This window comes from Heyndrickxia sp. MSNUG (assembly GCF_049532715.1).
In the GTDB taxonomy this organism is placed as follows: Bacteria; Bacillota; Bacilli; order Bacillales; family Cytobacillaceae; genus Mesobacillus.
Map to the genome: position 1 here is coordinate 4,335,457 of NZ_CP150978.1, position 57,671 is coordinate 4,393,127.

Consider the following 57,671-nt stretch of genomic DNA (forward strand, 5'->3'; position numbering starts at 1 on the left):
TCCAGATCGGAGTCATCTGTTAAGTAGCCTGTCATTTTATTGACTTGAAGCGTATATTTGGAAATCTTTTTTGCAGAGTCGTCATAGTTGGCATTTACGTCTTTAACGCCAATTGCCAGCACACCATCTGCAGGTGCTGTGAATAGCTTTCCTTCTGCCTTGCCTTCACGTACTTTATTGATTTCGTGAATTCGTTTTGTGTTTGCAGAAGTGAAACGCATCATCATTTTGTAATCGTATTTAGAGGATCCAGATAAAACGGCCTGGATATTGTCTCCCTTTTTAACGTTGAACTTAATCCATTTTTCCTCTGATGGCTTGGTAATGGCATCTGTGAATAATGCCTGCTTATCCACTTTTACAGATTTGGCGCTCGCGAAAATCTCTTTTTCCGTCAGCTTCTTTTTGACCAATGCCGGCAATTTCTTTAGGTCAAATTGAAGCGCTTTGACAGGGTTCACTAAACCATTGCCAAATTTAACATCAAAGCCTTTTTCGCCAAGGTCGTCCGCACTGTGCTCGAGTATGTACTCAACTTGCGCAGGTGTAAGACTTGGATATTTCGACAGCAGCAATGCAGCTGCTCCGGCAACGACTGGAGATGCCATGGACGTGCCGCTCATTTTCCGGAAGCTTGATAGCTTCTCTGGTTCGTAGATAGTACTGTATACTTCTTCTCCAGGCGCCACGATATCAACCGATGGCCCAAAAGAAGAATAACTTGATAGTTTTTTATATTTATTGGTAGATCCAACGCTGATGACGCCCTCATAGCCTGCCGGATAGTTTGTCCAGTCGCTGGCATCGTTTCCTGCTGCCGCTACGATCACGACATTCTTGGCTACTGCCTGCTTGACTGCTTCTTCAATGACCGGTGATGGCATCGGTCCGCCAAGGCTCATATTGATGACCTTCGCGCCGCTTCTCACAGCTTCAAGGATTCCTTCGGCAATGGCATAATCGCTCGCACCCCAGCCGCGGTCAAATACATCGATAGAAAGGATGTCGGCATCCGTTGCAACGCCATAGCCGCCGATTCCATTATCTTTTTTAGCCGCGATGATCCCAGCTACGTGTGTGCCATGTGAATCGGCTATTCCTGGGCTGATCGGATTGACTGTATTTTTGCTGGATAGGATTTTCCCTTTTAAATCAGGATGATTACGGTCGATGCCTGTGTCAACGACAGCAACCTTGACTTTATTTTTACCAGCCAGCTTTTGAGCCTTGGCGATTTGCAGCTGTGTCAGATGATACTGCTCTCCCGCCTTCGGATCGCTGAAGCCTAGCTGCTGATATAAGACAGATGGAGTGACGGAAACAACTTTATCAAGCTGCTGGTATTTTGAAATGACGGTATGCAGATGCTGCTTGTCCTTCACTTTAACAACAGCGTAATTCAATCCAGAGACCTGACGTACCAGAGTTCCTCCCAATCTCTTATGCTCTGAAGCTGTCAGAGGCTTCTGGTACTTGATGACCAAAGTATCTTCACTAAGCGGTGACTTTTTCTGATCCATCTTTTGCTGAAGCAACGGTGAATTGACCGAAACTGCGGATATCCCCACATGCTTTCCAGCAGTCGTTTTTGCAAATACTGCCCCTCCTGGCACGAACGCCGTGCCTGCAACCAGGCTAGCACTTACACCAATCGAAACGAGGTTCTTCTTCCATTTCCCCACGTTCTCTCCCCCTGTCTTTCTCTCATTGGAATACATATCCAATTTCCATACTACTTTTTTTAGAAGATTTTTACAACTAATAACGTGACCGTAATTCTAGCATCAGACGACAAAGAAGTTGTTGAAATTTAGGGGATTTTAGGTTGAGGGATTGCTAGTATTACCTAGGATAGAACGCAAAAAAAATGGCCGCCTCAATCTGGCAGCCATTTTACTAGTTATTGCTATTGCTCGCGGTCAGCGGTTGTTCTTTTAACTGGTCGTAGGAGAAATTCTTAAGCTGAGCAGAGAATCTCGCTACTTTTTCCTTATATTCTTTTTCCGACTGGATTGGCTTGGTTGTCGCCATTTCTTCTAACAGCTGGTCGTTAATATAAGGGAAGTAATGGGAACGGTCCATGTAATTACCGACGTTAAAGGTAATCTCTGCATTGTCCTGGAAATCATAGACTTCCGTGTTCTTGTGGTTCCTCAATTCTTTAAAAACCTCAAGTTTGGTCTGCAGACGGTCCTCGTTGATTTCAGGTTTTTTAAACTGGATGCTCATATGCCTTGCAATCGGATATGGTGCATAGAAGAAGGTAAACTTTGTATCCGGATTGTCCTCTACCATTTTAAGCATATTGGCCTTGAAGCTATTCATATAAACTTCCAGCTTGTGTGCTTCAGGAGGAGGAGGCTCTACTCCCTCTAACTCTTTTTTCAATTTCTCTACCGTTAAAGGCGATCGCTTTTCTCCAAACTTATAAAAAGTATAGGGATCCGCATTGGGATTTACCAGGTCCTGATTTTTCATTTGGTAATCAATCTTTTTAATGGCGTCATAGCTAAGCAAATATGGAAGATCGTTGGCGATGTTGCGGTCGTAGAGAAATTCCGGAAAAGTTGCATCGATACGATCCGGTTCTCCAGCAAGAGAATCATAATTGATTTCCCAGAATACATGCTTTATTTTATGTGACTTCATCGCAAGTTCAACGGCCTTTCTTTGCTCCCTTGCAGAGGAACCAGAAATGGTCGCATTATAAGATTTGGTATTGTAGCTTTCATCTATTTTTTCTTCTTTAAAATTATGGCCCATGGATGTGCCGACAAAAATCGTTTCGAATTCCAGATTCCTGATCATTCCTGGAATTTGGTAGCGCATATTAAAGTTTTTCGTGAACGTCCGCTTGTAGATTCCTCCCTTATGATAGTAAACATAAGGGTCGCTCATATACACGAACCCAGCAATGAGGACAAGCGCTGCTGCGAAGACGATGAAAAACTTAAGAACAAACTTCTTATAGATAGGCTCCACTTGCAGAACTCCTTTGGAAATTAAAAGTTGAAATACAGGAACTCGGAAACTTTACCGAGCTGTAAGATGGATACGATGGAAATTAACACGATAAATAACATATTTAAATTATTTGGTTTGAAGCGGTCCAGCATTTCGAATGAATTTTTCCTGAATGTAACGACGATCAAGCCTAATACAATCAATAGGACGCTTGTTGATGTAAAGAGCATCGGGCCATCTGGAAGCAGGCTGACATTGAATATTGGCTCGAGAACTCTTGCGACGCGCGTTGGCAGCTCGATTTTCCCCATGCCGAACATTGCTTTCAGGATGGCAATGGCTTGAGCGAATGTTTCAGCTCTGAACAAGACCCATGCTGCGTTCACGAACTGGAATGTGATGAACCACGCCAGCCATTTCGGCATTTTATAGCCGCGCTGGCTCCACCAGCGATAAATAACGGATGCAAGGCCATGCAGGAAGCCCCAGAGAACGAACGTCCAGCCGGCGCCGTGCCAGAAGCCGCTGACCATGAAAATGATCATGATGTTGATGTATGTCCTTGATGGACTGATTCTGCTTCCGCCAAGTGGAATGTAAATATATTGAGTTAAAAAGCGGCTGAGCGTAATATGCCAGCGGCGCCAGAAATCCTGGATATTGAGCGCTTTGTATGGCGAATTAAAGTTGATTGGCAGCCTGATGTTGAACAATAATGCCGCACCAACAGCCATGTCGCAATATCCGCTGAAGTCGAAGTACAGCTGGAATGTGTAAGATAAGGAAGCAATCCAGGCTTCGACGACGTTCAGATCGAATGCGTTTTTAAAGCCGTCATTCGCCCAAACAGAGAACGTATCGGCAATCATGACCTTTTTGAAGAGGCCGATTCCGAAAATATATAGGCCGAGTGAGATATTTTTTGCATTCATTCGTGAGTTTTCATTATGGAATTGTGACATTACTTCTTTGTGATGAACAATCGGACCGGCAATCAACTGCGGGAAAAAGATAACGAACAGCATATATTCGTCAAAACGATACCCTTTCGTTTCATATCGGAAGCTGTCCACCAGGTACGCAATCTGCTGGAATGTAAAAAAGCTGATCGCCAGCGGAAGAGCCAGGTGTAGAAGCGGGAAATCCGCTTTTGCCACAGCATTCACTGTGGAAAGGAAGAAATCGGTGTATTTATAATAGCCAAGTAAAATGACATTGAAAACGATGCCGATTGTCAGGACGATTCGCCGTTTTTTTAAATGGTCGCTATTCCCCAAGAAGGTACCAACGCCGTAGTTAACTACAACCGACGTGAGAATGAGCGGAAGATAGCTGATATTCCACCAGCTGTAGAAGATCAAAGATCCTAACACCAGGGAAATCTTAGCCAGCCGCGATTGGCCCGCATACTGAAGCGCAAAATATATAATGAAAGAAGCCGGAAGGAAAAAGAAAATAAATTCATAGGAATTAAATAACACAGTACACGCACCCTCATTAAAATTATTTACTGCACAATTATACATAATTTAGCGAACAATGTCATTACAGGCCGGAATATGTAGAATCTGCCAATCCCCGCTTTAATGCGTCGAAGCATTGGGGGTCAGACCCCCAGCGCTGTGACGCGGTGAACTGCCGGGGGTCTGGTCTGACCCCCGGCACGTTAATGCGTTAAAGAGGGGCCAGCACTTTGGTGCTGGCCCCTTTCTTTTATTTCAATCTTCACTCTCTAGTTTACTGCTGGTTTTGCAGTGCTCTGTACAGGAATAGTGCGTATTGGATACGGGTTACGGTGTCTGCTGGCTTGTATAGTGTGCCGTATCCTTCTGTGATTTTGTTTGCGTACAGGCTTGAGATTGCATTGTACGCGAAGCTTTGTTCAGGTACGTCAGTGAATGGCGTTTCTGCTGAGCCTTGCAGTTTGAAACCTTTTTGCAGGATGACGGCCATTTCTGCCCTTGTCAGTGGTGCGTTCGGATCGAATAATGTTCCGTTTTGTTTACCAGAGATAATGCCTGCATTTGTGATTGCCGCGACTTCATTATAGAAACGGTATGTCTTCGGAATATCAGTAAAGTTTACATCCTGGATGTTGGCAGTATCCAATTTTAACGAACGGACCAGCAAAAGAGCTGCATCGATACGCTTCAATGTGTTCGCCGGTCTGTATGTTCCATCTGCGTAGCCTGCAATTACTTCACGTTCATATAAATATTTGATGATTGAAAAATACTTATTCGTACTTGGAATATCAGTAAACGGTGAATCTTCATTTTTCACAGTGATTGGAATCTGTTTTGTCAGGCTGCCATATGTCGCCGTAATGACGCCATCGCCAACTTTATTTGTTTTTAAAGTAGTGCCTTCAAAGGATCCCATCGTGCTGGAAAGCTTCAATTTTGCCGGATCTTTCGCCAGCGGATTGTAAAACTGGTCCAGCACATATTTTAACGAAACCGAAATAGTAGAACCTACTGTGACAGATGAGCTTGATAAACCGACGCCAAAGCTCGATTCCTGGCCTAGAGGCGCAGTGCTGATTGCCTGGAGGGTAGTCGTGACACCCCTTTCCCAGCCGTCTGAAGGCTTGTTGATCAAGGATGCCATATCATCACCTTGTTTGCGCGCAAGCATGGTCGTGGAGCCTCCCCCATCGAGGTTAAGAGCTTTATAAGCTCCAAGCTTCACAAGATACTGAGCGAACTCAGTCAGGTTCATGCCCTTGCTGTAGCCTGCTGCCCTGCCATCCACCGTGACCATAAAAACCTTTGTCATTGTACGATCAACGGCAATCGCGGTACGCGGTGCACGTTCCAGCGCTCTTGAACTCTTAGGATCGATGCTTAACGAAACAGACCCATTGTCGACTAGACGCGGTCCGCTCGCCAGGATGTATTTTGAACCCTTCCACTTATCATCAATATTAATAGAGATTTGAACCTGTTCTCCAAGTTTCATATTTTTTAAGAATTCCATTGGAGTGCCGTGGGCAGACAAGACGAAACCATCGGCGGGAATTTGCGAATTCGTTATCGTTCCATATGGCCGAATCGCACTAACCGTACCAGTGATCACATCACCGAACGCCAACTCCTTATTTTTCGAAGCCCCTGTAAAAATAACCTCATAACCATATTGGTTCGTATTTGTATACCCATCCATATAGTCAGGAGTATATAAAATGAGATTATCATTGTTCCTGATTTTGTTCATGCTTGTAATATCCGTTACGGAGCCATTATGTTCAGCTGAGAGGTCAAGATTGAAATATTCAATCTGGGCCTTGCCGCTTGCATTGATTCCAAAAGCAATCGGTTCGTTCACATACTGGTCACGCCCGGAAGCGATGATTCCCGAGTTTACTAAAATATCATTTTTAGCAATTAAATACATCGGAAGCTTTGTGTTTGTGTCGAAAAAAGACCCATTAACTGCCCCTACTACTCTATTGCCCTCACGATGGACAGCTTTGGCCTGGGCAGTGGTCCCTGAAATCTTCCCTATTTCTGGCATTGAAAGATCCAATCTCGTATATGGGTCCTGAAGATTGACCTCTAGTACTTTGATGGACTGGTCATAAGTGTTAATGACTTCCCGGTTTTCTTTGTATTTAACACCGGACGACACTGGAAACTGTTCATAAGTGCTGGCAAATCCTGCCTGAACCGCAACTGACTGAATGACCAGAAGACTTATGGCTAATGTAACAACTACCTTCTTTGCAAATTTCAACTCTTTTCCCCCTATATGTATACTGCCATTATCTGTATCTACCAAAATATTTTTACCACATTAAACAAATTTTGTCGAATGACGAAAACAGGATATAAGTAGGGTTTTTAACATAATAACCCTTATTTTTACCAGTTTATTAGGTTAGATAAAAACCTTAAATTACCAATATATTTATCTCTAAATAATCTGTAAAATTTAGCTGATTACTAGAATGAGGGGGAAAATTGAATGAAGAAAACGTTCGCATTCTTGTTAACTTTTACCGTGTTGTTCAGTTCGCTAGGTTCTTTCGCTTCAGCTTCTGTGACGTTTAAGGATATCAATTCGTCGCCAATGAAGTTTTACATAGAAGAGCTCGCGAAAAACAATGTGATTACGGGATATGCCGATGGAACTTTCCGTCCTAAGGAAAAATTGACCCGTGCGCAATTCGCCAAAATGCTGGCCCTGGCGATGGAGCTTCCATTGGATGCCAAAGCAGCGGCACAATTTACGGATTTGGCTGACTGGTCAAGGCCCTATGTGGGGGCGCTTGTAAAAGCGGACATTACTTACGGGAAATCGAATACTTTGTTCGGCTCGAACGCGTTGATTACCCGCCAGGAAATGGCGGTCATGTTCGTGAGGGCAATGGGACTTGAGGAATTCGTGGGATTGCTTGAATATGATCCAAGTTTTACGGATTTCAATAAAGTTTCAAGCTGGGCACAGCCGCATGTAGCCTTTTTGTATGATATTGGATTTATTGAAGGAAACGGGGAGTACTATTTCCCGCAGGATGCCACAACTCGTGAGGCGTTCGCCAAATTGACTTACCGCTTCAAGATGCAAGAGGATTTATATTTTGAACGTGCGCTGAACCGGATCATCCTTGAAATGGTGGAAGAAGCGGTTGACGTTACTTTGATCAACCCTGAAACAATCGAAGTGACCTATGATGATGGCGAAGTTGTTGAGTATGACATTGCTTACTATCTTGAAGGTGTATATATGAGTTTCCATTATGACTCATTAGCTTACCTCGATGGCTTCATGTGGCAGAAGATGACTTCCGCCGAAAAGAAAGAAATCATCATGTTCGCGATCCAGTATTGGGACAGCGAATACAGCGACTACATCCTGAAAAAATCACCAGAACAAGCCTACTCCATCCTGCTCAGCAGACTGAACAACTACTACGTCAACAGCACCAACAATAAAGACGACGTACTCAAGATGCTTTTGATGACAGCCAACGACACATACACAATCGAATACGTTGGTGGAGAATAACCATTTTCGCTTTAGCACACTACCGCATTGGGGGTCAGACCCCCAGCGGAGTGATGCGTTAAAGCACCGGGGGTCTGACCCCCGGTGCGGTGAAAGCGGGAACGCATTAAACCCCTGGGGGACTGACCCCCAGGGGTTTAATGCGTTAATGCGGAAGTGGAACCCCCCGCCTATTATTTTACTGTTACGTTTAGTGTTAGGGTTGTTGTGTTTTTTGCTGCGTCTGTGAATGGTGCTTTTAGGACGTAGCTGCCTGCTGGGATGTTGTCATAGACTGCGTCATTTACTAGTTCCCAGCTCCCTTTATTGTATTGCAATGTTCCCCATGTTTTGCCTTCGCCAGCTTTGGCAGCTTCAACTGTTGTTGAGTCCAAAGTAACGATTACGTTAGCTGGAGCAGTGCTGTATTTATCGACAACTGACATTTTCATGCCGTCAAGGTTGGCAACACCGTTTGTTCCAGTCAGTTCAACGTTTGCAGTTGTTTTTCCTGCGAAGTCGAATGCTACTGGAGTTGTTGTACCTGCAAGAGTGATAGAGCCTTTGCCAGCAACTGGTGCAGCAAAATCAACCGCCAATTCTAAATCATCGATCCATAAAGTTCCTTCTTTACCTTCAAGGCTTGGAGAGATATCAAATGTAACTGTCTTGCGGTCTGCAGAAAGTTCTGCGTTCAACAAGCCAGGAATGGTCATAGAGCCGTCCTTCGCTTCAAAGCCGATCATTAAGCCTTCCGCGATATCCTGTGCTGTATATTCCTCCGGAGCTGCTTCTTCAATTGTCACTTTAAGAGTGTTAGCGTCTACGATTTCAGCAGATTCTGCATAAGGCATATACATGTTCTCATCCATGAAGGTGAATGTTCTATAAAGGAGGTTGGCGAAATCACCGCGAGTAATGTTCAGGTTTGTTCCGAAAGAATCCTTTGTCTTGCCATAAGTAATCTCAGTGCCGTAAAGTGCTTCAATATATGGTCCAAATGCTCCCACTGCATCCTTGAATGTAGTTTCTGTAGCATAATCCTCAAGCTCGAAGCCCAAAACAAGGATTTTTGCCATAGCACCGCGAGTCAATGGTAGGTTTGGAGCAAACTTATCCTTGCTCACACCTGAGATGATTCCTGCTTCAGCCAAAGCATTTACAGAACCTTCGATACGCGGGATTAAATCTGTGAAACCTGCATCAGGAGCCTCTTCAGTATCAAGGCCAAGAGCGTTCGCCATGATGACAGCTGCATCTCCGCGAGTTAGATTCATGTTCGTTCCAAAAGTTGTATCAGACTTCCCGTTTACGATTCCCCAATCGTGAAGTGTGTAGACAGCCTCTTCATAATTTCCGCTTACATCTGAAAACACATGATTTTCATGTGCCATCGCTGCTGGAGCAACAGCAGAAACTACGATTGCAGCAGAAGTTCCAGCTGCAAGAAATTTTTTAAAAGAGTGATTTGCCAAGTTAATTCCTCCTGGAATAAGATTAATATATTAGTAAATTTACAAGAAATATCCTTTCTCGCTAAAAAGATTTTATCAAATTTAATGTTTTTGTAACACATGTAAATATTCCCTAATATATAGGGAATAAAATGGAATAAACAATGGGAATTTGACCTTCTCCTCCCTCTCGAAATTCCACATATTAGTCGAATTCACACGAGAGATTTGCCTATCAAATGGATATCATGATTGATATGCTCATTTCAACAGGTTTTAATAAGCAAGTTCAAGTTAAGGATAGTATAGGTGAAATTCATTTTGGCAGGCAGTACAGGTAGAGGGAAATCATCAGACTTGTAATTCAAGAGGGAGCAAGCTTATCTTCACTGGGCAACTATGAAGAGATTCTGGCCGCTCTCGGAGGCAATATCAAAACAAACTTAACGTTTGGTGAAATGTATAATATCCAGTCTAAATATAAGGAAGCTGGCAAAAAGATAGACCAGATCGAGTTAAAGGGGACGGGCAGCAAGATAGATGGAATTTATTATTATCAGGCAATGAGGCTGAAAACCAACGAGTACCAAAAGAGTTGTAGGCACATTTGGAGATTCTTGATTAAAAAATTTGAGGTTTTTTCAAAAAAGTTTTTTTAGGAAAAAATCCTTAATTTTTTTCCTCACTTTACCGATTTAACGTCCAAAATTATCCTAATGACAGTATTTTATCACTAATAAAATGGTGACAATAGCGAGAACTGTGATTTTTTAGCAGTTAATGTTTTATTTTACCATAATGAAATACCCTTATAAAAGCAAGTTAGCCAGCGTAAGCTATAGTAGATTTTGGTTATATAGCCACTTTGGGCTTCCCCCCTTCTTCTGGTAAAAGACGGGGGTTTTTTTATGTCTTTTTCCAAGGTCGCTGAACAAGCATCATGCTTACTTGACCATCTTTCCATAATATTAAAAAAGGACAAGCACAGTGCTTGCCCCTTCCTCAATACCTATTCTTCAACTTCTTTTTTTCGAAATACCCCAGTAACAAGCTGTGCAGCCAGGAAAGCCGCGAATGGCAGGTACACCGGAATGATTGGTGTGCGGTAACGCTGCCCGCCAACCAGCAGACCTGCTGAAGTCAAAGCCGCGAATCCGAGAATGTACAGCAAAATGAAAAGCAGCAGAATTCGATTTTCCTTCATTTTCAAAAAAGCCAGCAGTAATCCAGCGATACTCAAAATGATGGTGATCCAGTCAATCAGGAAAATCCCTTTGAAAAATAAGAAAAACTTGATGATGACCCTTTTGGCGGTTTCAATCGGTGAACCAAAAATATATCCAAAAGCTTCTTCCTTTAAAATCGCGCTTTTTTCAGAAAGCGGCACATCTTTTAACTCGTAAAAGATAGGCTCGACGTAATCCGGCAGCATATTCGAGTTATAAAAGCCGATATCGGATTCAGGGTTATTGGCAATATAGAGATTCATGCCGCTATAGTTTTCGAGAGTGACAAACTCACCGTGCAGCAGCTGGTTGTGCCAGCCGTTTATCATCAGGAGAACGACCGGAATAAGAAAAGCTGCCAGCGAGCTAAGTTTCTGCACTTTTTTTACAATAAAAAAGAGTGCAAACAGCAGGACAACCGGGAACATGAACAATAGATGCGGCCTGAATAACAGGCTTAAGGTCATAACGAATAACAGCAGGTAAAATGGTTTTTGCTTATTTTCCGACGTGATCCAGTTGATACTGATGTGCAATACCGCGAGTAAAAACGTGATAAAGATTGTTTCGGTCAGTAAATATTGCGGTCCGTTCAAAAGGAGGACCGGCTGAATTCCATATAAAATTCCAGTCAGGATGGCTGCAAGCTGTGACCTGAACACCTTGCCGGCCAAATAGCTGATGTACACACCGTTCAAGGCGAACAAAATATATTGAACGACGATAAACGGAGTCGGGCTTTTAAACAGCAGGACAAATGGCGCCAGGACCAGGGAAAATAGCGGCGGCACAATGATGTCCTCTTCCCTCACCGTGTTGATCAGGCCTTTGCCATTGACCAGATTTTCGGCAAGGTTGTAATAGAGTTTGCCGTCCGGAGTGACAACCATCGCAGGCTGCGGACCAGCTTTTATATAAAAGAGGAGACAGGCTTCGATGAATAGAAACAGCAGCAAGTAGTGGCCGGGCCCTACTTTTTCAAAAATACGCTTCAATGGATGTACCTTCCTTTATCTGTCTTATTTCAAAATAAGGATACACTAAAAAGGGAAACTGCAAAAGTCCCATTCCATCAGAATCCCTTCGCTTATCCTGTGTGCATTTGTTATACTTTGTATCGTAGTACAAACAAAGGAGCCTTGCAATGCATAATAAAGTGCTGATCATCATTCCTGCTTATAATGAAGAAGAAGCCATTTACCATACAGTAACAAACCTGATTGACTCCTGTGACTATGATTACCTCGTGGTGAACGATGGGTCAAAGGATCTGACGGCCCTGATCTTGAAGGAGAACCAGTTTAACCATGTCACCCTGCCGGTCAATCTCGGCATTGGCGGCGCGATGCAAACCGGTTACAAATATGCGCAGCGCCATGGATATGACTATGCAATCCAGCTTGACGCAGACGGCCAGCATAACCCTCGTGATTTACGCAATCTTGTAGAGGAAATCGTGCGTTCCGGTTACGATATGGTGATTGGGTCACGATTTGTGGAGAAGACTGCATATAAAGGAAGCCTGATGCGGAGGCTTGGAATTTTTTATTTTTACTATATGATTCGCTTTTTGGCGGGGATAAAAGTGATGGACCCGACATCAGGCTACCGCGTGGTGAACCGCCGAATCATTGAAGAATTCGCCCTTTATTATCCGATTGATTATCCTGAGGTAGAAGTTTTAGTGAAGCTTGCCCATAAAGGCTATAAAGTGAAGGAAATGAAGGTCGAGATGAACGCCCGACAAGGTGGACAATCCTCGATCACACCAATAAAATCGCTTTACTATATGATGAAGGTTACGTTCTTTTCTATTATACGTTCGGTTTTTTAAGACCCGTTTTCAACCTTTAATGCTTCTGTTTGAATATACGATCCGTTTTCTAGGAGGATTTCATGAACACTGTTCAACTTATCGCCATCATCGTTGCCGTATTTTTCCTGCTGCAGGTGATCTGGCTTACATCACAACATAAGCTGCATGACCAGCAAGCCTTCATGTGGATGCTGTTCGCGATTGGAGCTTTGTTCGTCGCCTTCGGCCTGCCTTATTTGAATCGTTTGGCCGTCGCGATTGGCGTGAGTTATATGCCATCGTTAATCTTTTTGATTGGTTTTTTCGTCGTCCTGTCGCTTTTGATGTACCATACAATGGTTTTTTCCCGTCAGCAGAGTAAATTGATTAACCTTGTTCAGGAGGTTGCCTATCTTTCCAAGGAGCTGGAGGATTTGAAGAATTCTCAGGCGGGGGTTGAATTTGGTAATGTTCCTGGTGGTGAGGATTCGAGAGATCGCAAGGCATCCGAGGGCGAGGCAATAAAACCCGGGCTTGCTGCAACAAATAATAAAGATATGAGCGGAGAACGACAAAATGAGCATTCTTAACTTTTTTCTGATCTTTTTAAATACACTGATCCTGGTCGGCGGGCAATTTTTGTGGAAGTTCGGACTGATGGGGCGCACAGATAGCTATCAGTCTGTTGGCGGAGTCGTCAAGCTGTTCCTCTCCCCTTACATCATGAGCGGTCTGTTCATGTACGGGCTGGCAACCGTGCTGTGGCTGTTTATCCTGACACGCGTGCCGCTCAGCGTCGCCTATCCAATCCAGTCCCTAGCCTATATCTTCGCCGTCTTCGGCGCCTACTTCGTCTTCAACGAACCCCTCACCATGCCAAAAATCATCGGCGTCCTGCTGATCATGGCAGGCGTATCATTAATTGGAATACAAGGGAGCTAAATTAGCTTTATCACTTTAAAGCCTTGGGGGTCAGACCCCCGGCGCTTTAACGCATTAACGCCCTGGGGGTCTGACCCCCAGGGCGTTAGTGTGTTAATGTCTTCTTGTTTATTGGATTGGGTTGGTTGCTGCTTTAATTTCTATTTCCAGTGCTGCTTCTTGTTTTTGCTTTTCTTCGTCTGTCCAGTTGAATCGGCCGGCCAGGTAGCTGCTGACTGCTTCTCTTGTCTGGAGTACTGTGTTGATGTTAAAGAGCAGGTCTCCTGTTCTTCTGAAATAGAAATCTACTAGTGTGGCGATCATTTCGTGTTCAATTCCATATACCAGCTTTGCAAAGGTTACGGCAGGCAGCCTGTATTGTTCTGCACTGGCTTTCTGTCTGTTAACGAGCTCAAACACAACAGGTGCATTGGATCCATAGAACCTTGCCAAGTGTGTCGCATCCTCTTTTGCAAGGCCAGCATTAACCCCCTGCTCTGCTGCTGCCGCAACAAACTGCGAAAACTTCTCTGAACCGCCAAAATCTCCTCCGGAAATCGGCAGGTGCTTTGTCTTTGATACCCCGTAATCTTTATTTTCCTCTGACCTGAACTTCTCCGCCACAACGTCTACAATCGTTTCGGCCATTTTCCGGTAACCTGTCAGTTTTCCTCCTGCGATGGTAATCAAGCCTGAGTCAGATTCCCAAATTTCATCCTTCCTTGATATCTCAGATGGGTTCTTCCCTTCTTCATGAATCAATGGCCTAATCCCCGCCCAGCTGGACTCGACATCCTTTTGAGCTGCTTTTACCTCAGGGAACATATAGTTGATTGCGTTGATCAAGTAATCCATATCCGCCTGGGTCATCCTCGGTGTTGCTTTTTCTTCATTGTAAAAAGTGTCCGTTGTGCCAACATACGTTTTCCCATTACGCGGGATGGCAAAGATCATCCTTTTATCGGGTGTGTCGAAGTAAACAGCCTGCTTTAACGGGAATCGCGACTGATCGATGACGATATGCACACCCTTTGATAAAATCAGCATTTTCCCTTTTTTGGAGCCATCTTTTTCCCGTAAAATATCCACCCATGGACCTGTGGCGTTAATGATTTTTTTCGCAAGGATTTTATATTGTTCACCAGTCAGCTGGTCTTTTACCAGCACGCCAACCACTCGGCCGTTTTCATAAATCAGGTCTTCAACCTTTGAATAGTTTAACGCTGTTGCTCCCTTTTCCACCGCCGCTTTCATGACTTCGATGGTCAGACGGGCATCGTCTGTGCGGTATTCTACGTAGTAGCCTCCGCCTTTAAGGCCTTCTTTTTTAATAAGAGGCTCACGTTGCAGCGTTTCTTCCTTCGAAAGCATGCTGCGGCGCTCGCTCTTTTTTACACCTGCCAAAAAGTCATAGACCTTCAGCCCGATTGAGGTGGAGAAGCTGCCGAATGTTCCGCCCTGATGCAGAGGGAGCAGCATCCATTCAGGTGTCGTCACATGTGGTCCGTTTTCATAGACGATCGCTCTTTCCTTGCCTACCTCGGCGACAACCTTTACATCCAGCTGCTTCAGATAGCGCAAGCCGCCATGAACTAGCTTTGTTGATCTGCTCGAAGTTCCTGCTGCAAAATCCTGCATTTCCACAAGGGCAGTGCTGATTCCCCTGGTCGTTGCGTCAAGCGCAATCCCTGCTCCGGTAATCCCGCCGCCGATCACCAGCAAATCAAATTCCTTTTCCTTTAAATTGGAGACTATATCTGTACGTTTTACATTCGTAAACATTGTTATTTCCTCCTTTAGACAGAAAAAGAGACCGCGAAAAACATCACCCATTTCATGGTAATGCTTCGCGGTCTCTCCAGTTCTCCTGCCGATTTATTAACTTGTTATTAGTATATCAAATTTTTAGTAAAAAAGATATTGTCATGCTGTGAAATTTATTTGAATGCCATTGCCGCTTTAACCGCTTTTTTCCAGCCGCCGTAAAGCTGATCACGGTCTTCATCAGACATTTTTGGTTCAAATGATTGATCGATCGCCCATTGTTTAGCGATTTCTTCCTGGCTCTCCCAATATCCAACCGCCAGGCCTGCAAGGTATGCCGCGCCCAATGCAGTCGTTTCGTTGACAACCGGACGTTCTACCGGAACGTTCAAGATATCACTCTGGAAGTTCATCAAGAAGTTATTTTTAACCGCACCGCCATCCACTCGAAGCGTCTTAAGCTCAATGCCGGAGTCAGCTTCCATCGCGGACAATACGTCCTTTGTCTGATAGGCAAGTGACTCAAGCGTGGCGCGGACGAAATGTTCCTTACTTGTGCCGCGGGTAAGTCCGAATACCGCCCCTCTTACATCGCTGTCCCAATACGGAGTTCCGAGGCCTACGAAAGCAGGTACTACATACACACCATCAGTGGACTCGACCTTTGAGGCATAATCCTCGCTGTCCTTCGCATTTTTCAGCATCCTCAAACCGTCACGCAGCCATTGGATGGCCGACCCTGCCACGAATATGCTGCCTTCAAGCGCATACTCCACTTTCCCATTCAGGCCCCATGCAAGGGTCGTTAACAGGCCGTGCTCAGAACGAACTGCTTTTTCACCTGTATTCATCAGCATGAAGCAGCCTGTTCCGTAAGTATTTTTCGCCATGCCCTTCTCAAAGCATGCTTGGCCGAACAATGCCGCCTGCTGGTCACCCGCGGCTCCGGCAATCGGAACCTCCTGGCCGTAAAAATGGTAAGCGACTGTCTCAGCGTAGACTTCTGAAGAAGGTTTTACCTCCGGAAGCATGGATGCAGGAACTCCAAGGATTTCTAACAGCTCCTCATCCCACTTAAGGTCGTAAATATTGAACATGAGCGTACGCGAAGCATTGCTATAGTCCGTAACGTGGGCACGGCCGCCGGAAAGCTTCCAGATGAGCCAAGTATCGATCGTGCCGAACAGCAGCTTGCCATCCTCGGCTTTCTGTCTCGCGCCCTCTACATTGTCAAGGATCCATTTTACCTTTGTGCCAGAGAAATAGGCGTCAATCAGCAAGCCCGTTTTCTCTCTGAAAAGGTCGTTGTAGCCTTTTTCTTTCAGTTCATCACAAATTCCGCTTGTCTGCCTCGATTGCCAAACAATTGCGTTATATACAGGGACTCCCGTTTCCTTATCCCATACGACCGTCGTTTCACGCTGGTTTGTTATCCCTATTCCCGCTATTTGCTCAGGTTTAACATTAGACTCGGATAAAACACTCGCAATGACAGCAAGGATGGAGCCCCAGATTTCATTTGCATTATGTTCCACCCAGCCCGGTTTCGGAAAATGCTGCGTAAATTCCTTCTGCGCCACATGGACAATTTCCCCAGCCTTATTAAAAAGAATCGCCCTCGAACTAGTCGTTCCCTGATCCAGAGACAAAATATACTTTTCCATTTAGTAATTCCTCCCCTTTATAAATAAATTCAATTAGCCACCATCACACTAAAGCGTTACCGCGCTGGGGGTCAGACCCCCGGTGCTTTAACGCGTTAATACCCTGGGGGTCAGACCCCCGGTGCGGTGGTGCGTCACACTGCTGAAGTGCGGGCTGTTTTCTGATGCTTTATCTGTTATATGGTTTTAATTTGCCTATTTTAGAAGAATCCATTTCGCCTTCTTGCTTTTTTCCTACTGTATAAGCTAATGCTAGACTTAATGCAACTATACCAGTTACGACCCAAAAAGTCGTAGTAAGTTCACCTGCGAAAAATGCCTGATAGAACACGGCTCCCATTGCGCCTCCTAAAAGCGGGCCGACAACCGGAATCCATGCGTAGCCCCAGTTGGAGCCTCCCTTGCCTGGGATTGGCAGAATAAAGTGGGCAATTCTTGGCCCAAGGTCACGCGCCGGGTTGATGGCATACCCCGTTGTCCCTCCAAGCGACATACCGATGGCAACGATTAATAGGCCAACTGCAATTGGATTCAACCCTTCTGTAAATTTGTTCGCTCCAATGAATAATAATCCTAATACTAGAATAAAAGTTCCGAAAACTTCACTAAATAAATTTGAAAATGTATGCAGAATTGCGGGTCCCGTTGCAAAAACCCCTAATTTTGCTCCCGGGTCTAATGTTTCCTTCCAGTGCGGCAAATAATGAAAGAATACGAGTGACGCACCGATGATGGCTCCAATCAACTGGGCTAGCATATAGCCTGGTACATCTGCCCATGGAAACGATCCATTGATTGCAAGTGCAAGTGTAACAGCCGGGTTCAAATGCGCTCCGCTGATAGAACCTACGGCAAAAACGCCCATAGTGACCGCGAGTCCCCATGCAATGGTAATGACAATCCATCCTGCATTGTTCGAGTAAGATTTTTTGAGCGTTGATCCCGCTCCAATTCCGGCACCAAAGACAATTAATATCATCGTACCAATGACTTCTCCCATGAAAGCTGACATAGATCATTCCCCTTTCCTGCTGCTTAATTTTGTTCGATAGATGGCAGGCGTGACAGATAAAACAAAAAAGGGAGACCCACAACAGTACACACCAAATAAATTGGCGTATCTGTGTGAATCTCCCATTCTCCGTCACGTCTATTAACTTGTAGTTGAGTATACTAGACGATGAAAACGCTGTCAACATGCTTACTTTTAATATTTTATTTTTGACGTAGAATGGTTAAAAAGTCAGGCAAAGTGATGCCATATTTCTTTTTGCGACGTGGTCACTGCGACCGCACCGGCTTCTAACGCATTTTCCACATCTTGAATCGTCCTTATTAGACCACCAGCAAACAAAGGGATATTCACTCGTTCGTTGACCTCTGAAATTAGTTCGGGTATCAATCCTGGGAGTACTTCAATATAGTCAGGCTGCGTCTTTCCAAGCAGCTTATAGCTTTTTTCAAGAGCATGCGAATCTAGCAAGAACACCCTTTGTACAGCGATGACCCCTTTTTGTTTCGCCTTTAAAATCACATTGGATTTTGTTGATATCAAACCATATGGCTTGTACTCCTGACAAATAAATTCTGTAGAGTAATCATCGGCTTTTATGCCATGAATCATATCCATGTGATACAGCATCTTCTTCCCATGAGCCTCCGCCATGGCATTCACATTTTTTAGCTGCGCTATATGCATTTCAAGAAATACCCCTATTTCGAAAGGGGTTTTCAAAAATCGCTCAAAGTCCTTCATGTTAGAAGAAGCCGGCAGAATCCTTTGATCCATCATTCTCATCCTTTTTGTTTAATAATGTTTCAATGATAGGGTCAAACGGATTAGAAAAGCAAGAGGGTGTAGAAATAGAAAAAAAAGGGGATGGTTTCCTTCTAGAGACCATTCCCTTTACCACTTTAAAGCGCCGGGGGTCTGACCCCCGGCGCTTCACCGCATCAATGCACTTCTTTAGTTCCCTTTTATTTCGAGCAGCTTGACTCTTAATTCATTTTCCATTACTGCAAGGTCTTGCTCGGCCATGCGGCGTTTTGTACGGCCTTCTTCCTGGATTCTCAGTGTTTCTTCTAGTGTGGAGATCAGGTTTTCCTGGGTCTTTTTCAATGTTTCGATATCGACCAGGCCACGCTCGTTTTCTTTGGCTGTTTCAATTGTGTTGGTTTTTAGCATTTCTGCGTTTTTCAGCAGCAGGTCATTGGTTGTCTTTGAAACCTGCTTTTGTGCTTCAACGGCATGGCGCTGCCTGATCAATGTCAAAGCAATCGCAACCTGGTTTTTCCAAAGTGGAATTGCCGTTACGATTGATGATTGAATCTTTTCGACGAGCGCTTGGTTCGTGTTCTGGATCAGCCTGATTTGCGGCGCGCTTTGAATGGTAATTTCACGGCTTAATTTCAAATCGTGCAGCCTTTTATCGAGTCTGTCGGCAAACTGGATCATGTCATTGACTTCCTGGAACTTCATCTGGTCATTCGTTTCCGCTGCAGCCTTTTTCAGCGCAGGAATCGTTTTTTCATGAAGCTCTTTCAGCTTGATTTCCCCTGCTGCGATATAGATATTCAACGCATGGAAATATTCTTTGTTCGTTTCATACAATTTTTCCAGCATGCCAATGTCTGAAAGCAACACATTCTTGCTGCGGTCAAGCTTTACACTGATTCGGTCAATCTGCGCACCGGTCTTCTGATACTTGGACAGGACTTCCTGGATGGTACCGCTCATTTTCCCGAACATTCGTGACAGTAAGTTTGGCTTTTCAGCACGCAATTCATCAGGGCTCACCTGGTTCAGGTGCTTCATCAGGTCGCTGATAATATCGCCAATCTCGCCTACATCCTTTTTCTGGACATGTTCAAGCATTGCGTGCGAAAACGTCAGCAATTTCCCCTGTGCCTGTGTTCCGTACATAATCATCGCCTGGTGGTTCTTCGGGTCAATCTGCTCCGCCAGCTGATAAGCCTTCGCCCGATTTTCCTCAGGAATCACATCGACAAGTTTTACCGGCTTGCTTTCCTGCTCAGGGCTTACTGCTTTCATAGCAAGATCTCCCTGCTCGCCAAACGGGTTCGCAAGAATATCGTCCATAATATTTCCGCTGTTTTTTAACAAATCGAGGTCTTTCTCATTCATTTCTTCGTCCTCCATTTTCCTTCAAGGTATTTCGTTTCTTTTACCGTATTCAGCCTATGCTTGGCGACATCTATTTCAAAATTCAAATGGTCATAATCATCCGACAGGACATGGTAGAGGTCTTTTTCGACAACGCCTGCCATATCAATCAAAGTGCGCTGAGTGTCTTCGAGTGTATACTGCATTTCACGATTCACCTTGGATTGTGAGGTTAGAAAAGCATACTTCTCGGTAAGTTCAAGGACAGAATCCAGATGTGAAAAATAAAACGTCTCCGCCTGGTAAAATCGCTTCGGTTCCCTTTTGGTCAGGTTATAAATATTCCGGACCATCCGGATCAGTTCCATTCGCTGCTTCAGCGACCGGATATGGCGAATCGAAAACTGGACCTTTTGCAGGCGTTTGATCTTCGTTTTTGCCTCATCAAGATTTTTCTTTATATATTTATATTCCCTTCTCGTCAGGCCATGTTTTTTCAAAAATTTGGTCTTCATATAGCTGCCGAGACCAAAATATACTAGCCCTCCGGCTGCGATTGCAATCAGGGAAGCCACCCCGAATGTCTGATCAAATCCAGTATAGGTGAGAAGCCAAACGAACATCGTCGCCGGTATGGCGGCCAAGGTGCGGACAAAAAATGAAAGAATCGGGTTCATCATCAAAACACTCCTTCATGGAATCCTTCCTATGTATACGATTGACACACGGTCAACGTTTCACTTTATTCCATACTTCCATATTACCCATAAAAACTCCTGCTTTTAACGGACTGGGAATGTAAAGGTTTCTAAGACCTGAGACTGATTTTTATATAAAAAACCACCCCATTGCCAAAAATTGAATGGGGTGGTTAGTGAAAGAATGATGGTGACGGACGTTAATGTAAACAACTCACTTTATAAGAGCTATTTCGTTTTCTATTATTCTCTTGTAATGATCTTTTTTAGGTTCAGGGAAATAGGAAAGGATTCTTTCGGTTGAGATATGGGGATTATGGGAATCAGACGCATACGCGGAATAACTGCTCCATTTGTAACGAGCCGGATCCTGAACGATATCGCCTTCTACCGGATTCAAGTGGATATATCTGCTGGCGTTAAGAAAATATTCTGGCGAGTCGACCATTGCGGATTTATAGCGCCCCTGGAAGACATGTCCGACCAAGTCGTGACGGTAATTAAAATAGATTCCATAACGGGAGTTCAGCATTTTCATAATTTCCTGCGGGTGGTGGTTGATGGTTTCTAACAGAAGATGAAGGTGGTTTGTCATCAGACAATAGGCGTGGAGAGTGAATGGGAAGTATGTACGGGTTTCCTCAAGCAGATCCATGTACTTGAGTCGGTCTTTGTCATCCATGAATATAGACATTTGCCGATTGCCCCGGTCAGTGATGTGATAGACCGCGCCAGGATACCAATTACGTGGTTTACGAGACATTGATTACAGCTCCTTTGTATTAGATTCAGCCTTACTAGAGGATGGCTACACCCAGCCTCCTTTCTTTATATGTCAGATTCATTATATCATCAAAAAGGATAAGACCAATAGCTGCCATTCCCTCTGTCTGCAAAATCCCACCCACCCTAAATCTGTTCACCCAAACAAAGCTTTAAATCACAAACAAATAGCAAGATTAATAGATTCCTCCACTTAAAGAAGCTGCAACAATACCGTTTTAAAGCGATGGGGGTCTGACCCCCACCCCATTAACGCATCACCGTACCGGGGGTCTGATCCCCAACGGATTAACGCTTTAGTGTGGAGGGGTTTTGTTCTTTGGCAATAATGTTTTGGATTAATGCTCCTACGGCAATGCCTAAGCCTCCACCTATTAGATCGAATCCTACGTCGAATAGTCTTCCTCCTCTTGATAAGTACAGCTGCAGGAATTCTGTAAGGATCGCAAAGGATATGATAAATAGAATGGTTTTAATGTTATTTGTCTGGATTTTTAATAGGAAGCCTAGAATGACGAACGCGATTAGATGTCCGACTTTTTGTAATATAAAGGGTTCTGTAAGTTCTGCTGGGAGTGCGAGGAACAAATCTCCAAATTCAGGATTTGAATTCCAGGAAAAATATACTTGAAGCAACTTGTTCTCTAACTCGAATCTCGTCGTACAAGTCATCAGGAGTATTACCATTGTCCAAAAGACTAATAGAAGGTTTTGAAGCAAATTACCCCCTCCCTTTTACCTGCCATTATAAACAAGAACAAGGCACTTCATACTATCTTATTCCCGAACCTTGTCGTTTCTTATCGAGAACATTTTGTTTAATTTTGTTCTTTATTTAGTTAAAATTGAATTAACAATTTTCGGGAGGTTCTTTAAAAATGCCTTTGCTTCACATGAAGGAAGTCTATACTCCGCTCAAACATATCGGGATTAAAGTATTTAAGTGCAAAGAGGGCCATACTTATATTAAATTTTGGAACAAGCCCCGGAAAAGAATGTCACTTTAAGTACGACAAATAATAAAACGAGCAGACAAAAGTCTGCTCGTTATATTTTTGATACTAGAAAAATGGCTTGCCTGCCGTGATAGGCTGCCCTTTGTCGTAATTGATTTCTTAGTTTTTTACAAAGTGCATCTTGCATCAACGCCTCGTTATGCTTCTGTAAATATAAATGAAATTTGTACCTAAACTTTAACATTGTTTTTAACACATCGGCTTCCTCCTTTTAGCCACATAAAATCGCAGGAGAGTCGTGTTCGGAAACTGGCTGACGTAGTTGAGTTGCAACTTTAGTCCCTGTAGCTTTGCGTCACCATTTTTCAATGATTTTGCCCTTATCGTACGTTTTATGTGTTTTATAATTTGAAATTACCAAATTTAAACACATTTGTTAAGGGACTTAAGAACTATGAAAATGAAATTGTTAATTACTTTTTACTACCCTTCTCTGTCCTATTCCAAACGCTTTTCTATAGAATAAAACCCCAAAATTGGACATATGATTTGAAGAACTTCTTAATCAAGGGGTTGTTCATATAATGAAAAGGCAACACCAGTTGCGGATTCTTCCTATATTTATTGGTATTTCCATTCTCGTTTTTATCTTTATTGTTTTACGTATATTCATGTTCGGACTCTCTAATCAAGCTACTCAAACAGTTGAAAAATTTTATGCATATGAGCAGGAAGGCAATTTTTCAGATTCCTGGAGTCTTTTTCACCCTTACATGAAACAAAGATTCACTAAGTCAGAATTTATCCAGGATCGAGCTCATGTTTTCATTGGTCATTTTGGCGCAGAAACCTTTACATACGAAATAAGTAAAGCCGAAAAGTTTGATAAGTGGACACCTGAGAATGGACAAAACGTTGTTAAAAATGGCTATAAAATGGTCGTTACGCAAAATTATAATGGCAAGTATGGCAATTTCAATTTTCAACAGGTCGTTTATGTTGTAAAGCATAAAGGAGAATGGGTCATATTATGGGACTATAATTAATTCCAATTTTTTTTGCAAATTTGCTATTAAAATATATACTAGACTAGCCGATATAACCAAAGGCAAAATCACTGAAAAGTGGTGACGCAAAGCTATAGGGGCCTCCGTCCAGAACAAGGCCAGCCAGCTGCCATCAATTACAAAGGAGAAATGTTGATGTCTACTTATACTTGGCTTACACCAGAGGAGAAGCAAAGAAAGAAAAAAAGAAATAAGACCATTATGTATGCTTCCCTGCTGCTGCTATCCGTTGTTTTAAGCGCATTCGTGACAATACTAGCAAATCAAATATAAGCCTCTAAAAAAGATCTCAGCGTCCGCTGGGATTTTTTTATACCCCTTATCGCCTCCCTGCATTAACGCATCACTGCACTGGGGGTCTGACCCCCAGGTTATTACCGCTTTAAAGCGCCGGGGGTCTGACCCCCACCACTTCACCGCATAGAAGTTTTTCTTCTTTTGTATGAATATTTTTCGTTGTAGGGGTTTTTTTTTCGGGGGTTTGGGTTTGTTTTTTTAAATTTAACGTTTTTTCCTCTGGTTGAAATTTCTATAAATCCCTAAAAATTCTTCATTTTTCGCTCGAATCCTCTGTTTTTCTATACACCGAATACTTATGAGAATATTTAAACAATTAAACTTTCCCTCCTGCTATACTCCTCTTATAGGTTGGCCAACCTTTACAACTGTTGTTACAAGCACAGCTGAAATTTTTTGAATTCATAATGATTAAAGGTGGGATAAGAAATGAAGAAATTCATTAAAAAAAGTATTATTGTTGGAGCTTTAGGTCTAATGCTTCTGCCTTCAGCTGCTTCTGCTCATTTTCTAGGCTACGATTCCGTTGATGGCAAGGAAATTCGCTGGGGTACTTACCACGGTTCTACAAAATGGACAACCGCCCGAGGCGCAGCTATTACAACCTGGAACGGCCTGAATCCAATCAATATACTAGGAGATACTTCAACGACAATAGAAGACCTTTCTTTTGTTGACGCGAATCGCTCTGATGTCACTTGGGCTGGTTTATACAGCAATTTATCAGGAGCAGACAGAATCCAGCTGAACAACTATTACCTGAATGGCTATACAGCTGCTAAAAGGCAGAACGTCTTCACTCACGAGCTGGGACATGCTCTTGGTTTGGCACACAGCACCTCCGATCAAATTATGTATGCCTATGTAACTTCCAAAACAAGCTTAGGCTCGCACGACAAATCTGACTACCATTCCCTTTGGGGCTATTAATTTAAAGGAGGAAAAGCCAATATGAAAAAGATTACATTCACTTTAACTCTAGCAGCCGTTATTACAGGTGGCTTTTTGGGAGCTAATTATATTAACAACGAACATGCAAGCGCCGATAATGTGATTAGGCTGGAAGCACACGCTAATTTCATTGACGATTTTTCAGATAAAAAGAAGCTCGTTGGCGCAACGAATAATGTTTTCGTTGGAAAAGTCATCGAACAAGCTGGTACAAAATCGCTTGATGGCGGTCCTGAAACTCAATTTACTGTTGAAGTCATTACAAATGTAAAAGGAAAGCTATCTGGCCAAGTCCTTGTGAACCAGCAAGGCGGCTACCAGGAAAACTCAGAAGGACAAACTGAACTTCTGCTTATTGAAGACGATCAGCTTCTCGTGCCAGGAGAAACATATTTATTTGCCACAAGATACTTAGAATCTGAAAATTGGCATACTGTAGTGCCGGCTTTTGGCGATATCAAAATCGATAGCGACGCTAAAAGGTCTGATTTAATGAAGGCATTTAAAGAGGCTTATAAGAATGAAGTCGTTCCTGGGGATTTAAAAGATAAGAAATAAGTGATGCGGCTAAGGTGTAGAATCATTTCTACACCTTTTTACTGTCTGGCTTGCTGCAGCTTGTCCAGGATCAAAATTTACAGTGCACAGCTCGCCCCAAGATCACTGCCTGAACAGCGCCAGCTTATCCTGCACCATTTGGATGTAGCTTTCTTTTTCATAAAGAGCAAAGATCGTTCCGGCTTTTTGGAGATACACGATTCCCTGTGATACATCGCCCCGCTCTGCATAAATGAATCCCTTTTGGTATAAAAGCTCGCCCATTAAATAGCTGGACTCCTTCTCAAGCGCCAGATTTATTCCTTTATTCGCGACGTTCAATGCTTCATGGTTATTATTCAGCTTGTAATAAATCTTGCTCAAATTATAATAAATCCGGATCAATATCGTAAAATCCATTGAATAAAGCGCCCTGCTATAAATCTCCTGGGCTCTCAAGAAGGAGTTCTTCGCTTCCTCCCATTCCTCCTTTTCCCCATGAATGATGCCGATGCTATTGATGATTTGAATATCCTGCTCGGTCGCCTGGATGGAGTCCTTCATATCAAGCGCTTCCTTCAGCACATCGATTGCTCTCGATGAATCATGTTCCAAGTAATAAATACACACCCCTCTATGCCAATGGATAAATTGAAGCTCCTCTATATTTTGAAAGCTCGGATGCTTCTCCAGCTTATTGATCAGCCGCCTCACTTCCTTATAATCTTTCTTTTTTATATGCTCTCTCACGTGATTTTTTGATTGAGAGACGAACTCGTAATGCTCTTTAGAGATTTGGTTGATGAAATGGCTCGTGTTGATGCCTAGCCTTTCCGATATTTTTACTAGCGTGTGAATATACGGACTGATTTCCCCTGTTTCGATTTTACTGATTTGCGATTGGCTGCAAATACCGCTGGCTAAGTCTTTTTGGCTGATCCCAAGCTTCACTCTGATTGAATGAATCGATTCTCCTAGATTTTTAAAATTAAATTCCTTCATATGTAAATCTCCTAACCTATTCAAAATATTCCTATAAGAATATTAGCGATTAATAAAAAGTGATTTTATTAGAAAATTCGCATAAAACCCCTCAATATGACAATACACCCTAAATACCTATAAATTTCGAACGTGGTATATTTTACTCAGGAGGGATTAAGATGAAAAAAATATCAAAAGTATTATTTGGAATCGCACTTCTAGGTATAATGTCATTATGTGTTCCTGTAGCACAATCGGCTGTTCATGCTGCCGGCCCTATTGAAAATGTCGATTTACCTTTTGAGCATTAGGAAATTAAACGATTAAGTTAATAATAACCTTTTTAAGAAATTTATGTAAAAATTTAATTAGAAGAACTAAAGACACGTTGTAAATAATACATCGTGTTTTTTTCTTTTTCTCCTTAACGCATCACCGCACCGGGGGTCTGACCCCCAATGGATTAACGCTGTACTTAGTTAAAATTTCACTTTATACCCTCTGGTGTTTAGGTACTTTTTACTATACAATGGAAAATGTGTGTATTTTTCACAGTATTTGTTATTAATAGTTTAGGAGATGGGTGAATGGGAAGTGTTAGTTTGAATGGCTCCACTTTTATGAAGAGGATTACCTTGACGGCCATTAGTTTTATGGTATTGCTATCTTTATTTTCTAACACTGTAAATGCGAGTAATACGACTTTCAAGGATGTACCAAGGGATCATTGGGCACATGATGAAATCCGTTTCCTTTCCAGCAAAGGCGTTATTAAAGGGTTTGCGTCTGGTGAATTTAAACCGCTAGTAATTCTGACTAGGAAAGATGCAGCAATTATGCTGGTTCGCGCCATGCGTTTAAAGGCTCCATCAAATCCTAAAATCGTTCCTTCTGATATGAAACCGACAATGGGCGGATATAAGGAAGTTTTAACCGTTATGGAGAAAGGCATGTTCACTTTAAACGGAAAGAGCTTTATGCCTGATAAGCCATTAACCCGCAAAGAAATGGCTAAGGCAATTGCCGTAGCTTACAATTACAAGGGTGCTGGTAAATCGTCGTTTAAGGATCTGCCAAAATCAAATCCATATTACACCTTCATTGATGCTATTGCGGAGAATGATGTGACATCTGGATACAAGGACGGCACCTTCAAGCCAGAAGTTCCAGTAAGCCGCGCGCAATTTTCCGTATTCCTGGCACGAATCTACAGTGAACCTTTAGAGTATGCAGTAAAAGAAAACGGGAAAGTTTTACATAAAGTAAGGAAGGCTGACCAGGCAATCGACCTGGCTTTAAAATATCCTAAAGCAACGGTTCATCCGGTCAGCAACTCACTTATGAACTACGATAATCAAACCGGTATGATGACAGATTCCGGAATTGGCAATGGAGTTCTCATTTATAATGGAAATGAAAACCCTATGAAATTTACACCAGAGTTCTTTGAACCTTATATCAGCATCAAACCTAACGATGGATCAAGACGCCCATTATTCGATACCTTCATTATATTAGGACGAAGCTATCCAAATGGAGAGTTTGGCCAGATATCAAGCAACCACGCCAATTTTTCAGAGTGGAGATGGTACGCCGAGAGAACGTTTGCTGCGGACGGCACACTTGAAAACCTTAACTCGGCGGCAAAACAACAAGGCAAGAAGGCCAATGTCTACATTGCCATTCCATACCCTAAACAAAAAGAAGCCATTATTGACTTAGATGGAAAGAAACGGGCAAATAACCTGAACGAAAGATCCAATCTCATTACATGGTATATGAACGATGTCCAATCTAAATGGCAAAAGGCAGGTTATTCTAATCTAACTTTTAAAGGGTACTATTGGCTGAATGAAACCGTTGGCTCATTGGAAGATGAACTTCTTGTAGAAAAGACGGCTAAATCCATCCACTCTCAGAATAAGAAATTTATTTACTCGCCTCACGCTCTCTCGAATAACTTCGAGAATTGGAAGATATACGGATTTGATGGTGTGTACCTTCAGCCAAATACATTCCGCCTAAAATTAACCGATACACAGAAGCGTTTGCATCTAGCTTTTTTACGAGCACAAGTAAACGGAATCGGTATTAATATCGAGATCGACACCTACTCGCCTCATCAAATGGCTAGCGGAGTCCAAAACTTTGCTCAATATGTCGAAATGGCTGAACGTTATGGCCTTCCAGGCAGAAGTTTGATTTTTTATCAGGGAAATGAAATGGTGTACAGGATGGGAACATATAACCTTTCTCCTTATCAAGAGGGGTATCAATTAATGGATAGAGTATTTAAGTAAGTTTTAAATAAAGGCATCTACCAAAAGCGGGGGATGCCTTTATTTAAGAAACATTTTTTTAGATTAATTCATCATTTTGTCATATGCTAAAAAACAGATTAATTTTCAGCGAAGTCTAGTAATACCAATACTTTCGTCACTATTCGATTTGTTTTTTTCTTCCTTTAGCGGTATATGTCGGTATTTGTTACATAATTGTAATTTATCTGTTATTTGTTTGTAACCCCTTTCGCTATATACTAGGTTTAACATCTAGCAATCGGGGGTAAACAACTTTGTTTAAGAGAATTATAGCTTCAACTATGCTTTTCTCACTACTTGCTACTGCCACTCCGTCAATGGATCAAGCTTCTGCTGCTGGAACAGCTTACCACGTAAACGTAAGTTCCGGCACATTAAATGTTCGTAATCAACCATCAACCGCTGGGAAAGTGATCGCAACACTTGCAAAGGGTTACAATGTGACTGTAAGCAGCCAGGGAAATGGTTGGGCAAGAATTTCTTTCAATGGAAAAGTCGGATACGTTAGTTCAAAATATATTGCTTCTGGAAGCACTGTAACAAAAGCTTCTACTGTCAGCAGCAACTATAAGTCAAAAGCCATCTCAATCGCTAAAAGCCATATGGGTGTTAAATATGTATGGGGAGGAACTACTCCAAGCGGGTTTGATTGCTCAGGTTTAGTTACATATTCATTCAACAAAGCAGGCTACACTAAGCTTCCTCGTACAGCTGGTGAAATGTTCTCTGCAGGTACAAAGGTGACAGCCTATCAGCCGGGAGATCTACTATTCTACGCAACAAGTGGTGGAAAGAAAGTTACTCACGTTGCCATTTACATCGGGAATGGCCAAATGATCCACGCTGCTACATCAAAAGGCGTCTCAATCGCTAGCATTAACAACTCTTATTGGAAACCAAAATTTATGGGTGCTAAAAGATTGTAAGTTAAAAAGGTGGCATATTCGCCACCTTTTTTATTTTGGTTCTGGGAACCGAGCATAAAAATTTCCCATGTAAAAATTAGTTTAATCCACTTTTTTATGATAACTCCTAGTTTTTTTTCTGCCTTTCCTGCCAATAATTACTCATATTGACCACTATTAAGTTGTTTTTCCTAATATTACATATTTGAAACGGTTTTGTAATATAAATAGTTTCCCAATGTAACATGACTGTTATATTAAACTGTTAATCTATTCCTAGCAAAGAAGATAAAGGAGATTAGAACTTGAAAAAAACTACTATTAGTTTCATCACTGCACTTGTTCTACTATTCGGTGCTTCAAATGCCACTTTAGCCGCTGGAAATACATATCAAGTAAAAAAAGGCGACACTCTTTGGGCGATCGCTAAAAAGAATAACCTAACTGTTTCTCAATTAAAGTCATACAATAAACTTACTTCAGATAAAATCAAACCTAACCAAGTATTAAAAGTGTCCGCAGCTGCAAAGACAGCTGCGAAAAAGACGACTGCTAAAACTAAAGCACCTGCCTATAAAGAAATCACAGTTCGTGCAACTGCCTACACTGCAAGCTGCAAAGGCTGCAGCGGAATCACTTACACAGGCATCAACTTGAAAAAGAACCCTAACGCAAAGGTCATTTCAGTAGATCCTAAAGTCATCCCCCTAGGCTCAAAAGTATACGTACCAGGTTACGGCGAAGCAATCGCAGCCGATAAAGGATCTTCCGTAAAAGGAAACAAGATCGACGTCTTCATCCCGAACAAACAAAGAGCACTTCAATGGGGAAGCAAAACAATCAAAGTAAAAGTCTACATCAAAAATTAATAAAAAGCAGATTCAAGAGAGCCGTGCAGTATGCCACAGCTCTCTTTTTTACATTTTACCGCTTTAGCGCATTACCTCGCCGGGGGTCAGACCCCCAGCGCTTTAAAGGACTAAAAAATGCCCTCCTGTTTTAGGAGGGCATTCTGTTTGTTTGTTTACTTGTTTAATAGTAATGAAACAACTTTTGCTGCTTGTGCTCTTGTTGCTTTGCTCTTTGGCTGGAATTCGCCGCCGATTCCTACCATGAAGCCTAGTTCGTTTACTTCGTTTACTGCTTCTTTGGCGAAGTTTGATACTTTGCCAGCATCAGTAAATTTAGCTGGGGATTTAGCGTCATATTTTTTGCCAGTCTTATATTCGTATGCACGGACAAGCATTGCTGCCATTTGCTCACGATTGATGGATGCATTTGGATCAAACTTGTCTTTACTCATACCAGCTGCGATGCCTGCTTTATAAGCTGCTGCAATGTCAGCTTCTAGAGCCCCTGCAACGTCCTTGAACGGATGTGATTGTGCTGCTTCTAGCTTCAATGTTCTTGCAAGAAGTGAAACAAATTGACCTCTTGTTACGTTTCCGCTTGGGTCGAACATATCAGTAGACTTACCTTTAATGATTCCCATTTCAGTCAATTCAGCGATGAAATCGAAAGCCCAGTGGTCTTTGTTCACATCTTTGAATTTTTGTGGAGTTTCAGCAGGCTTTGTTGCCTTAACTTTCATATCAAGAGCATATTTTGCAAAGCCAGTATCCTCTGTAGAAACATACTTGTAATTGTCTGTAGACTTAACAAACTTTTGGCCTTCTGGAGAAGACAAGAAGAAAACGTTAAGGTCAGCGTCAATTGTTTTAAATGACCAGTTCATGTCAGGTGTTGGATCGATAACTTTCTTTTCTACAACATAGGCCGAAACAACTTCCCTGCTTGATTCTGGAGCTTTTACGATAATCTCAGAACCTTTAACGCCTGGGAAAGTACCAGAAGCGCGATAGTCATTTGTTGCTACAACAAATTTCTGTTCTGGATCAACTGCTTTACCTTCGAACTGAAGGTTAACGATACGGCTTGAGTCTGCATTTAACACTTTTCCGCTCACATCATACTTTGCAGGCTTTGTTACATCGACTTCATAAGTAACGCCATCAATAACATCGAAATTGTATGAACGGTAATCACCGTTTACAATGTTTTGCTCTTCTTTTGTATCTGTTTTGATTTGGTTAAATTGTCCAGATGACATTTCCAACCATTCTTTCAGCTGTGCACCAGTGACTACGATAGCCTGTAATGTATTGTTATCGTATAAGTATAAGTCTGCTGCATTTTTAATTTGCAATGAACCCTTAGCTACATTTGTATAGTAGTTTGGATTGTCGCGTGTACCTGCTTTAAATGGCGCAGCGGCAGAAAGAACTGGTAACTTCTCATACGGAGTTCCCTGGATCGCCTTTTCTGTGTACCATTTTTGTGCAGCGTTCAACACTTGGATTGCTTCATTGTCTTTGATTTGAGAGAAGTAGCTGTTGATCGGAGCAGTTGTTTTACCAAGCTCGCCCTTCATATATTCAATAGTAGCTTCATGCTCATGTTTAACTGCATCTACAACGTTCTGGTCAGCATCAGCATTTGACGTAGTACCAGTAGCATCTTTTGTGAAAATTTGACGAGTAGAACTCTTAGTATCTTTGATTGACCATTTTCCTTGAGCATCCTTCTCGATCGTCATATCGATAAGGCCAAGGTTGTCTCCCCACATACCTGCTTGTACAGTTGCAACGCCGTTTAAAGTACCTTTTTCAAGATCAGCACCTGCTAATCCCTCATACTTCTTGCTTGGGAACGTAGCGTGTGAGTGGCCGAAAAGAATAGCATCGATTCCTTCAACCTTGCTTAGGTTGTAAACCGCATTTTCTTCGTTCTTTCCATTTGCAGTCGCGTCAATTCCGGAGTGAGGAATGGCTACAATCAGATCTGCACCCTTTGCCTTCATTTCTGGAACAAATTTATTAGCAGTGTCGATAATGTCCTTCGCAATGACTTTACCGCTAATACGAGCAGCATCCCACTGAGTGATTTGCGGAGGAACGAAACCAATTACCCCTACTTTAAGAGTGTGCTTTTCGCCGTCTGCATCTGTCACTTCTTTATCTAAAATTACATAAGGAGTGAATGCATTTTTGTCATCAGTTGCGTCATCGATATAAACGTTTGCATTAACGTAAGGGAATTTCGCACCCTTCAATGAGCGATTAAGGAAATCAAGACCATAGTTGAATTCGTGGTTTCCCAGGTTACCTGCATCATACCCCATAAGATTCATAGCCTTATAAACTGGGTGAGTCTCGCCATTCTCCAATTTATTTACCTTTGCTACATAGTCTCCCATTGGGCTGCCCTGAATCAGGTCACCATTGTCAAACAACAGGCTGTTAGGTGCTTCTTCTTTTGCTTTTTTAATCAATGTAGCTGTTTTAGCAAAACCAAAGTTCAATACTGATTTATCTTGGTAGTAGTCATAGTTCATTATGTTGGAGTGTAAGTCTGTAGTTTCAAGAATGCGGAGTTTTACTACATCTTCGTCCATCACTTCTGCATAAGAGATTGACGGTGCAGCCTGTGGCACGATTATACCTAGCGCTAATGCTGTAGCAGCTATCTTTTTAATCTTCTTCAAGGTTTTTCCCCCTATTAAATGTAATCGGTTGCAATGATTATTTTAGCCTATTAAAATACAAAAGTTAACACATTTTTTCAAAATTAATATTTATTTTACAATTAGTGTCATAGAACTAGGAAAAATCGGTTAATTAACGCGTTAAATCGTTGGGGGTCAGACCCCCAATGGTGTAACGCTTTAAAGGATAGAGTAGATGAATAGGGCAAGGAGTAGATTTCCAATAAATACTATAAATGTAGATTGCAGATTTAATTTTCTCATCTTCTTTGCGGTTATATAGGTTAAAAACAATGTAAGCAAGGGGATTAGTGTTAACCCTATAAACATGGTTATTTGCACTGTAGGGTCAATGCCATTCTTTCTAATAAAATCCTCGTAATCCATGGTTGACCTGAAAATGAGTTCGACGATTGAATAGGAGCTCATAGATGTTACAAAATAGTAGTTAAACAAGCTTAATAGAATGTTCCCAAGCCACAAACCACGCGCTAAAACTTTCACAGGATTCCTTCCTTTTTTTTATTTATAAATTTCATTTTGAATGAGACTTGATGAATCTACTTTTTAATTTCTTGCTTTAACAACTATTAATAACAAAATGAAAGACAAAACAATCAGCACGAGCGCTTCAGTATTTTCCTTTAAAAGTGAGGAGGATTTTCTTTCGATTGAATGCAAGAATGGTTCAGGGATTGGGTCCTCACGATTTTCGGCATATTTTATATGGTTAACCGTGTTTCCGCCTAATGCCGGTTCCCATCCGTATTTTCCCTCATTCAGCCAAATTTCTATGGCATCGCCTACTGCAATATCCATCCTCTCTCCTCCAACGTACTCATTTGCCTGCCAGGAAGGAATATACCAATAGTACACCTCGATGCTTTTTTTCTCTTTTTCTGTATCGGGTATCTTGATCAGTTGGTCTACCTGAAGGGTCATATATCTTACTTGCTGAGGATATTGCTCACTCTTCGATGTGTCCTTAAAGAACTCGTCAGCGATGACGGTTCCGATTAAATGCAATGGGGCTTCATTTTTTCTTTCCTTTACTTCGTTTGGCGGTGGTGCTGCCATTGTAGTCGTTGCTGCAAAAAACAAACCAATAATGAAGAAACATCTTAGAATGCCTTTCATAATCGAACCCCTCACCTCCATAATGAGCCTAATGCCTAAATGAACAATTACCATTTTGTACAAATAGACGTATTGATGTATAAATACGTTTCAATCCAGAGGAGAATCTTCGAACGCCTTTAGCTAATTAACGCGCTGGGGGTCTGACCCCCAGTGCGGTGATGCGTTAGTGGGATGAAAGTTATTATTAATAAACGATGAAACTCTTCTCCTGCTTATACGTCAAATGTTCAAAGGAGTGTTGCTTGAATGAAAAGGGAGTTTTCTTTGTCTTTCGCTCTGTTCTTATCTCTAGTTTTGGTTGATGTGAGAGCGGTGAGAGAAACGAACGCAACCAAATAAAAATTGTAGAGTCTGAAAAGGTGTGGCCTGTTAATTTTAATGAGATTGCATTTAAGCGTGAGCAGTCACCACACTATTCTTATGCAGCAAGAATGACGAACAATGAAAGTGACTTTGAAAAAACATGGGAATCCTATCAGCTAACGAGTAAAAGACCTCCTATTGATTTCAACACTAAGGAGATTCTTTTCCTGAGTGTAGAGGAATCAGGAAGCTGTCCATTAGTCCTAAACTCTCAAGATGTGAAACTGACAGAGCAAAAGATTATGATCAATCTTAGAGCGCCCAATGGAAATTGCACAGCTGATGCCACCCCTCGAACCTTTGTAATAGAATTACCAAAAGAAAAATCCAAGGAATATTCAGAAGTTATTGTAATCGAATGTGGTACAGAAACAACAATTACATTTAATGAGCATTAAGTATGAATCAGTCGCCCCGCGCTTCAACATTTTACTTTACTGGGGGGTCTGACCCCAAATACTTTTAAGCAATAAATAGCAACAGGCACCATCCAAACTGGATGGTGCCTGCCACTTTCAATGGAATCACACTCAGGCACTTTACTCCTTTAAACCACCGGGGGTCTGACCCCCAATGAGGGAAAGCCCCAATAAGGGAAAGTCCTAACGCTTTAGTGTGTTAAATTGCGCTTACTTCAGTTCACCTAGTGCGTCTAATAGACGGTATAGGATGACCGCTGATTGAGCGCGTGTTGTGTCGGCTTTTGGTGCGAATGTTTGGTCTGCGTAGCCATTTAAGAGCTTAAGTGCTGCTGCTTTGCCTACGTAGTCTTTCGCGAAATTGCTGACTTTATTGCTGTCTTTGAATGAAGCTGGTGCTTTTACTCCGTCAAGAACGCTAGCGTCTTTGTATTGAATCGCTCTGATTACCATTGCCGCCATTTGTTCGCGGGTAATCTTTTCGTTTGGAGCAAATTTGCCATTGCCCATACCGGAAATGAGCCCAGCTTGGTTTGCTGCTTCGATTTCAAGTGCTGCCCATGTATAGCTTGCAGGTACATCTTTGAATGTTCCTTTGTACTCGGAAGTAGGAAGGTTCAATGCACGTGCTACAAGCACTGCGAATTGTGCACGAGTGACACTTTCGCCGTGAGCGAACAACTCATCTGTTTTACCTTTGATGATCTCGCGGGAAGCTAAAACTTCAATTTCATCTTTAGCCCAGTGAGTCTTGATATCTTTGAAAGTCTTGCTGTTTTCATAGATTGCAAACTTGCCAGTCTGGTGAGTCTTGAACGTGAATGTTTCACCAGTTACTTTACCGCCTTCGTAATCCAGCTTACCGCCAGTTACAGCGTATGCAGCAACCTTGCGCTTATCTGTGAATGTCTTACCGCTTACAGATACAAAAACAGCTACTGGCTTATCGAACTTCGTATAAGCAGTTTGCTTTCCATCCTTCTCAACAACTACGGACAGGTTCACTTCAGCAAGTGCTTGTGCAGCTGATGCTTTCACTGCTGCTTTACCGATTGTGAAGATAACATTACCTTTTTCTTTCGCTAGGTCAGCTAAAACAGTGGCTGGAACGTCAACTGATTCACTGCCAGTCTTAAGGGTCAGGCTCTTCTTGCTTTCTGCAGCTTTAGCTACTGAGTCAGCAGGAAGTTTTGCTTTCACTGTAGACACTTTATCTGAAACAGAAGACAGGTCTAGAGTCACATTTTTGCTTGAAGAATCGTTAAGAGCTGCTGCGAACTTCTGCTCATCAACAGATACTGTTGCTTCGCCCTTAGAAGTATCAACATCAACTTGACCCAGATCAGTGTTTGGCACTGGAGCTGGAGCTGGTCCAGGGACAGTTCCGCCGCCAGGATTTCCGCTTTCAACCAGTTTCTTGATTGTTACTTTTTCAGTAGTTTTGTGGCCAGCAAGGTCAGTCACTTCGAATACGAAGTCGTTGTCGCCATCTTTCAGATCTAAATCAACGTCGATTGTCTTCTTGAAATTGCGCATTGCGTACGGCTCAAGGAATTCGTTAAAGAATACTTCGTTTCCGTTTACATATACACGGATTTCATCGAAGTTGTCAGCTACTTCAAGTGATACAGGAACCTTATTAACTGTTGGTGCAACCGCTCCCGGTGCTCCTTTTACTTTTAAAGTAGGAGCCGTTGAATCCACGAATACTGTACGCTTGAAGGAAATTTTGTTGTTCTTTCCATCGACTGCACTTATGTCATAGTACTTTACTCCATCAGTATCGAAAGTCAATTTAGTTGAGAAGTCATAACGCTTTTCTTGAACGTTATAAACCAGCTCTGTATCTTGTCCAGCTACTTTCAAGTCATGGATGCCAGAAGTGTCAGCAACCCATCCAGAAACAACTGTTTCTTTCGAATTGATTGTTCCAAATGCTTCTGGAGTCAATACGTGTACATCTGGAATTTCAACATCAACAGCATCCTGAGCGTTAACTACTGTAATGTTACCAGCATAGTCAACAGCTACAACATCTACATAATTAGTTTCAGAAACTTTGCTAAGTGTATATGTGCCGTCTCCAGTTAATGGAGCATCTAATACAGACTCGCCATCAACAAGGACATCCACATACGCCAGGCCGCTTCCGTTTTCATTGTCAGCCGCATTTGTAAGCGTCAATTCCTTCGTCTCAGCATTGAACGCTGCTTCAACTGTTGGAGCTGTTACGTCTACTTTTACAGGGAATTTGAATGACTGCCATTCAGCGCCTGGGTAGTCTACGACCGCACGAACTTCGATCTGGTAGTCTCCTTCAGGAACTTTCTTAAGATCAGCCACGCCATCCCATGCTCTTGCAGGGTTCAAAGAATACTCTGGACTTCTTCCGCCATCATAGTAGTTCTTTCTAACGTTGTTTTCTGTACGTAAAGTACGGATTTTCTTGCCATCCTTATCAAGGACATTGTATTCTACTTGCTTTGCATTTCTTAGGAATGAAACAAGCGGGATTACTTTATCCTGTGAGCCGTCTCCATTTGGAGAGAATGCCATATACTCAGGCTTCACTTCACCATTTTTGCCGCTAAAATAATCAAAACCAAGGAAGTTGTAGTTCTCATCCAATAAACCAGTCATTCCGTAGAATGAATCTTCCTCCCACATTGGTGCATCGACTATAGGAGCTTGTCCCCATTTCCCTTTGAAGCCAACGTAAGGAACTGTCAGTTCTGGATTTGTGTCGGTTTGGTCAGTCAGAGAGACAAACCCTTCAACGAAATAGCCATTTTTGAAAATAGATGTTGCAGGAACATAGTCTTCAGCAAATTCATCGAAAACCATTGCTTTAGACAGGTCAAGTTCGACGATTACTTCTTTTTCTTCTCCTGCAGCAAGTTCAATTGTCTCAGCATCCTTGTCATTTACTTTAATACCCACATCTTCCAATGGTTGTGCTTCAAGCTTGCTAGCTTCATAGCCCATTTCTCCGAAAAGAACAAGGTCCGTCTGGACATTGACGCCTACATTATAGCTAACCGCTTTATCAGAATAGTTCTTAGCTTTTAATGTAAAAGTAGCCTTGTCTTCTACTTCACGTAAAGCAACCTTTGCTTCTCCTGTTGTTTTTTCAGTAACAACGACAGGAGTTGATAATGCTGCGTGCAGCTGCATTAAACCTGCACCCTGGCGTCTTGGAGAGTAAGGGATATTTAAACCTAACAATCCATTCGCTTTTCCTTTATCAATTACAGGAGCAGCAGTATTCATAAGGATATTTTTAGCAAGATTAACTCTTGCAAGTCCCTTCACGCCAAACTCTGCGTCAACACGTTCAAGTACTAGAGCAGAACCGCCCGATACGTGTGGAGCTGCCATTGATGTACCGCTCATCATTCCGTACTTGTTATCATTGAATGTTGATAAAATCTGTCCGCCTGGTGCAGTGATTTCAGGTTTGAAATCAAGGTTTGGAGTTAATCCCCATGAAGTGAAATCACTCATTTTATCAGCTGATGGATTCGAAGCTTTTGTTACATCGCCTTTGAATTCCAAAGTAACAGCATTTCCTGCAGCCAATGCAGTCTTAAGAGCGTTACCATCAGACTTCAACATAAATAACTGTGGAATTTTAATGTTTGGATCAGATGCCATATTTACATAGCCATCAGAATTATTATAGATAATGACCCCTGCAGCTCCTGCTGCTTGAGCATTTAAAGCTTTTTCAACAAATCCATAAGTACCACGTTGAATTAATGCGAACTTACCTTTCAAGCCAGCAGCCGCAACTTCATCTACTGAACCTAAACCAGCATATACAACTTCATAAGCCTTCTGTTCAATATCATTAGGGTGTACAGAGCTTGCAGACAAGAATGGATATTTGCTTTCCGCATCGCCAATTTTAGCTGTGATCGCATCAAGATTCATGAATTTATTTTCAAAAGACGCTACCTGTAAGGAGTTGTAAGAAACACCTGGAGAACCAGATACTCCAATATCAGGGTTGTTCGGGTTCGGGTTAGCCGCAGTCCATCCGTTTCCGAAGTGAGCAGAGTTACCAGCAGAGATAGACATTAGCACACCATTGTCAACTGCTTTTTGAACAGCCTTTTGCTCCGGATCATCCGGTAAAACGAATCCAGCCGTTGAACCTAAGCTCATGTTGATAACGTCTACGCCAAGTTTGATTGCATCGTCAATTGCTTTTACATAAATATCACTGAATGTAGACGGCATTTCAGGGTCGTTACCAAAAACTTTTAAACCAAGGATTTGCGCTTCAGGAGCGATACCCTTGATTCCGCCGTGTTCTTCATCCCCGTTAGCACCAACAGTACCTGATACGTGCATTCCATGCATGGAAGCTTCTTTTCCAAGGTCAAGAATGGTATCATTGTCATCCATATAGTTGTAGCCATAAGGCACTTTTTCTGTATAATACTTACCTTTTAGGCCATTTTCTTTAACAATCTGGTCAACGTCTGCTTTTGAAAGCTCTTCGTCTGTATCAGCCGAAAGAATCATATCTCGGTGAGAAGGATCGATACCAGTGTCGATAACACCTACAACCATTCCTTCACCTTTATAGCCATAATCATCCCAAGCCTTTTGAGCTTCAACCAATTCCTTACTGTAAAGCATTTCAGGCTTTACTTCGGGACGCTTGTATTCATGTGTAATATAAACATCTGAAACATTTTCCAGATTTTTTATAAATTTAATGTTCCCGTACTCTACCTCAGCACTAAATCCGTTCACAACTGTTGTAAAATTCTCGAGAACTTTTACATTCAATTTTTTTGTGCTTAATTGGGAAACTACCTCTTCCTGCTGCTTAAGTGCCGCGGATTCCAAATTTTCTTTTGTCGCTTCATCAAGCTCGCTGTATTTCACTCCTTTTTTCTGAGCAAAATCAATAGCAGGCTTATCCTTAAGTTCAACGATTACACGGACCTTTTGATTCTCATTGTATTGAACAGCAGCATCGGTTAAGCTTCTTTGAACCTTTGGTTTGACCTTTGCTGCAGGTTCAGGAACAGCAGCCATGGCAGCATTCGAAAATGCCATCGATAATACTAGAGCACTAACAATACCTTTTTTAAACACCTATTTTCCCCCTTAAGTAAACTTGCTAGATTTCAGAAATTTACTCCTTTCTACAATATTCTGGAATTTGTAAAGATTCCGATTATTTAATTAATACCATATATTACTTTAGTAGTAAATATCTATCAGAATACTATTTCAAAAGAATTAGAATTTTATTATCATAATAAAATAGCGCTAGTAAATACCCAATAATTGGATGTTTACTAGCACTTACATTCTAGGTTATACTTTTTCGTTTCGTTTTACGTAATATTTTTATATTATTTTTTACAAAATCAAGAATTTAAGATTGCAACTTTCAGTCATTGAATGATCTGGACTATTTTCCGGATTTGGGAGGGTTCTACTAAATATCTATTCTATACTCTGATGCCACGCCCACGCGCTAGCAATAATCTTTTCCAAATCCCGCTCTGCCTTCCAGCCCAAAGCCTCGTGAACTTTGTCTGCAGATGCAACCAATCTCGCCGGATCACCTGCTCGGCGGTCAGCCATGACGACATTCGCCTTGCGTCCAGTAACCTTCTCACACATATCGATTACTTCTTTTACAGAATAGCCAAGGCCATTGCCCAGATTATATGTGGCGGCCTTATTCTGACCATTCAACAGGGATTCAAGCGCAGCAATATGGGCATTCGCCAAATCCGTCACATGTATATAATCACGGATGCACGTTCCATCCGGCGTTTCATAATCGTCTCCAAAAACGGAAATTTGCTCACGCTGTCCCAACAGATGCTGCAGGATGATTGGAATCAGATGCGTTTCTGGATCATGCATTTCACCGATTCTTCCAGAAGCGCTTGCTCCGGCTGCATTAAAATAGCGCAGAACCACATAACGCAGGTCATATGCATGCGCGAAATCCGCTAAAATATTTTCCACCATCAGCTTTGACTGGCCATATGGATTGATCGGAACCGTCGGACTGTCCTCACTGATGATATCCACATCAGGAATTCCATACGTAGCAGCCGTCGATGAAAAAATAAAGTTCTTCACATCGTATTTCATCATCACTTTTAAAAGTGTAAGTGTAGAAGCCACATTATTCTCATAGTATTTCAGCGGATCCACGACAGATTCTCCTACAAGACTATTAGCCGCAAAATGCATGACTGCCTTGATAGGATAGCTGCCAAAAACAGCCTCAAGGTCCGCTTCGTTCCCAAGGTCACCCTTCACAAATACAGCACGGGTGTCAATCGCTCTCTGATGCCCAGTCGAAAGATTATCCAATACCACAACTTCATTCGTCTTAACCAGCTCTTCAACAAGATGACTGCCGATATAACCAGCACCACCAACAACTAAAATCATATGATTATCTCCCTTAATTGCTTTCTTTTTAACTAGTTTACTATAAAGTGGGTAAGCAGTGGCAAAATAAAAGTAACAGGCACCCCCCAATTATTGGATGATGCCTGCAATCTTACTTCTTACATATTCGGGATATAAAAACCATGATTCGGACCAAATGAATTCCCATCTAAATCAAACAAGGTATTGTCGATGATGACAGATAACGGTCTTTCAATTAGTGCTCCTTCTGGCCCGGAAATAACGATTGCTGGGCGCTTTCCATTACTGCTGTCGCCATCAAAGTCTTGTAAATAGACTGAAGTTGTACCGTTAATGATCTCAGAATCTTTTTCAACAGAAACAGAAGCAGATACGTCTGCATTATTCTCTAATTCAACCCCAACAGAGGATCCTAACGCTTCAGATAAATAAACTGCAACCACACCCGGGTTTCCTTCCGGATCAACAAAATTAAAGTTATGAGTGAACGTAGGATAGTCTACAGCCTCCACAGTGACCACTTTTAACTGTTCACCAGATTCAGAGGAAAGGGTGAAATCAACAAGGTCACCTGCCTGTAAATTCAGGCTATCCATATATTCCTTTTTAAGATGAATGATTCCAAAGTCTGGACCTTGGGTTTCATAAGTGTAATCACCAATTCCATCGCCGGTGTCTTCCTGTAACACGGAGTCACCATTGCTGATTGTAGCAAAAGCTCCTACTTCTTCTGTATTTAGGGGAAGGTACAACCCATTGTTAGTAATAGAATCAATATTATATTCCAGATATTCATTTCCTGGATAACCCGGATCACCATTTCCGTATAAACCGAAATAAATATCACTTAGATTTTTTACTCCATCCGTATCCGTAACTACTCCCTCTGGCAGATAAATTTCACCTACCATTGAAAGGTTTACAGATTGTCCCTCTAAAACTTTCAATCTAATGACATCAGTATCTAAATTTTCACCCGCGACAGAGGATACTTCGACTTTTCCATCAAATTCCGTTCCCGCTAATGCATTACGAACGGCTTCTACCGCTTCGCCATTGCTATTTTCTAAAACTGTATTGAATTTTAAATCGATTGTATCCCCAGCTTCTAAGGTTCCCTCTTCAAGAGTATCTGAATCAATCATAACTTCCTGAGCTTCTGGACCTGCATAAAATTCCAGCTCCTCATTGGTTAACGTATTGATAGCCTCAACATCAATATTCTCGCCATTATTAGTGACTGTCATTTCAAATACAATCCAGTAACGTTCCGTTCCGTCACCTTCAGGCACACTAAAAGTATAATCCGGAGTAGTCGAGTTCCCTTTGAAGAATTCTACTTTTCCACCTGAAGTTGATAGTGGAGTTTCACCAGAGAAGTTATGAACAATAAATTTATATTTTCCATCTTTTATTTTACGGATTGTAGTCGTTTCGGGCCCAAATGAATCAACATCATCCCAGTCAAGGTCAACAATCCGCTCCCCATTTTCAGAATGGATTTCATCAGCAAACCAAGTGTGGAACATTCCCTTTCCATCTGGAGTATATCCATATAAATGGGAATCTAAATCACTTGGGTTTTCACCCCATGACAGCATCACTTTCACTTCATTTGTTGCTGCGGCACGAATTGCTGTTTCATTTTGCTCCACTACATACCGGTTGGTCTCTGCAGTACCAAGCATATAGGAAGTCATATATCCTTGACCAGAAAGTTCTCCAGTATAAATTCCTGCTGGTAATGATACAGAATAGTATCCATATTTATCAGTAGTTGCTTCTCCTGCAACCTCACCAGTTGTAGTACCTGAACCCGCTCTGAACTTGATTTTCAGACCAGCGACACCTACACCATAGATATCAGTAATTCTACCTTCGAAACCAGTTCCAAGCTTAACCTCAACGGTTCGTGCTTCGCCACTTACTTTTTCACTTGCCGGCGCAATTGTAATATGCAGGGCTTTGTCAGCATTTCCTTCCAATGCTACCGGTTCGTATGTAAAACGCTGCTGGTTTGCATGGTATGAAAGGTTTTGTAATTCAACTGATTCTTCAGTTCCATCTGTTCCAATCAGCTTAGCTGACACTGTAAAATCACTTTCGTTTAAGTCTGCGACAAAGGAATCCATTTTTACATCAATGATTCCTTGGGTTGCAGAGGCACCCGTTAAAACAGTGGTTTCAATATCTGAATAGCTCTCTGTAACTGTTTGAACTTGATCACCTGTCCCAATCTGGATGCTTTCACCTGGAGGAATAGTTAAAACAAGATTACTTGGACGCGTCTCAAGCGATGTACCTGCGGCATTAATTTCCGCAGTTGAAACAGTTCCTGTCCCTAATACAGTAGCTAATGCGTTAATGATCAATGTCTGGATGTCTGTTTGTTCTGTTAAATTAATTCGAACATTTGTAGCTCTTGAATTAACAGTATCAAACGTCCCTGTTAACGAAACAGCCAGCGCTGGATTAGTACTTTGAACACTTTCTGCGACAACAACATTAGTAAAACCTTCTGCACCTTGATCCAAGTTCTTTTCTTCTACTTTTACATAGGATTCAATTTGCAAATCAGCAACAACAGTGGATCCTTCAGCGACAATCCTAATTTTCCCATCATTCTTATTTACAATGACAGTGGCCAGAACTGTATCATTGAAGTAGATACTGTTCTCTCCGCCACCTCTTACTTCAGTGGTACCAGAAACAGTTACTCCATTTAAATAAACTTCCCCTTCACCAATGCCCGCACCTAAAATAAGGTTACCAGTAATATTGACGTTCTGAAGAGTAACCCCAGGACCTGAAATGACTACATCACCATTAATCGTCTGGGTTCCTGATGCAGGACCGTAAGTACCAGCTTCACTGATTGGCTTTGAAAAATCTACCGTGGAAGGTGGTGTTGGCGGCTCTGTAGCTGGCGGTGGTGTAGGATTTGAAGGAACTACAACTCCCCCATTGTCTGCAGGCACTTCAGGTGTCTTAACAATCTTATTACTATTATGGATAAAAATTGCTATTTGGCCGCGAGTCACTGCTTCTCCAGGACCAAATTCTGAAGGTGATTTACCTACTGTTACCTTATTTTCAACAAGCGTGTTCACATATTGAAAGAACCAATCTCCCTGCTTAACATCTTTAAAACTATTTTTTGACTCCTTGCCTGCTAATTCAAAAGCATTAACAAGCATTTTTGCCATTTGTGCTCTAGTAATGGTGTCATTTGGCCTAAAAGTTCCATCTGCATATCCAGATATGATTCCTTTATTCACTAATGCAGATACAGAACCAGCAAACCACGCATCTTTGTTTACATCAGAAAATGAAACTTGTTTTTCTAATGTAACATCCAGCTTTAATACAGAAGCCAGCATTTTAGCAGCTTGCGCCCTAGTTACATGTAAATGTGGTCTAAAAGTTCCGTCTGCATAACCTGAAATTGCCCCTGTTAAAGTCATGGACTGTACAGCATCATAATAGGCTGAAGTCTGTGGTACATCACTAAAAGAACTTGCTTCCGCTTGGATAACAGGTGTTGCAGCACTTGTGACAACCGCCGCAGATACAGCTGCTGCTAAAAACTTCTCATACTTCTTTTTCCCCAAAATCATCGACACTCCCCATAATCAATTTATATAATCGTAAAATACGAAAATAACGGTAAAAATTTATATTTTTTCTATTTATAGAAAAAATACCCAAATATTATTATATTGAAATATCGGTAAAATTCAAGACTATTAGACTATTTTTTTACCAATTTAGTTTGAAATATTAGTTTAATAGTCATTTCCGCGAGTAAAAGTGAAGGAATTTATTATTTTTTCTTGAGTATTTATTTTGGAGTTAATTGGTTTGGAAACCATGTGGGAAATAAAACTAATTAGGAGGGCAAGAAGATTTAATTACGGTGACTTCCGACTTAATAATTGATAGATTTTCAAACAGAAAAAGACGTCAACTACGAATAGATGACGTTTTTATATACTTATTCGATATGCGATATATTTATAAAACCTCTTCCCATCCTTCTGAAGTCAATGCCATAAATCTTTCTTTATCGCGGTTTTCAAGGGATAAGTCAATTTCTTCAGCTCTTCTTTTTTCAAGGAAAGCATTTTGGACCTTGTCGATGATCTCATCAGCGCCTTTTGTGTATCGCGTTTTTTCCTGATTGAGAAGGTGCTGTGTGTTATCATCCGTCTCTAAGATATCCATGAATAGTCCTCTATGCTCTTCGGGCTTATAGAAATTCGATTTCTTGTCGTTGTTCATGATCAACACCTCTTTCGGTTTGGTAGATTGTTACTATCTACTTACCCACCTTTACCGACAAAATAAACGTGTCTGGCACCTTCCTATTATTTGGAAGGTGCCAGACACGTTTAATCTTTCTTCAGCTCATACCGATTTAACCCAGGCCCTTCAATGATTTTAAGACCTTTTTTCGGCTCCAGGTAAAATGTAAGGGGACTTTGTGCATTCCTCAGCATATTCTCTCTTAACTGATTCGCTTTATTCTTTTTATTATTAAAAGATGATTCCTTCATCTCGATTTCAAATTCATGGTTATAACTGAGATAAACCTTTGTTCTTCTTATACCGCAAGGCTTCGTGTCTTTGACGTGCATCAACGAAAACCAGATGCAATGCTCATCTCTGTACGATTTTGTAGGGAACAGCCATATTCCGAGATTGCAATTGACCCTGATCGGACACATATGACATTCTCCGAGTATGTACTTGGAACTTCTGCGAGCCGCCCTGAAGTCCGACCCCAAACACAGCAGCGCCTTATTAATCAGTTCAATTGGGCGCTTTCTTACGAGGAATGTTTCTTCACCCTCGATTACCCTTGTCCACTGGCGGCCATTCTTTACATACTCTCCAGTCAGCAGCACGGTTTTTTCATTGATAAGATAATCCTCTTTTACTTGCTTCATATAAACGCCTCACCTTATGCATAATTTGCGAAAAAGGGGAATATTTCAGTTGGTTTAAACCAACAGCCATCCCAGGAAATCATGCTGTTAACGAATTCCCCAGAGTTTATATTTTTAGGTGAATCTACAAAGTACGTTTAACACCCACCTCCTTTGAGTAAAAAACATGATTCGTGTTGTAAATAGTTATGTCGCTAAAATAATTAAATGAGGGAAAGGAAAATCAGGTATTGTTATGCTGATCACTTCTTGATGAGTATTAGTTGGAGAATTCTAAGGAGCTGAAGATTATATGTTTTAAACATAATACTTATACAGGTATATTATAGGTAATCTCATAAATAAAAGTATATGTTAATTTTTATTTCACAATAATATTTTTTCGTGATTATTTCTGAGAGGAAATTAAGAAATATAGCACATTGATAAAATAGTGCTTTTCCATTATAATATTTCGCCAATATACAAAAATTGTTTTTGCACTCATAAATTGATCCTCTCTTCTCACCCTTTATAAGAACAAACTAGTATATAACCCTATCAAAATAATAAAATCCCCCCATAATTTCCCCTCTATATAAAAATCCAAAAAAAATTCACAATCACTTTACCACACTACCGCAATGGGGGTCAGACCCCCAACCCGACACCGCTTTAATGCATCACCTTGCCGGGGGTCTGACCCCCACCGTTTTACTGCGTTAAAGCATTTCTTTATGTCTTACAAAAATTCCATATTATACTACTATCTGAACCTTGGAAATCCAGATATAATACTTTTGTAATATATCTGTAATATTAATAGGGGGAAGTTTTTTTGAAACGCATTTTATCTATTGTGTTAGCTCTATCGCTAACTTTTGTGGCTATGCCTTATGCTGCTTTTGCGGCGGTGGATGCTCAGGATCCTGAGTTCCAGAATTATCTTAAGGAAATTGGCATGTCAGAGGAAGAGTTTGTTTCTTATTTAAGCGACATGCACGACTATACACTGGAAGATTTTGAGTCACTTGAAGAATTAACGATGTATTTGGGAGATTTACTGAACGAGGAGAACCTGCAGGAGCTTATTGCAGAGTTTGAATTGAATGAGGAAGATTTCAATCTTTTACTTGAAGAGCACGGTGCTTCTTTGGACGACTACGTATTCTTCGATGATCTTTACTTTGACGTTACTGATTGGCTGTATGCTGAAGAAATGACACCAATTACGGATGAGACGCTTCAATTCCTTCTAGATGAGTTCGATTTCGAATCAAGAGAAGAACTAGAGCGTTTCTTGAATGAATCCGGAGATTCGATCGATAACTACGAAACGATTGAAGATCTTTCATGGGCTGTTTCCCAACTATACTTCATGCAGTCAAAAGATGATTTAATCAATACATTGGATTCTTTCGGCCTGTCACTTGCTGAAGCGAACCGCCTGGCTAATCATGTGATCGCAATCATCGAAAATCCTGAACTGGATGCCGAGCAATTTTTCATGGGCATGGAAGAGATTGGCACTCGTCTAATGGACTTCCCTGAGTTTGACAGTGCGACTGATCTTTCTGCAGAAGAGATCGCAGAGTTCATCGATGTTTGGAATGACCTTCTTGAATTGCTGCAACTTGATGTAGAGTACTTTTTAACAAAGGATGGACAGACAACTCCTGTATCATTCACTTCATTAATGCAAATGGATTCTACTAAGGGTGCAGATTTACTTATCAAAATCTCTAATCTAGATGGTGAACTTTTAGCTGACATGATCATTACGAAAGATATGTTTGACTCAGAGTTCATGGAAGAAACAGGCGAAAACCTTGAGCAGACAACTGAAGCTGCAGAAGATGTAGCTACAGCTGTTGAAAAAATGCCTACTGATAAGCTTGCCGGTAAACCTGTTGCTAAGACAGTAAAAGGCGGACAGCTGCCAAATACTGCTTCCAACTATCTGCAAAACACATTAGCTGGACTGGCAATCGTTCTTTTAGGAGCGTTTGTGTTCAGGAAAGTGAATGTAAAACGTGCTTAATACAATGAAAAAAAGAAGAACCGGTAAATTGGTTCTTCTTTCATTATCTGTTGCTGTCATCGCCTTTGGATTATGGTTCAGCGGGTCAAACGCCTTCAAATTCATGAAGGGGTACCTGCTATTCAAAACTGAACAGACAGAGCCGAAACAAGTCCTTGCGAGCAAGCCTGAAAAAGAAGAGCCAAAGCCGTCCCACAATAGTTTGTATCTGAAAGCACCTGAACAAGGTGAAATGATCGGCAATCTCTCAATCCCAAAGCTTGAGGCCAATTTGCCAATCTACCATGGAACAGATGAAGATGAATTGGAAAAAGGTGTTGGCCACTTCGCAGGCAGCGTGCTTCCTGGTGAAAAAGACAACTCCGTCCTATCAGGGCATCGCGACACAGTATTTCGCAGGCTAGGCGAAGTTGGAAAAGGTGATCTGCTGGTTGTCTCGACTGAAGCCGGAGAGTTCACCTACAAGATAAGGAAAGTACGAATTGTTGACGCCGATGACAGAACCGTCATCGTCCCAAAACCAAGGCCTACACTAACCGTTACAACGTGCTACCCCTTTGATTTCATTGGGGATGCTCCACAACGTTACATCCTAGTAGCCGACCTAATTAAATCTAGTTAAATACAAAATGGGGGTCAGTTCACCAGCGCGTTAAAGCGCCGGGGGACTGACCCCCATCGCATTAACGCTTTACTGTGGCGGGGGTCAGTCCCCCAGTGCGTTAATGCTTTGCTTGGCTAAACAGTTCGGTTTCTGGACGGTTTGCTACTGCACGGGTGCCTGGATCTCGGTATGGGCCGCTGATCAGTTCTTTTACGCTTGGTGGGTAAGCCGATTTGGTTGCATGTACTTTAAGGTTTTTCTTAAGTGTGTCAAATGAGTAACTTTTCAACACCTCATACCAATCATCGATTTTGTGCTGATTTACTTTAAAGCTTTGATAATAACTCTGGCTCATTGTCAGCAATTTCACTACTTCATCCCTCGTCATTCCTATCGTCCTCCTCTCTATTTATTGAGATGAAAATGTACTCATCATCTATATACAAAGAACTCCGAAAAAGAGACATCTTATGAAAAACTTAAACATCCCCTGCAAATAGTCTGATATCTTACTAAAAATCAATAATCAGCTCTGAAAATTCATTTTTCTTGCCCAAAATCGTATTTCCCACACTTTTCCCCTTCCAAAATTCAATTTTCCGTAATTCGATACTATAAAGCCATTCCATTATGTTAGAGGTACCCGGGAATACAGTTGCAAAGCGCGCTTTCTGAAGGGATTCAGAATGGAAAGCTTCGAACAGCTTGCAGTCCAATACACACCGATGATACACAAAATCATCCGCTCACTTAACATTTACAAAAATAAAGACGAGTTTTATCAACTCGCCCTGATTGGTCTATGGGAATCCTCAGAAAGGTTCGATTCGAGCAAAGGCGATTTCACCAATTATGCCTACTCGATCATCAAAGGAAAAATCAAAAACGAAATGACAAAAGCAAATAAAGTTGCGGATTCAACCACAACGGCTAAAGAGGAGTACTGGGTAAACATCGAAGAGGAATTTCCCATCATACCTTTTGAGGAAGACGCAATTCTTTTTTATTGTAAAAACAGCCATTTAACCGAGAATCAGACCAAATGGGTTTTTTACCACTTCCTGAAGGGTCTTGACATTAGAGAAATAGCAGATATTGAAGAAGTCTCCCTTTCCACTGTGAAAGCTTGGAGAGCAGGTGCAATGGAAAAGCTGAGAAAATTTAAAAGTAATACCGAATTTTTTAAAAAGAAAGGGGTCAGTCCCTCGCGCTATAAAGCACCAAAGACTGACCCCGATTTATTATTAAGCATTCTTTTTCCATGCAAAGCACATAAACCGTGCATCTGCTGTAAGCCATTTTTGAGCATGAGCCTGGTCGATTAATTCCATATGCTCAAAAAATATTTTCTTAGCATATGGAAGTTTGACGTCGCGGACCGCTTCATTAAGCAAACGCAGGATTCGCTTATCCTGATCACTTAAAAGAGCAAATTCGTTTGTCTCTTTTTCTTTTACAATAACCTTTACAAGCTCTTTGGCTTCTTGACCTAGCATCTGGAAGTTGGTTGGCTCCGTAATACGCTTCCACTCTCTTAAAATAACTTCTCTTGCTGTACCATAACGCTGCTTTGCCATGTGATTATTAATAACGAAGACAACACTCTCAATTTTCAATTAACATCCCGTCACTTTTTTTAAGAATTTGATTACTATCTATTTTACGTAGTTAAAATGAACTAGTCAATGTAAGAATTATAAAAATAATCAAATATTAAAATAGAACTATTATACTAATCTTCTTTTCAGAAAGAAAATATTTGGAAAATCTGTTAAACTACTAAACGGGAGGAGATTGAAAATGAAAAAATTACTTAAAGTGGCGGCAGCTGCAACTTTATTAGTGAGTTTTGCACCTAGCATCAGTGCTCAGGAATTAACTAACACTAAGGTTGTAACTACAGCGAACGTTCAGCCATTAAGTGTGGCTGAAACACAACAAATTCTAAGAGAAGTTGCAGTCTCGAAAGGCATTCCTGCAGAAATTTTAAAGGCAATGGCTTTTGTAGAAACAGGCATGAAACAATTCAACTCTGATGGAACACCGATAGAAGCAACAGATGGCGGCATTGGAATCATGCAATTGACTCTTACTCCATCTGAAATTTCCCAGTTTAACGTGGATGTTGAAAAATTAAAATATGATACTAAGTACAACATCGAGCAAGGTGCAAATCACTTATTGCGCAAGTGGAAAAACAAGAATTTACCACAAGTGAACAACCATGAGCAAAATAAAATAGAAGATTGGTATTTTGCGGTCATGGCGTACAATGGTCTTTCAAAAAGAAATGACCCAATTTTTTCTGGAAGCAATGCTTATCAGGAAAAAGTATTCAATTCTATTCGAGATAATAGCCAGATTCCTCTAGGTAATACACCAAAACTGTCAATCGCTTATCCTAATCCATCTGCACCTGAATTAATGGAATTCCCAGGAGGAGTGGATTATCAGTGGCCAACCAGCACAAACACTACTCAGAATTACATGGCTAAAGAAATAGGCTATACCTATAATACTTTCGGAGTTCCTTCAAAATTAAGAAAATCCATTACCGATACAACGTCAACGGGATACCTTAATTATACTCCTGTTCAAATCGAAGGTGGTCCTTACGACAGTCCAAGCATCTATAACCACTTTGCTTTTTACAAGGTAAAAGGAACAAACTTTGATGGATATATGGCCTCTTCCAATATACAAACATCAAAAGATGTTAAACTGTTCACGGATATTAGCGGCGAAGTCCAACGTTCGGTAACTTTCCTGCAAACAAGAAAGACTATTAATGGCTATGCAGATGGATTCCGGGCAGGTGTACAGATTCCAAGAAAGCAGGCAGCTGCCTTAATTGTCCAAGCTTTGGATTTAAAACTTCCTTCCGGTTATAAAATGAAAGCTACTGATGTATCTACAAGTGATCCACTATATCAATATATGATGATTGCAGAAGCACATGGCATCATGGGTGCAGGCGGTACATTCAAACCTAATGATTTGCTAATCCGTTCTGATATGGCAACCATATTAGTTCGAGCATACAGTGAAGTATTTGAAAACCCCCCAGCTAGCTATAAGTTCGCAGGAGTTGAAACCACCGACCCTAATTATGCAAATATTAACAAGCTAGCCTATAATGGAATAACTGTAAACAACCCATTCAACAGAAACGGTTATTTAACACGCGGAGAATACGCTAGATTCCTAGAACGTTCTGTTATTAAGCAAGAAGCAAAACAGCAATAAAGAAAAAAGCGCAATGACAACAGAGATTAATCACCTGTTGCCGGCGCTTTTTCCTTTATAACGACAAACACTTTAACACTTTAAACCACTGGGGGTCTGACCCCCGCCGCTTTAACGCGTTAATCTTTGCATGCCTTTCTTTTCATATCTCTCTCTAATATATTATTAAGATATTTAAGCATATCGTACCTCAATTCTTGGTCTTGCAAGGCAAACTCAATGGTTGTTTTAACAAACCCAATCTTTTCCCCCACATCGTAGCGTTTCCCCTCAAAGTCATATGCAAATACTCTTTGTATTTGATTCAGTTTTTGAATCGCATCGGTTAACTGGATTTCCCCTCCAGCACCTGTTTCCATTTTATCGAGAAACATAAATATTTCTGGTGTGAGGATGTAGCGCCCCATGATGGCAAGGTTCGAAGGTGCAGTACCTGTCGCTGGTTTTTCAACTAAGTTCTCAACCTGATAACGGCGTCCCTCCTGTAAAGACGCATCAATGATGCCATATCGATGAGTCTCTTCCATTGGTACTGATTGCACACCGATGACAGAAGAACGTGTGACTTCGAATTGGTTCAAGAGCTGCTTTAAGCATGGCGTCTCACTTTGAACAATGTCATCGCCCAAAAGTACCGCAAATGGTTCATCTCCAATAAAATTCCGCGCACACCAGACGGCGTGTCCCAAGCCCTTAGGCTCCTTCTGACGAATATAATGGATATCTGCAAGGTTAGTAGAGTAGCGCACCTTCTCCAGCAAATCCAGCTTCCCTTTCGCCTCTAAATTACGCTCGAGTTCCGGAGCGAAATCAAAATGGTCCTCGATTGCACGTTTCCCTTTACCAGTGACGATAATGATATCCTCAATTCCAGATGCTACAGCTTCTTCCACTATATATTGGATCGTTGGCTTATCAACAATCGGCAGCATTTCCTTCGGCATCGCTTTTGTAGCCGGCAAAAATCGTGTTCCTAATCCAGCCGCCGGTATGATTGCCTTCCTCACCCGCTTCATCGGACTCCCCCTATAACCACTCTATATCAACAACCCTACCCAATCGCAAATGGCTTATCAATTGATTTTATGAACAAGAACACCCTTTTTATGAAGCTTTTATCTATACCTCTGTAAAATCACCACTCTAATCAATTTAATCAAACGTTTGATTAAATCCCCTTAACCCCCATTATAATGGGTTTTTGTCGCTGCACACTTCACCAAATTAACGCGCCGGGGGTCTGACCCCCAGTGCGTTAATGTGTTAAATCATTCCATTCGTTTGTAACTTTCCCCTCCCCCTGCCCGTCTATGTTTATAACAATATTTAGGAGGCAATCATGCGCAAACATCATGCAATAGCGGCTATTTTAGGACTGGCACTTGCCCTTTCTGGATGCGGGACAGACAATAACGGGGATACTCAGGAAAAGCGAGGGGCTGACAAGACGGCAAGCACGCCTGCCGAAGATGCTCTTCCGGTAAATGAATCAGGCTGGGAAACAATTGAAGTGGTCAATAACAGAGCCATCATCGCTAAACTGAAGCAAACGATAAAAGATACCCCAGAACGCGATAAAAAAATCGAAGAATACAAAGAAAGCAAGGATTTCCAGGATGGCGTGTTCGGCAAACCGACGGATGAACTTGCGGAGTCACTTGCCATGCAGGCAGTCGAGGGCAGTATCGCCCGTGAGACTTCAGAAAAAGTCTATGGCGGCTATAAAGGGCTTGAGGACGCAGCTGTCATTTTCTTTGAAAACAGCAATCAAAACGGTGAACGCATGGGCTATTGGATTGGTGTTAAAAAGGCCGATGACCGCCTGAAGAGGTTAATTGAGGAAATGCAGTCCAAGGTCGATGCAGGAGAAATCAAAGCGAAATATATCCACATCTTCTATTCCCCTTTTACGACATCCGAGAATTATACCTTGACGAATAAAGTGGCTCAAGCACTCCAGAGAGTGAAAAGACAGCCAGGAACACCGAGCCGCGGTTACTTCGATGCGTCTGTTGATACGCAAACAGGAGAAATAAATATAGGACACAACTTCCTGTCAGATGAGCAAAAGGAACAATTAAGAAAACTATTTCCTGATCGAAATATGGTTTTTGAACAGCAAGGGCGAATGATTCCTAAGGAAGGAGAATCCGATACCTTCTATCCTAAAAAGAAGTTTACCGAACAGCCATCCAAGGAAGGTGCCTATGTAATGGATTTGCAAGAAGATAGCTTGCTTGCTGTGGAGGCACAAGGGCGTATTTATAACAAGGCATCCGGCGAAGAGCAATTTGGTGCTACACAGTTCAAATTCCCCAAAGCCAGCGAAAAACTAAAAATCGGCCAAAGGGTCATCGTAGAACCAAATGGCCCCATTATGGAATCCTATCCTGGAAAAGGAGGAGCACTTTATATCACTGTCCTGCCGGAATATAAGCCTGCAGGAGCAAAATTGTCTGAATCGCAGGTTGTCAGCAAAGCCATCACCGAAGCAAAGAAAACAAGTGGAAATGAGCTACTAATCATACGAGAGCTCTCATATGAGCCAAGCAATAAACGGTGGACGGTGATTTTCATTCAAGGCTTCCAAGGACAAGAATTAAAAGTAGAATTAGCAGATTAACGCAATAACGCATGACCGGAGTGGGGGTCTGACCCCCACTCCGGTAACGCATTAACGCGCCGGGGGTCAGACCCCCGGCGCGTTAGTGTGTTAAAGCGGACTATATTTTTCGCTCATTCCTTATTTCATCCCCGAAATCGTATACCCATCAATGATATGCTTCTGGAAAATGATGAAGATGATGACGATCGGGACGACCATGAAGGTGGAGCCGGCCATTTGCAGGGCGAAGTTGCCGCCGTATTGGCCTTTTAATAGTGACAATCCGACTGATAGTGTGTACAGGCTTTCGTCGTTGGCGATGATCAGCGGCCAAAGGAAGCTGTTCCAGCCGGCGATGAAAGTCAGGATTCCCTGTACGGCAAGGATTGGTTTTGTCATCGGCAAGACGATCTGCCAGAAGACACGGAGCTCGCTTGCTCCATCAAGTCGAGCTGCTTCAAGCAATTCATCCGGGATGGTCGTCATGAACTGGCGGAACAGGAAGATACCGAACGCACCAACCAGGCCTGGAAGAACAATTCCTGCCATTGTATTTGTCAGCTGCATTTGGTTCAGGATCAGGTAAACTGGAATCATCGTTACCTGGCCAGGAATCATCATCGTTGCCAGCACGAGAAAGAATAATTTGTTTCGGCCTTTAAATTCAAACTTGGCGAATGCGTACCCTGCCATCGCATTTAAAAATAAACCTACGAACGACCAGAGAACGACGATGACCGTGTTTTTCAAATAGAGGCCGAAGTTCATATTGATAAAGAGATTCTGGAAATTCTCTAATGTGAATTCCTTTGGAAACAGCGTTGGCGTCAGCTGCATGACTTCACTTTCCGGTTTGAAGGAGGATAGAATCATCCAAACGAAAGGAATGGATACAAGTAATCCTCCAAGTGTCAGGATAATTCCCACGAACCATTGCTGTGATTTTTCCCGCTTCACATGAGCACTTAATGAATCTTTAGAAACTGCACTTGATTTCATTTAACTTTCACCTCTGCTTTCATCAATAATCCTGCTGTTTGTTTTGAAGCTTGAATTGAATCATCGTAATGATAATGATGGCAATGAACAAGATGAATGATCCTGCTGCTGCGTAACCGAAGTTGCTGAACTGGAATCCGTTGCGATAGATGAACAAGGCTACAGATGTCGTGCTATCAAGCGGCCCGCCATTTGTCATGACGAAAGGCTCCTCGAAAAATTGCAGCCAGCCAATCATCGTAGTGATCGAAACAAAGAAGATCGCGTATCTAAGCAAAGGTATCGTAATTTTCGTCAGCTGCTTCCAGTTGTTTGCACCATCAAGCTGCGCTGCTTCATAGTACGTTTTCGGAATACCCTGCAATGCGGCAAGGAAAATAATCATATTGATGCCGATCGCTCTCCAAAGCGCTAATAAAATAAGCGAAACCTTTGCCATGGTCGGGTCTGTAAGCCACGGTACATCTGGCAGGTTAAGAAGGTTTAAGACATGGTTGAACAATCCAAGTTGAGGGTTGTACAGATAGCTCCAAACAACAGCAACCGCAACAACGTTTGTGATGGAAGGCATATAGAAGACAACCCGGAAAGCCTTGAAAATCCGTGCTTTTCCAAAATTGATAAGAAGCGCAATGGCCAGTGAGATTACAATGACAAGCGGAACACCGATCACTACATAAAATAAAGTGTTAGTAATCGACTTTAAAAAGATTGGGTCACTTACAACCTCTTTATAGTTTTCGATGCCGACAAAACTGATCGATGACCAGTCCGCAATCCCTACTAAATCAAGGTCTGTGAAGCTGATAATCAGCGCAACAAAAATAGGCAAAATTGAAAATATAGTCAAAAGTATGATTGCAGGTGCTAAGAAAAAGTAAGGAGTCTTGTTTGCCTTTAAGCTTTTCATTGTAAGTCCCTTCCTTCTTGGTCCAGAAGTTCTGGACTATTATAGGCAGCTAGCAGGCACTCAGCCTGCTAGTCCACCTCAGAATTGCATATTACTTGGCTAAAATTTCTTCAGCCTCTTTATCGAACGCATCCATTTCTTCTTGGATGTCGGCACCGCCGCGGTAAATCTTTTCAAATCTGCTCAAGAAGTCCTGGGCAATTTTTTCGAAAGGTTTAATAACTGGCATTGGCTGTGCATTTTCTAACTGTTCACCAAACACTTTGTAGTACTGGTTCTCTTGAAGCTGCTTGTCGTTCCAAGCCTCTTTGTTCGCTGGAAGAGAGTTTGTCATTTCAAGCCATTTTACCTGAGTTTCTGGTTTGCTCATGTAAGCAAGGAATTTAAGTGCTTCATCCTTGTTCTTTGTGTACTGGAATACAGACAGATCTGATCCGCCAAGTGTTGAAGTATTTGTTTCTTTCGCTGGTAGTACCGCTGTTGCCCACTTGCCTTCCAGCTCAGGAGACTGGTCATTAATCAGCTTGACCATCCAAGGGCCACTGATAAACATAGGAAGGATTCCGTCACCTTTGAATGCCTGGATGATGTCCAGTCCAAGATCAACTGGCGCTGAGCCATCCTTGAAGAATCCATTCAAGTATTCAACCGCTTCAACGAATTCTGGTTCGTTAAAAGAAGCTTTGTTGCCTTCGATCAGCTTAGATCCATTTTGGCGAGCCAGCATGAACGACAAGCTTTGTTCATTTGTGTCAATGCTTATTCCGTATTTGTCGTCGCCGCGAGCTCTTAATTTCTTCGCTGCGTCACGAAGCTCGTCCCAAGTTTTTGGCGCTTCCTTAAAACCAGCTTTCTCTAGAAGATCTGTACGGTAGTAAAGGACGCGTGTATCAACGTACCAAGGAACACCGACAACCTTGTCATCATATTTAGTCGTTTCAACTGAACCTTCGAAGAAGTTGTCAGCTGCTAATTCAGGATATTTTTCAGTGTGCTTTGTTAGATCTAGCAATGCATTAGCAGAAGCAAATTCAGGAATCCAAGTTGTACCC

General features: G+C 41.8%; 46 protein-coding genes and 2 riboswitches (2 of these 48 only partly in view). Of the genes, 18 read left to right on the forward strand and 28 right to left on the reverse strand.

Annotated features, from left to right (window positions below; genetic code table 11):
• The 4 genes from AABM38_RS21865 to AABM38_RS21880 all read right to left on the reverse strand — a co-directional run.
• On the reverse strand, positions 1 to 1,682 hold the 5' portion of the coding sequence (locus AABM38_RS21865; RefSeq protein ID WP_423408263.1) for a S8 family peptidase. 1,873 nt of this gene lie to the left of the window's left edge; 1,682 of the gene's 3,555 nt are visible here — the first part of the coding sequence; its start codon is at positions 1,680 to 1,682; the stop codon falls past the left edge of the window.
• Positions 1,683 to 1,896: 214 nt separating this feature from the next.
• Positions 1,897 to 2,982 carry a hypothetical protein gene (locus AABM38_RS21870; protein WP_423408264.1) on the reverse strand — a complete coding sequence of 362 codons (1,086 nt, stop codon included), beginning with the start codon at positions 2,980 to 2,982 and terminating at the stop codon, positions 1,897 to 1,899.
• 20 nt (positions 2,983 to 3,002) lie between these two features.
• The gene (locus AABM38_RS21875; protein WP_423408265.1) at positions 3,003 to 4,445 is read right to left on the reverse strand and encodes an MBOAT family O-acyltransferase; all 1,443 of its coding nucleotides are present in this window, start codon (positions 4,443 to 4,445) and stop codon (positions 3,003 to 3,005) included.
• A 256-nt stretch (positions 4,446 to 4,701) separates the two neighbouring features.
• On the reverse strand, positions 4,702 to 6,699 hold the full coding sequence (locus AABM38_RS21880) for a phosphodiester glycosidase family protein (protein ID WP_423408266.1): 1,998 nt from the start codon (positions 6,697 to 6,699) through the stop codon (positions 4,702 to 4,704).
• Positions 6,700 to 6,930: 231 nt separating this feature from the next.
• On the opposite strand from AABM38_RS21880, the gene AABM38_RS21885 reads away from it, so the two are divergent.
• Complete coding sequence (locus tag AABM38_RS21885) at positions 6,931 to 7,974, forward strand: S-layer homology domain-containing protein (RefSeq protein ID WP_423408267.1); 1,044 nt, start codon at positions 6,931 to 6,933, stop codon at positions 7,972 to 7,974.
• Positions 7,975 to 8,147: 173 nt separating this feature from the next.
• Here AABM38_RS21885 and AABM38_RS21890 read toward each other — a convergent pair whose 3' ends face one another.
• Together AABM38_RS21890 and AABM38_RS21895 are read right to left on the reverse strand one after the other, a co-directional pair.
• Complete coding sequence (locus tag AABM38_RS21890) at positions 8,148 to 9,428, reverse strand: S-layer homology domain-containing protein (RefSeq protein WP_423408268.1); 1,281 nt, start codon at positions 9,426 to 9,428, stop codon at positions 8,148 to 8,150.
• A 988-nt stretch (positions 9,429 to 10,416) separates the two neighbouring features.
• Positions 10,417 to 11,628 (reverse strand): hypothetical protein, encoded by a 1,212-nt coding sequence (locus AABM38_RS21895; RefSeq protein WP_423408269.1) that lies wholly within the window; start codon positions 11,626 to 11,628, stop codon positions 10,417 to 10,419.
• Between the two features lie 149 nt (positions 11,629 to 11,777).
• On the opposite strand from AABM38_RS21895, the gene AABM38_RS21900 reads away from it, so the two are divergent.
• The 3 genes from AABM38_RS21900 (at position 11,778) to AABM38_RS21910 (ending at position 13,370) form a co-directional block, all read left to right on the forward strand.
• Entirely contained in the window at positions 11,778 to 12,467 is a 690-nt protein-coding gene (locus AABM38_RS21900) for a glycosyltransferase family 2 protein (RefSeq protein ID WP_423408270.1), read from the forward strand.
• Between the two features lie 62 nt (positions 12,468 to 12,529).
• On the forward strand, positions 12,530 to 13,018 hold the full coding sequence (locus tag AABM38_RS21905; RefSeq protein WP_423408271.1) for a DUF2304 domain-containing protein: 489 nt from the start codon (positions 12,530 to 12,532) through the stop codon (positions 13,016 to 13,018).
• Entirely contained in the window at positions 13,005 to 13,370 is a 366-nt protein-coding gene (locus AABM38_RS21910) for an EamA family transporter (protein ID WP_335432731.1), read from the forward strand. Before AABM38_RS21905 ends, AABM38_RS21910 begins: the two co-directional genes overlap by 14 nt.
• A gap of 108 nt (positions 13,371 to 13,478) precedes the next feature.
• On the opposite strand, the gene AABM38_RS21915 is transcribed toward AABM38_RS21910, so the two are convergent.
• From AABM38_RS21915 to AABM38_RS21950, 8 genes are all read right to left on the reverse strand, one after another.
• Entirely contained in the window at positions 13,479 to 15,131 is a 1,653-nt protein-coding gene (locus AABM38_RS21915) for a glycerol-3-phosphate dehydrogenase/oxidase (protein WP_423408272.1), read from the reverse strand.
• A gap of 155 nt (positions 15,132 to 15,286) precedes the next feature.
• On the reverse strand, positions 15,287 to 16,777 hold the full coding sequence (gene glpK / locus AABM38_RS21920) for a glycerol kinase GlpK (protein WP_423408273.1): 1,491 nt from the start codon (positions 16,775 to 16,777) through the stop codon (positions 15,287 to 15,289).
• Positions 16,778 to 16,946: 169 nt separating this feature from the next.
• A complete protein-coding gene (locus tag AABM38_RS21925; protein WP_423408274.1) occupies positions 16,947 to 17,789 on the reverse strand; it encodes an MIP/aquaporin family protein in 843 nt (280 codons plus the stop codon).
• 231 nt (positions 17,790 to 18,020) lie between these two features.
• Positions 18,021 to 18,566 carry a glycerol-3-phosphate responsive antiterminator gene (locus AABM38_RS21930; protein ID WP_423410817.1) on the reverse strand — a complete coding sequence of 182 codons (546 nt, stop codon included), beginning with the start codon at positions 18,564 to 18,566 and terminating at the stop codon, positions 18,021 to 18,023.
• Positions 18,567 to 18,743: 177 nt separating this feature from the next.
• Positions 18,744 to 19,922: a toxic anion resistance protein gene (locus AABM38_RS21935; RefSeq protein WP_423408275.1), complete on the reverse strand. Its 1,179-nt coding sequence runs from the start codon at positions 19,920 to 19,922 to the stop codon at positions 18,744 to 18,746.
• Positions 19,919 to 20,581 (reverse strand): 5-bromo-4-chloroindolyl phosphate hydrolysis family protein, encoded by a 663-nt coding sequence (locus AABM38_RS21940; RefSeq protein ID WP_423408276.1) that lies wholly within the window; start codon positions 20,579 to 20,581, stop codon positions 19,919 to 19,921. Before AABM38_RS21940 ends, AABM38_RS21935 begins: the two co-directional genes overlap by 4 nt.
• Positions 20,582 to 20,813: 232 nt before the next feature.
• On the reverse strand, positions 20,814 to 21,362 hold the full coding sequence (locus tag AABM38_RS21945; protein WP_423408277.1) for a transposase: 549 nt from the start codon (positions 21,360 to 21,362) through the stop codon (positions 20,814 to 20,816).
• 308 nt (positions 21,363 to 21,670) lie between these two features.
• Complete coding sequence (locus AABM38_RS21950; protein ID WP_423408278.1) at positions 21,671 to 22,102, reverse strand: VanZ family protein; 432 nt, start codon at positions 22,100 to 22,102, stop codon at positions 21,671 to 21,673.
• 537 nt (positions 22,103 to 22,639) lie between these two features.
• A riboswitch (cyclic di-GMP riboswitch) is annotated at positions 22,640 to 22,727 on the reverse strand.
• 195 nt (positions 22,728 to 22,922) lie between these two features.
• Between AABM38_RS21950 and AABM38_RS21955 the strand changes: the two genes are divergently transcribed.
• The 4 genes from AABM38_RS21955 (at position 22,923) to AABM38_RS21970 (ending at position 25,211) form a co-directional block, all read left to right on the forward strand.
• Entirely contained in the window at positions 22,923 to 23,384 is a 462-nt protein-coding gene (locus tag AABM38_RS21955) for a hypothetical protein (RefSeq protein ID WP_423408279.1), read from the forward strand.
• A gap of 51 nt (positions 23,385 to 23,435) precedes the next feature.
• Positions 23,436 to 23,519, forward strand: a riboswitch (cyclic di-GMP riboswitch).
• 21 nt (positions 23,520 to 23,540) lie between these two features.
• The gene (locus tag AABM38_RS21960) at positions 23,541 to 23,678 is read left to right on the forward strand and encodes a hypothetical protein (RefSeq protein ID WP_423408280.1); all 138 of its coding nucleotides are present in this window, start codon (positions 23,541 to 23,543) and stop codon (positions 23,676 to 23,678) included.
• Between the two features lie 453 nt (positions 23,679 to 24,131).
• Entirely contained in the window at positions 24,132 to 24,632 is a 501-nt protein-coding gene (locus tag AABM38_RS21965) for a matrixin family metalloprotease (protein ID WP_423408281.1), read from the forward strand.
• Between the two features lie 21 nt (positions 24,633 to 24,653).
• Positions 24,654 to 25,211, forward strand: coding sequence for a hypothetical protein (locus AABM38_RS21970; protein ID WP_423408282.1), 558 nt, complete (start codon positions 24,654 to 24,656; stop codon positions 25,209 to 25,211).
• 102 nt (positions 25,212 to 25,313) lie between these two features.
• Here AABM38_RS21970 and AABM38_RS21975 read toward each other — a convergent pair whose 3' ends face one another.
• Complete coding sequence (locus AABM38_RS21975) at positions 25,314 to 26,192, reverse strand: helix-turn-helix domain-containing protein (protein ID WP_423408283.1); 879 nt, start codon at positions 26,190 to 26,192, stop codon at positions 25,314 to 25,316.
• Between the two features lie 161 nt (positions 26,193 to 26,353).
• Between AABM38_RS21975 and AABM38_RS21980 the strand changes: the two genes are divergently transcribed.
• The 4 genes from AABM38_RS21980 to AABM38_RS21995 all read left to right on the forward strand — a co-directional run bounded on the left by AABM38_RS21980 (position 26,354) and on the right by AABM38_RS21995 (position 30,269).
• A complete protein-coding gene (locus AABM38_RS21980) occupies positions 26,354 to 26,485 on the forward strand; it encodes a hypothetical protein (protein ID WP_423408284.1) in 132 nt (43 codons plus the stop codon).
• A gap of 276 nt (positions 26,486 to 26,761) precedes the next feature.
• Positions 26,762 to 28,474: a DUF4855 domain-containing protein gene (locus AABM38_RS21985; protein WP_423408285.1), complete on the forward strand. Its 1,713-nt coding sequence runs from the start codon at positions 26,762 to 26,764 to the stop codon at positions 28,472 to 28,474.
• A gap of 275 nt (positions 28,475 to 28,749) precedes the next feature.
• Positions 28,750 to 29,421: a C40 family peptidase gene (locus AABM38_RS21990; RefSeq protein ID WP_423408286.1), complete on the forward strand. Its 672-nt coding sequence runs from the start codon at positions 28,750 to 28,752 to the stop codon at positions 29,419 to 29,421.
• Positions 29,422 to 29,705: 284 nt separating this feature from the next.
• A complete protein-coding gene (locus AABM38_RS21995; protein ID WP_423408287.1) occupies positions 29,706 to 30,269 on the forward strand; it encodes a 3D domain-containing protein in 564 nt (187 codons plus the stop codon).
• 155 nt (positions 30,270 to 30,424) lie between these two features.
• Here AABM38_RS21995 and AABM38_RS22000 read toward each other — a convergent pair whose 3' ends face one another.
• Together AABM38_RS22000 and AABM38_RS22005 are read right to left on the reverse strand one after the other, a co-directional pair.
• A complete protein-coding gene (locus AABM38_RS22000) occupies positions 30,425 to 32,944 on the reverse strand; it encodes a bifunctional 2',3'-cyclic-nucleotide 2'-phosphodiesterase/3'-nucleotidase (protein ID WP_423408288.1) in 2,520 nt (839 codons plus the stop codon).
• Between the two features lie 567 nt (positions 32,945 to 33,511).
• Positions 33,512 to 34,081 (reverse strand): hypothetical protein, encoded by a 570-nt coding sequence (locus AABM38_RS22005; RefSeq protein ID WP_423408289.1) that lies wholly within the window; start codon positions 34,079 to 34,081, stop codon positions 33,512 to 33,514.
• A gap of 362 nt (positions 34,082 to 34,443) precedes the next feature.
• Between AABM38_RS22005 and AABM38_RS22010 the strand changes: the two genes are divergently transcribed.
• Positions 34,444 to 34,845 (forward strand): hypothetical protein, encoded by a 402-nt coding sequence (locus AABM38_RS22010; RefSeq protein WP_423408290.1) that lies wholly within the window; start codon positions 34,444 to 34,446, stop codon positions 34,843 to 34,845.
• Positions 34,846 to 35,076: 231 nt separating this feature from the next.
• Here AABM38_RS22010 and AABM38_RS22015 read toward each other — a convergent pair whose 3' ends face one another.
• The 5 genes from AABM38_RS22015 to AABM38_RS22035 all read right to left on the reverse strand — a co-directional run bounded on the left by AABM38_RS22015 (position 35,077) and on the right by AABM38_RS22035 (position 46,235).
• Positions 35,077 to 39,978, reverse strand: a complete 4,902-nt coding sequence (locus AABM38_RS22015; RefSeq protein WP_423408291.1) for a S8 family serine peptidase — start codon at positions 39,976 to 39,978, stop codon at positions 35,077 to 35,079.
• A gap of 357 nt (positions 39,979 to 40,335) precedes the next feature.
• Positions 40,336 to 41,304, reverse strand: coding sequence for a UDP-glucose 4-epimerase GalE (galE, locus tag AABM38_RS22020; protein WP_423408292.1), 969 nt, complete (start codon positions 41,302 to 41,304; stop codon positions 40,336 to 40,338).
• A gap of 119 nt (positions 41,305 to 41,423) precedes the next feature.
• Complete coding sequence (locus AABM38_RS22025; RefSeq protein ID WP_423408293.1) at positions 41,424 to 44,903, reverse strand: S-layer homology domain-containing protein; 3,480 nt, start codon at positions 44,901 to 44,903, stop codon at positions 41,424 to 41,426.
• Between the two features lie 397 nt (positions 44,904 to 45,300).
• Complete coding sequence (locus AABM38_RS22030; RefSeq protein WP_423408294.1) at positions 45,301 to 45,567, reverse strand: IDEAL domain-containing protein; 267 nt, start codon at positions 45,565 to 45,567, stop codon at positions 45,301 to 45,303.
• A 110-nt stretch (positions 45,568 to 45,677) separates the two neighbouring features.
• Positions 45,678 to 46,235 (reverse strand): competence protein ComK, encoded by a 558-nt coding sequence (locus AABM38_RS22035; RefSeq protein WP_423408295.1) that lies wholly within the window; start codon positions 46,233 to 46,235, stop codon positions 45,678 to 45,680.
• A gap of 817 nt (positions 46,236 to 47,052) precedes the next feature.
• On the opposite strand from AABM38_RS22035, the gene AABM38_RS22040 reads away from it, so the two are divergent.
• Together AABM38_RS22040 and AABM38_RS22045 are read left to right on the forward strand one after the other, a co-directional pair.
• Complete coding sequence (locus AABM38_RS22040) at positions 47,053 to 48,255, forward strand: processed acidic surface protein (RefSeq protein ID WP_423408296.1); 1,203 nt, start codon at positions 47,053 to 47,055, stop codon at positions 48,253 to 48,255.
• Positions 48,256 to 48,259: 4 nt separating this feature from the next.
• Positions 48,260 to 48,877, forward strand: coding sequence for a class D sortase (locus AABM38_RS22045; protein ID WP_423408297.1), 618 nt, complete (start codon positions 48,260 to 48,262; stop codon positions 48,875 to 48,877).
• 100 nt (positions 48,878 to 48,977) lie between these two features.
• Here AABM38_RS22045 and AABM38_RS22050 read toward each other — a convergent pair whose 3' ends face one another.
• Positions 48,978 to 49,247: a replicative helicase loader/inhibitor gene (locus AABM38_RS22050; RefSeq protein ID WP_423408298.1), complete on the reverse strand. Its 270-nt coding sequence runs from the start codon at positions 49,245 to 49,247 to the stop codon at positions 48,978 to 48,980.
• 298 nt (positions 49,248 to 49,545) lie between these two features.
• On the opposite strand from AABM38_RS22050, the gene AABM38_RS22055 reads away from it, so the two are divergent.
• Positions 49,546 to 50,184, forward strand: a complete 639-nt coding sequence (locus tag AABM38_RS22055; protein ID WP_423408299.1) for a sigma-70 family RNA polymerase sigma factor — start codon at positions 49,546 to 49,548, stop codon at positions 50,182 to 50,184.
• Here the strand turns inward: AABM38_RS22055 and AABM38_RS22060 are convergent.
• On the reverse strand, positions 50,104 to 50,475 hold the full coding sequence (locus AABM38_RS22060; protein ID WP_423408300.1) for a hypothetical protein: 372 nt from the start codon (positions 50,473 to 50,475) through the stop codon (positions 50,104 to 50,106). The genes AABM38_RS22055 and AABM38_RS22060 overlap by 81 nt on opposite strands.
• A 184-nt stretch (positions 50,476 to 50,659) precedes the next feature.
• On the opposite strand from AABM38_RS22060, the gene AABM38_RS22065 reads away from it, so the two are divergent.
• Entirely contained in the window at positions 50,660 to 52,105 is a 1,446-nt protein-coding gene (locus tag AABM38_RS22065) for an S-layer homology domain-containing protein (protein WP_423408301.1), read from the forward strand.
• A 119-nt stretch (positions 52,106 to 52,224) separates the two neighbouring features.
• On the opposite strand, the gene galU is transcribed toward AABM38_RS22065, so the two are convergent.
• Positions 52,225 to 53,121: a UTP--glucose-1-phosphate uridylyltransferase GalU gene (gene galU / locus AABM38_RS22070; protein WP_423408302.1), complete on the reverse strand. Its 897-nt coding sequence runs from the start codon at positions 53,119 to 53,121 to the stop codon at positions 52,225 to 52,227.
• A 323-nt stretch (positions 53,122 to 53,444) separates the two neighbouring features.
• Between galU and AABM38_RS22075 the strand changes: the two genes are divergently transcribed.
• Entirely contained in the window at positions 53,445 to 54,728 is a 1,284-nt protein-coding gene (locus tag AABM38_RS22075; protein WP_423408303.1) for a DUF3221 domain-containing protein, read from the forward strand.
• Between the two features lie 120 nt (positions 54,729 to 54,848).
• Here AABM38_RS22075 and AABM38_RS22080 read toward each other — a convergent pair whose 3' ends face one another.
• The 3 genes from AABM38_RS22080 to AABM38_RS22090 all read right to left on the reverse strand — a co-directional run.
• Positions 54,849 to 55,709 carry a carbohydrate ABC transporter permease gene (locus tag AABM38_RS22080; RefSeq protein WP_423408304.1) on the reverse strand — a complete coding sequence of 287 codons (861 nt, stop codon included), beginning with the start codon at positions 55,707 to 55,709 and terminating at the stop codon, positions 54,849 to 54,851.
• A 22-nt stretch (positions 55,710 to 55,731) separates the two neighbouring features.
• Positions 55,732 to 56,619 carry a carbohydrate ABC transporter permease gene (locus tag AABM38_RS22085; RefSeq protein WP_423408305.1) on the reverse strand — a complete coding sequence of 296 codons (888 nt, stop codon included), beginning with the start codon at positions 56,617 to 56,619 and terminating at the stop codon, positions 55,732 to 55,734.
• 91 nt (positions 56,620 to 56,710) lie between these two features.
• Positions 56,711 to 57,671: the 3' portion of a sugar ABC transporter substrate-binding protein gene (locus AABM38_RS22090; protein WP_423408306.1), read on the reverse strand. 305 nt of this gene lie beyond the right edge of the window; the window shows 961 of its 1,266 coding nt (coding positions 306-1,266); its start codon lies off the right edge, out of view; it ends in the stop codon at positions 56,711 to 56,713.

Coding starts and splice junctions, on each gene's coding strand:
- AABM38_RS22005 (WP_423408289.1), bottom strand. CDS start 34,081: ATGAAAGGCATTCTAAGATGTTTCTTCATTATTGGTTTGTTTTTTGCA.
- AABM38_RS21925 (WP_423408274.1), bottom strand. CDS start 17,789: ATGTCAGCTTTCATGGGAGAAGTCATTGGTACGATGATATTAATTGTC.
- AABM38_RS21970 (WP_423408282.1), top strand. CDS start 24,654: ATGAAAAAGATTACATTCACTTTAACTCTAGCAGCCGTTATTACAGGT.
- galU (WP_423408302.1), bottom strand. CDS start 53,121: ATGAAGCGGGTGAGGAAGGCAATCATACCGGCGGCTGGATTAGGAACA.
- AABM38_RS22025 (WP_423408293.1), bottom strand. CDS start 44,903: ATGATTTTGGGGAAAAAGAAGTATGAGAAGTTTTTAGCAGCAGCTGTA.
- AABM38_RS21975 (WP_423408283.1), bottom strand. CDS start 26,192: ATGAAGGAATTTAATTTTAAAAATCTAGGAGAATCGATTCATTCAATC.
- AABM38_RS22045 (WP_423408297.1), top strand. CDS start 48,260: ATGAAAAAAAGAAGAACCGGTAAATTGGTTCTTCTTTCATTATCTGTT.
- AABM38_RS21930 (WP_423410817.1), bottom strand. CDS start 18,566: ATGGATCAAAGGATTCTGCCGGCTTCTTCTAACATGAAGGACTTTGAG.
- AABM38_RS22075 (WP_423408303.1), top strand. CDS start 53,445: ATGCGCAAACATCATGCAATAGCGGCTATTTTAGGACTGGCACTTGCC.
- AABM38_RS21900 (WP_423408270.1), top strand. CDS start 11,778: ATGCATAATAAAGTGCTGATCATCATTCCTGCTTATAATGAAGAAGAA.
- AABM38_RS21960 (WP_423408280.1), top strand. CDS start 23,541: ATGTCTACTTATACTTGGCTTACACCAGAGGAGAAGCAAAGAAAGAAA.
- AABM38_RS21980 (WP_423408284.1), top strand. CDS start 26,354: ATGAAAAAAATATCAAAAGTATTATTTGGAATCGCACTTCTAGGTATA.
- AABM38_RS21940 (WP_423408276.1), bottom strand. CDS start 20,581: ATGATGAACCCGATTCTTTCATTTTTTGTCCGCACCTTGGCCGCCATA.
- AABM38_RS22085 (WP_423408305.1), bottom strand. CDS start 56,619: ATGAAAAGCTTAAAGGCAAACAAGACTCCTTACTTTTTCTTAGCACCT.
- AABM38_RS21885 (WP_423408267.1), top strand. CDS start 6,931: ATGAAGAAAACGTTCGCATTCTTGTTAACTTTTACCGTGTTGTTCAGT.
- AABM38_RS21965 (WP_423408281.1), top strand. CDS start 24,132: ATGAAGAAATTCATTAAAAAAAGTATTATTGTTGGAGCTTTAGGTCTA.
- AABM38_RS22035 (WP_423408295.1), bottom strand. CDS start 46,235: ATGAAGCAAGTAAAAGAGGATTATCTTATCAATGAAAAAACCGTGCTG.
- AABM38_RS21905 (WP_423408271.1), top strand. CDS start 12,530: ATGAACACTGTTCAACTTATCGCCATCATCGTTGCCGTATTTTTCCTG.
- galE (WP_423408292.1), bottom strand. CDS start 41,304: ATGATTTTAGTTGTTGGTGGTGCTGGTTATATCGGCAGTCATCTTGTT.
- AABM38_RS22050 (WP_423408298.1), bottom strand. CDS start 49,247: ATGACGAGGGATGAAGTAGTGAAATTGCTGACAATGAGCCAGAGTTAT.
- AABM38_RS22065 (WP_423408301.1), top strand. CDS start 50,660: ATGAAAAAATTACTTAAAGTGGCGGCAGCTGCAACTTTATTAGTGAGT.
- AABM38_RS22080 (WP_423408304.1), bottom strand. CDS start 55,709: ATGAAATCAAGTGCAGTTTCTAAAGATTCATTAAGTGCTCATGTGAAG.
- AABM38_RS21915 (WP_423408272.1), bottom strand. CDS start 15,131: ATGTTTACGAATGTAAAACGTACAGATATAGTCTCCAATTTAAAGGAA.
- AABM38_RS22030 (WP_423408294.1), bottom strand. CDS start 45,567: ATGAACAACGACAAGAAATCGAATTTCTATAAGCCCGAAGAGCATAGA.
- AABM38_RS21985 (WP_423408285.1), top strand. CDS start 26,762: ATGGGAAGTGTTAGTTTGAATGGCTCCACTTTTATGAAGAGGATTACC.
- glpK (WP_423408273.1), bottom strand. CDS start 16,777: ATGGAAAAGTATATTTTGTCTCTGGATCAGGGAACGACTAGTTCGAGG.
- AABM38_RS21935 (WP_423408275.1), bottom strand. CDS start 19,922: ATGAATGAGAAAGACCTCGATTTGTTAAAAAACAGCGGAAATATTATG.
- AABM38_RS21910 (WP_335432731.1), top strand. CDS start 13,005: ATGAGCATTCTTAACTTTTTTCTGATCTTTTTAAATACACTGATCCTG.
- AABM38_RS21955 (WP_423408279.1), top strand. CDS start 22,923: ATGAAAAGGCAACACCAGTTGCGGATTCTTCCTATATTTATTGGTATT.
- AABM38_RS21945 (WP_423408277.1), bottom strand. CDS start 21,362: ATGTCTCGTAAACCACGTAATTGGTATCCTGGCGCGGTCTATCACATC.
- AABM38_RS22055 (WP_423408299.1), top strand. CDS start 49,546: ATGGAAAGCTTCGAACAGCTTGCAGTCCAATACACACCGATGATACAC.